Source organism: Rhizobium sp. CF122 (assembly GCF_000282035.1).
Classification (GTDB): domain Bacteria; phylum Pseudomonadota; class Alphaproteobacteria; order Rhizobiales; family Rhizobiaceae; genus Rhizobium.
Map to the genome: position 1 here is coordinate 54,098 of NZ_AKKA01000067.1, position 56,918 is coordinate 111,015.

50 protein-coding genes and 1 pseudogene (2 of these 51 running past the window's edge) are annotated in these 56,918 nt (G+C 60.6%); 29 read left to right on the forward strand and 22 right to left on the reverse strand.

Features of this window, described 5'->3' with window-relative positions:
• Both tldD and PMI09_RS11325 read left to right on the forward strand, forming a co-directional pair.
• Positions 1-108, forward strand: the final stretch of a protein-coding gene (tldD, locus tag PMI09_RS11320) for a metalloprotease TldD (protein WP_007793138.1). The gene continues 1,308 nt to the left of window position 1, outside the view; the window shows 108 of its 1,416 coding nt (coding positions 1,309-1,416); the start codon falls outside the window, past its left edge; it ends in the stop codon at positions 106-108.
• Positions 109-127: 19 nt separating this feature from the next.
• Complete coding sequence (locus PMI09_RS11325) at positions 128-625, forward strand: GNAT family N-acetyltransferase (RefSeq protein WP_007793141.1); 498 nt, start codon at positions 128-130, stop codon at positions 623-625.
• Here PMI09_RS11325 and PMI09_RS11330 read toward each other — a convergent pair.
• Both PMI09_RS11330 and PMI09_RS11335 read right to left on the reverse strand, forming a co-directional pair.
• On the reverse strand, positions 622-936 hold the full coding sequence (locus PMI09_RS11330; protein ID WP_007793144.1) for a hypothetical protein: 315 nt from the start codon (positions 934-936) through the stop codon (positions 622-624). The two genes, PMI09_RS11325 and PMI09_RS11330, sit on opposite strands and share 4 nt — an antisense overlap.
• 58 nt (positions 937-994) lie before the next feature.
• Complete coding sequence (locus PMI09_RS11335; RefSeq protein ID WP_007793148.1) at positions 995-2,272, reverse strand: D-alanyl-D-alanine carboxypeptidase family protein; 1,278 nt, start codon at positions 2,270-2,272, stop codon at positions 995-997.
• 225 nt (positions 2,273-2,497) lie between these two features.
• Here PMI09_RS11335 and PMI09_RS11340 point away from each other — a divergent pair, with 225 nt between their 5' ends.
• On the forward strand, positions 2,498-3,550 hold the full coding sequence (locus tag PMI09_RS11340) for a polysaccharide deacetylase family protein (RefSeq protein WP_007793151.1): 1,053 nt from the start codon (positions 2,498-2,500) through the stop codon (positions 3,548-3,550).
• A 20-nt stretch (positions 3,551-3,570) separates the two neighbouring features.
• Here the strand turns inward: PMI09_RS11340 and pdxH are convergent, their stop codons facing one another.
• Positions 3,571-4,191, reverse strand: a complete 621-nt coding sequence (gene pdxH, locus PMI09_RS11345; RefSeq protein ID WP_007793154.1) for a pyridoxamine 5'-phosphate oxidase — start codon at positions 4,189-4,191, stop codon at positions 3,571-3,573.
• 66 nt (positions 4,192-4,257) lie between these two features.
• Between pdxH and PMI09_RS11350 the strand changes: the two genes are divergently transcribed.
• From PMI09_RS11350 to PMI09_RS11365, 4 genes are all read left to right on the forward strand, one after another.
• Positions 4,258-4,716: an RT0821/Lpp0805 family surface protein gene (locus tag PMI09_RS11350; RefSeq protein ID WP_007793157.1), complete on the forward strand. Its 459-nt coding sequence runs from the start codon at positions 4,258-4,260 to the stop codon at positions 4,714-4,716.
• Positions 4,717-4,962: 246 nt separating this feature from the next.
• Positions 4,963-6,132 carry a DnaJ C-terminal domain-containing protein gene (locus PMI09_RS11355; protein WP_007793160.1) on the forward strand — a complete coding sequence of 390 codons (1,170 nt, stop codon included), beginning with the start codon at positions 4,963-4,965 and terminating at the stop codon, positions 6,130-6,132.
• A gap of 123 nt (positions 6,133-6,255) precedes the next feature.
• A complete protein-coding gene (fabI, locus tag PMI09_RS11360; protein ID WP_007793163.1) occupies positions 6,256-7,074 on the forward strand; it encodes an enoyl-ACP reductase FabI in 819 nt (272 codons plus the stop codon).
• Positions 7,075-7,158: 84 nt separating this feature from the next.
• Complete coding sequence (locus tag PMI09_RS11365; RefSeq protein WP_007793166.1) at positions 7,159-7,749, forward strand: histidine phosphatase family protein; 591 nt, start codon at positions 7,159-7,161, stop codon at positions 7,747-7,749.
• A 6-nt stretch (positions 7,750-7,755) separates the two neighbouring features.
• On the opposite strand, the gene PMI09_RS11370 is transcribed toward PMI09_RS11365, so the two are convergent.
• Complete coding sequence (locus tag PMI09_RS11370; RefSeq protein WP_007793168.1) at positions 7,756-8,016, reverse strand: DUF1344 domain-containing protein; 261 nt, start codon at positions 8,014-8,016, stop codon at positions 7,756-7,758.
• 246 nt (positions 8,017-8,262) lie between these two features.
• Here PMI09_RS11370 and PMI09_RS11375 point away from each other — a divergent pair, with 246 nt between their 5' ends.
• From PMI09_RS11375 to ribB, 3 genes are all read left to right on the forward strand, one after another.
• Positions 8,263-11,433, forward strand: coding sequence for a bifunctional diguanylate cyclase/phosphodiesterase (locus PMI09_RS11375; protein WP_007793172.1), 3,171 nt, complete (start codon positions 8,263-8,265; stop codon positions 11,431-11,433).
• Between the two features lie 162 nt (positions 11,434-11,595).
• Positions 11,596-12,693 (forward strand): chorismate synthase, encoded by a 1,098-nt coding sequence (aroC, locus tag PMI09_RS11380; protein WP_007793174.1) that lies wholly within the window; start codon positions 11,596-11,598, stop codon positions 12,691-12,693.
• 10 nt (positions 12,694-12,703) lie between these two features.
• Positions 12,704-13,807 carry a 3,4-dihydroxy-2-butanone-4-phosphate synthase gene (gene ribB / locus PMI09_RS11385; RefSeq protein WP_007793177.1) on the forward strand — a complete coding sequence of 368 codons (1,104 nt, stop codon included), beginning with the start codon at positions 12,704-12,706 and terminating at the stop codon, positions 13,805-13,807.
• 7 nt (positions 13,808-13,814) lie between these two features.
• On the opposite strand, the gene PMI09_RS11390 is transcribed toward ribB, so the two are convergent.
• Positions 13,815-14,378 carry a hypothetical protein gene (locus tag PMI09_RS11390; protein ID WP_157213366.1) on the reverse strand — a complete coding sequence of 188 codons (564 nt, stop codon included), beginning with the start codon at positions 14,376-14,378 and terminating at the stop codon, positions 13,815-13,817.
• Between PMI09_RS11390 and PMI09_RS32155 the strand changes: the two are divergent.
• Positions 14,377-14,526 (forward strand): annotated as a pseudogene (locus PMI09_RS32155) (IS110 family transposase); the annotation flags it as partial. The gene PMI09_RS11390 and the pseudogene PMI09_RS32155 overlap by 2 nt on opposite strands.
• Before the next feature lie 265 nt (positions 14,527-14,791).
• On the opposite strand, the gene PMI09_RS11395 reads toward PMI09_RS32155, so the two are convergent.
• Complete coding sequence (locus PMI09_RS11395; RefSeq protein WP_007793182.1) at positions 14,792-15,985, reverse strand: winged helix-turn-helix domain-containing protein; 1,194 nt, start codon at positions 15,983-15,985, stop codon at positions 14,792-14,794.
• Positions 15,986-16,133: 148 nt separating this feature from the next.
• Between PMI09_RS11395 and PMI09_RS11400 the strand changes: the two genes are divergently transcribed.
• Genes PMI09_RS11400 through PMI09_RS11410 form a run of 3 tightly spaced genes read left to right on the forward strand, consistent with a single transcriptional unit; the run spans position 16,134 to position 18,004 of the window.
• Complete coding sequence (locus PMI09_RS11400) at positions 16,134-16,811, forward strand: energy-coupling factor ABC transporter ATP-binding protein (RefSeq protein WP_007793184.1); 678 nt, start codon at positions 16,134-16,136, stop codon at positions 16,809-16,811.
• Complete coding sequence (locus PMI09_RS11405; protein WP_007793187.1) at positions 16,808-17,428, forward strand: CbiQ family ECF transporter T component; 621 nt, start codon at positions 16,808-16,810, stop codon at positions 17,426-17,428. The genes PMI09_RS11400 and PMI09_RS11405 overlap by 4 nt, the downstream gene beginning before the upstream one ends.
• Before the next feature lie 12 nt (positions 17,429-17,440).
• Positions 17,441-18,004 carry a biotin transporter BioY gene (locus tag PMI09_RS11410; RefSeq protein ID WP_007793190.1) on the forward strand — a complete coding sequence of 188 codons (564 nt, stop codon included), beginning with the start codon at positions 17,441-17,443 and terminating at the stop codon, positions 18,002-18,004.
• On the opposite strand, the gene PMI09_RS11415 is transcribed toward PMI09_RS11410, so the two are convergent.
• A complete protein-coding gene (locus PMI09_RS11415) occupies positions 18,001-18,396 on the reverse strand; it encodes an acyl-CoA thioesterase (RefSeq protein WP_037082786.1) in 396 nt (131 codons plus the stop codon). The two genes, PMI09_RS11410 and PMI09_RS11415, sit on opposite strands and share 4 nt — an antisense overlap.
• A 161-nt stretch (positions 18,397-18,557) precedes the next feature.
• On the opposite strand from PMI09_RS11415, the gene PMI09_RS11420 reads away from it, so the two are divergent.
• Together PMI09_RS11420 and PMI09_RS11425 are read left to right on the forward strand one after the other, a co-directional pair.
• Positions 18,558-19,493 (forward strand): histone deacetylase family protein, encoded by a 936-nt coding sequence (locus PMI09_RS11420; RefSeq protein WP_007793196.1) that lies wholly within the window; start codon positions 18,558-18,560, stop codon positions 19,491-19,493.
• Positions 19,494-19,495: 2 nt separating this feature from the next.
• Entirely contained in the window at positions 19,496-19,747 is a 252-nt protein-coding gene (locus PMI09_RS11425; RefSeq protein WP_007793199.1) for an exodeoxyribonuclease VII small subunit, read from the forward strand.
• A gap of 28 nt (positions 19,748-19,775) precedes the next feature.
• On the opposite strand, the gene PMI09_RS11430 is transcribed toward PMI09_RS11425, so the two are convergent.
• Positions 19,776-20,276, reverse strand: coding sequence for a hypothetical protein (locus tag PMI09_RS11430; RefSeq protein WP_007793201.1), 501 nt, complete (start codon positions 20,274-20,276; stop codon positions 19,776-19,778).
• A gap of 1 nt (position 20,277) precedes the next feature.
• Positions 20,278-20,757: a hypothetical protein gene (locus PMI09_RS11435; RefSeq protein ID WP_007793204.1), complete on the reverse strand. Its 480-nt coding sequence runs from the start codon at positions 20,755-20,757 to the stop codon at positions 20,278-20,280.
• Between the two features lie 497 nt (positions 20,758-21,254).
• Between PMI09_RS11435 and PMI09_RS11440 the strand changes: the two genes are divergently transcribed.
• From PMI09_RS11440 to PMI09_RS11450, 3 genes are all read left to right on the forward strand, one after another.
• On the forward strand, positions 21,255-22,178 hold the full coding sequence (locus PMI09_RS11440) for a pirin family protein (protein ID WP_007793207.1): 924 nt from the start codon (positions 21,255-21,257) through the stop codon (positions 22,176-22,178).
• A gap of 106 nt (positions 22,179-22,284) precedes the next feature.
• On the forward strand, positions 22,285-24,201 hold the full coding sequence (gene dxs / locus PMI09_RS11445) for a 1-deoxy-D-xylulose-5-phosphate synthase (protein WP_007793210.1): 1,917 nt from the start codon (positions 22,285-22,287) through the stop codon (positions 24,199-24,201).
• A gap of 277 nt (positions 24,202-24,478) precedes the next feature.
• Positions 24,479-25,735 (forward strand): MFS transporter, encoded by a 1,257-nt coding sequence (locus PMI09_RS11450; RefSeq protein WP_007793213.1) that lies wholly within the window; start codon positions 24,479-24,481, stop codon positions 25,733-25,735.
• A gap of 103 nt (positions 25,736-25,838) precedes the next feature.
• Here the strand turns inward: PMI09_RS11450 and PMI09_RS11455 are convergent, their stop codons facing one another.
• Positions 25,839-27,779 (reverse strand): methyl-accepting chemotaxis protein, encoded by a 1,941-nt coding sequence (locus PMI09_RS11455; protein WP_007793218.1) that lies wholly within the window; start codon positions 27,777-27,779, stop codon positions 25,839-25,841.
• Between the two features lie 276 nt (positions 27,780-28,055).
• Here PMI09_RS11455 and PMI09_RS11460 point away from each other — a divergent pair, with 276 nt between their 5' ends.
• Genes PMI09_RS11460 through PMI09_RS11470 form a run of 3 tightly spaced genes read left to right on the forward strand, consistent with a single transcriptional unit; the run spans position 28,056 to position 30,500 of the window.
• Positions 28,056-28,802 carry a TlyA family RNA methyltransferase gene (locus PMI09_RS11460; RefSeq protein WP_007793220.1) on the forward strand — a complete coding sequence of 249 codons (747 nt, stop codon included), beginning with the start codon at positions 28,056-28,058 and terminating at the stop codon, positions 28,800-28,802.
• The gene (locus PMI09_RS11465) at positions 28,799-30,049 is read left to right on the forward strand and encodes a class I SAM-dependent RNA methyltransferase (protein ID WP_007793223.1); all 1,251 of its coding nucleotides are present in this window, start codon (positions 28,799-28,801) and stop codon (positions 30,047-30,049) included. Before PMI09_RS11460 ends, PMI09_RS11465 begins: the two co-directional genes overlap by 4 nt.
• 58 nt (positions 30,050-30,107) lie before the next feature.
• The gene (locus PMI09_RS11470) at positions 30,108-30,500 is read left to right on the forward strand and encodes a VOC family protein (RefSeq protein ID WP_007793226.1); all 393 of its coding nucleotides are present in this window, start codon (positions 30,108-30,110) and stop codon (positions 30,498-30,500) included.
• A 190-nt stretch (positions 30,501-30,690) separates the two neighbouring features.
• Here PMI09_RS11470 and PMI09_RS11475 read toward each other — a convergent pair whose 3' ends face one another.
• The 4 genes from PMI09_RS11475 to PMI09_RS11490 all read right to left on the reverse strand — a co-directional run bounded on the left by PMI09_RS11475 (position 30,691) and on the right by PMI09_RS11490 (position 37,629).
• Positions 30,691-32,508: a methyl-accepting chemotaxis protein gene (locus PMI09_RS11475; protein ID WP_007793228.1), complete on the reverse strand. Its 1,818-nt coding sequence runs from the start codon at positions 32,506-32,508 to the stop codon at positions 30,691-30,693.
• A 292-nt stretch (positions 32,509-32,800) separates the two neighbouring features.
• Entirely contained in the window at positions 32,801-34,891 is a 2,091-nt protein-coding gene (gene mcpU, locus PMI09_RS11480) for a methyl-accepting chemotaxis protein McpU (protein WP_007793231.1), read from the reverse strand.
• A 197-nt stretch (positions 34,892-35,088) separates the two neighbouring features.
• A complete protein-coding gene (locus PMI09_RS11485) occupies positions 35,089-35,841 on the reverse strand; it encodes a crotonase/enoyl-CoA hydratase family protein (RefSeq protein WP_007793234.1) in 753 nt (250 codons plus the stop codon).
• A gap of 9 nt (positions 35,842-35,850) precedes the next feature.
• Positions 35,851-37,629, reverse strand: a complete 1,779-nt coding sequence (locus PMI09_RS11490) for an acyl-CoA dehydrogenase (protein WP_007793238.1) — start codon at positions 37,627-37,629, stop codon at positions 35,851-35,853.
• A gap of 215 nt (positions 37,630-37,844) precedes the next feature.
• Between PMI09_RS11490 and PMI09_RS11495 the strand changes: the two genes are divergently transcribed.
• Positions 37,845-38,840, forward strand: coding sequence for a transporter (locus PMI09_RS11495; RefSeq protein ID WP_007793241.1), 996 nt, complete (start codon positions 37,845-37,847; stop codon positions 38,838-38,840).
• Between the two features lie 52 nt (positions 38,841-38,892).
• Here the strand turns inward: PMI09_RS11495 and PMI09_RS11500 are convergent, their stop codons facing one another.
• Positions 38,893-39,414, reverse strand: coding sequence for a BA14K family protein (locus PMI09_RS11500; protein WP_007793244.1), 522 nt, complete (start codon positions 39,412-39,414; stop codon positions 38,893-38,895).
• 154 nt (positions 39,415-39,568) lie between these two features.
• Here PMI09_RS11500 and PMI09_RS11505 point away from each other — a divergent pair, with 154 nt between their 5' ends.
• The gene (locus tag PMI09_RS11505; RefSeq protein WP_007793248.1) at positions 39,569-40,558 is read left to right on the forward strand and encodes a glycoside hydrolase family 25 protein; all 990 of its coding nucleotides are present in this window, start codon (positions 39,569-39,571) and stop codon (positions 40,556-40,558) included.
• A 66-nt stretch (positions 40,559-40,624) separates the two neighbouring features.
• Here PMI09_RS11505 and PMI09_RS11510 read toward each other — a convergent pair whose 3' ends face one another.
• Positions 40,625-41,869 (reverse strand): aromatic ring-hydroxylating oxygenase subunit alpha, encoded by a 1,245-nt coding sequence (locus PMI09_RS11510; protein ID WP_007793249.1) that lies wholly within the window; start codon positions 41,867-41,869, stop codon positions 40,625-40,627.
• Positions 41,870-42,284: 415 nt separating this feature from the next.
• On the opposite strand from PMI09_RS11510, the gene PMI09_RS11515 reads away from it, so the two are divergent.
• The 3 genes from PMI09_RS11515 to PMI09_RS11525 all read left to right on the forward strand — a co-directional run bounded on the left by PMI09_RS11515 (position 42,285) and on the right by PMI09_RS11525 (position 45,392).
• The gene (locus tag PMI09_RS11515; RefSeq protein ID WP_007793251.1) at positions 42,285-42,890 is read left to right on the forward strand and encodes a DUF6656 family protein; all 606 of its coding nucleotides are present in this window, start codon (positions 42,285-42,287) and stop codon (positions 42,888-42,890) included.
• An 80-nt stretch (positions 42,891-42,970) separates the two neighbouring features.
• Positions 42,971-43,945: an L-threonylcarbamoyladenylate synthase gene (locus tag PMI09_RS11520; RefSeq protein WP_007793253.1), complete on the forward strand. Its 975-nt coding sequence runs from the start codon at positions 42,971-42,973 to the stop codon at positions 43,943-43,945.
• Between the two features lie 19 nt (positions 43,946-43,964).
• The gene (locus PMI09_RS11525) at positions 43,965-45,392 is read left to right on the forward strand and encodes an FAD-binding oxidoreductase (RefSeq protein WP_007793256.1); all 1,428 of its coding nucleotides are present in this window, start codon (positions 43,965-43,967) and stop codon (positions 45,390-45,392) included.
• A gap of 15 nt (positions 45,393-45,407) precedes the next feature.
• Here the strand turns inward: PMI09_RS11525 and PMI09_RS11530 are convergent, their stop codons facing one another.
• Positions 45,408-48,125, reverse strand: coding sequence for a DUF1217 domain-containing protein (locus PMI09_RS11530; RefSeq protein WP_007793258.1), 2,718 nt, complete (start codon positions 48,123-48,125; stop codon positions 45,408-45,410).
• Between the two features lie 299 nt (positions 48,126-48,424).
• Between PMI09_RS11530 and PMI09_RS11535 the strand changes: the two genes are divergently transcribed.
• Positions 48,425-48,991, forward strand: a complete 567-nt coding sequence (locus PMI09_RS11535) for a DUF6101 family protein (protein WP_037082805.1) — start codon at positions 48,425-48,427, stop codon at positions 48,989-48,991.
• A 61-nt stretch (positions 48,992-49,052) separates the two neighbouring features.
• Here PMI09_RS11535 and ubiA read toward each other — a convergent pair whose 3' ends face one another.
• From ubiA to PMI09_RS11560, 5 genes are all read right to left on the reverse strand, one after another.
• Complete coding sequence (gene ubiA / locus PMI09_RS11540) at positions 49,053-50,012, reverse strand: 4-hydroxybenzoate octaprenyltransferase (RefSeq protein ID WP_007793264.1); 960 nt, start codon at positions 50,010-50,012, stop codon at positions 49,053-49,055.
• Positions 50,013-50,051: 39 nt separating this feature from the next.
• A complete protein-coding gene (locus PMI09_RS11545; protein ID WP_007793267.1) occupies positions 50,052-50,771 on the reverse strand; it encodes a hypothetical protein in 720 nt (239 codons plus the stop codon).
• A 68-nt stretch (positions 50,772-50,839) separates the two neighbouring features.
• The gene (locus PMI09_RS11550; protein WP_007793271.1) at positions 50,840-51,421 is read right to left on the reverse strand and encodes a histidine phosphatase family protein; all 582 of its coding nucleotides are present in this window, start codon (positions 51,419-51,421) and stop codon (positions 50,840-50,842) included.
• A 58-nt stretch (positions 51,422-51,479) separates the two neighbouring features.
• Positions 51,480-52,739, reverse strand: a complete 1,260-nt coding sequence (locus tag PMI09_RS11555; RefSeq protein ID WP_007793274.1) for an SAM-dependent methyltransferase — start codon at positions 52,737-52,739, stop codon at positions 51,480-51,482.
• Between the two features lie 135 nt (positions 52,740-52,874).
• A complete protein-coding gene (locus PMI09_RS11560; protein ID WP_007793277.1) occupies positions 52,875-55,184 on the reverse strand; it encodes a Tex family protein in 2,310 nt (769 codons plus the stop codon).
• Positions 55,185-55,386: 202 nt separating this feature from the next.
• Between PMI09_RS11560 and glyS the strand changes: the two genes are divergently transcribed.
• Positions 55,387-56,918, forward strand: partial view of a glycine--tRNA ligase subunit beta gene (gene glyS, locus PMI09_RS11570; RefSeq protein WP_007793280.1) — the 5' portion only. Its footprint extends 697 nt past the window's final position; the window shows 1,532 of its 2,229 coding nt (coding positions 1-1,532); the start codon lies at positions 55,387-55,389; its stop codon lies beyond the right edge, outside the window.

Here is a 56,918-nt window from a genome sequence, read left to right on the forward strand (position 1 = left end):
GACACCGGCATCGGCAATTGCGGCAAGGCCGGACAGTGGGTTCCGGTCGGCGTCGGCCAACCGCACCTCAGAATGGATCAGGTGACCGTCGGCGGCACGAAGGCTTAGTCGAGAACGGGGAGCGGCGATGAGCGAAATCGAAATCAGACCTTTCGTCGCCTCCGATATCGATGATGTTTTCTCGGTGATCCTGCCGATCCAGCGCGAGGAATTCGGTATTGCGATTACGGCTGACGATCAGCCGGATCTTGCCGTCATTTCCGATTTCTATCAGTCTGGAAAAGGTCAGTTCTGGGTTGCCGTACGCGACGGCCAGATCGTCGGCACGATCGGGCTGAAGGACATCGGCAACGATCAGACGGCATTGCGCAAGATGTTTGTCGCGGCTGAGGTGCGCGGTCGCGAACACGGCGTCGCGGCACGGCTTCTGGCGCAACTGGTGGCGCACGCAGAAGATCATGGGATCAAGGATATCTTCCTTGGAACGACCGACAAGTTCCTCGCCGCGCATCGCTTCTACGAAAAGAACGGCTTTTTGGAAGTTTCGAAAAGCGAGCTTCCGCGATCGTTTCCGCTGATGGCCGTTGATACCAAATTCTACCGGCGCATGATCACCGCAGCCTAGGTCTGGCCCTCCTCGGGCTGGAAGAGCCATTTGCGCTTGACCGCCGCCGCCAGATCCAGATCGTTCCTGTGCGCGAAAAGCAGGATGTGGCCGAGGACATCGGCCGTCTCATCAGCGAGGTCGCGAGCCAGTTCCTCATCCGACCTGCCTTTCCGACGCCCTCTGCCGCTGACCCGGTTCCAAGCCTGGGTGAGTTCGCCGATTTCCTCTTGAAGCTTCAGCAGAAACCAGTCCGCGTCGCGCTCTATGCCGTTGGCATCGGCATAGTTCCGCGAAGCACGCTCGAACTTTTCGGCGAGATCATTCAGCATGACGTTCTCCTTTTGTTTATAAAGGAGAATCCTGATTCTGCTGGAAAGTCGAGATTGATCAGCCGTGATCGGGCAGCAGCATGCAGTCGTAGGAGCGCTGTCTTAGGGCATCGCAGGCAGATGTAGCCGCCTCACGGCTCTGGAAGCCGATGAAGCGAGCGCGATAAACCTTGTTGGCGCCATTGCCGACAGCCTCGGTATAGGGCGACGCGGCTTTCAGCGCCGCACCACCTTCAGCCTTGGCCTGGGCAAGAAGGGCGCGGGCGGCATCGTCGCTCGATGCGGCCGAGATCTGAATCTGCCAGTCGCCGGAAGCAGACGGCGCGCCGGCGGATTTGGCGGCGGGCTTGCTGGCGTTGGTTATTTCTCCGAGAGCGGACGGACGCTCCATCGGAGTCGCATCGCTCAGATAGCCGAGCGCCTTCGGCGAGAGTTCATTTGTGCGCGGCGCAGTTTCCGGGATCGGCATGTCGCTGTCATCAGCCGCGGAAGCAACTTCCACCTGCTGGCGCGCATTGATGCTTGCAACCAGTTTACCGCCGGTTGACGCACGGCCGAGATACTTGTCGAGCAGACCCGCCATCTTGGCGTCGCGGCTGCGGGCGGTGCGGCCGCCAAGCACGACACCGACGACGCGGCGGTTGCCGTCCTTTACGGCGCTGACCAGATTGAAGCCGGATGCGTTGGTGTAGCCGGTCTTGATGCCATCCATGCCCTGGTAGCGGTACATCAGGTTGTTGTGACCGCGGATCGTGCGCCCACGAAAATTGAAGCTGGCTGTCGAGAAAAGGCGATACTCGCTTGGATAATTCCGCATCAGCGCCACGGCAAGCGTGGACATGTCGCGCGCCGTGGTGACCTGCCGGCCATCGGGAAGGCCGGACGCATTATAGAAAGCCGTGCGGTTCATGCCGAGCTGCCGGGCCTTCTGCGTCATCATGCGGGCAAAGTTGCTTTCCGAACCACCTAGCTTCTCGGCCATGGCGGCGGCGGCATCATTGGCAGACTTGGTGATCATGCCAAGGATCGCATCGCGAACCGTAATGGAATCGCCAGCGCGAACGCCGAGCTTCGTCGGCGGACGCGAGGCGGCGTATTTCGACATGACAAGCGGTGTGTTCCAGCTGAGCTTGCCACGGTTGATCGCCTCGAATGCCATGTAGATGGTCATCATCTTCGTCAGCGAAGCGGGGTGATTCAGAACGTCGGCATTTTCGGCGCTGAGCACCTTGCCGGTACGGGCATCCAATATGAGGGAGGCGCTGCCGGCCATCGCCGTCAACGGCGCCGCAACGACGAGCGTCGCGGTCATAATCGCGGCCAACAGCTTCTTCATGCAATTCCCCTCGATGAACGAATAGCCGGCGCCATTCGGATTTGTCCCGTTCCGCTACAGAAGCCGCCAATGTGGCGCGACTTTGCGGCGACTGGTATGATTTTTGACAAGTTTTATCCTTCATAGTGAAAATCCCGTAAAGAGGACACTCAAAAATCCTCATTCAGCAAGACTTAACCTCGGGCTTGCTAGTTTCGCCGCTCCGGAAACCAGCGGGCGAATGAGATGACGGCGAGCGTCAAAAAGCTTGCGAAGCGGATTGCGATCGCAAGCGGTCTTGAGACTGCCAATCTGCTGCGCGCAGCCGGCGTGATGCGCGGCGCTCGCGGACTTGGCGCCATCTTCACGCTCCACCATGTCCGTCCGCACGAAGAGAGCACGTTCGAGCCCAATGCGCATCTGGAAATCACGCCGGAATTCCTCGATCTCGTCCTCGATCGCCTGAAGAGTGACGGTTATCGCTTCGTGGCGCTTGCCGAGATTCCGGCACTGCTTTCGCAAACCGCGTCCAGTCAACCCTTCGCCGCCTTCACCCTCGATGATGGCTACCGCAACAATCTCGTCTACGCCCTACCGATCTTCGAAAAGCACGAGGCGCCTTTTACCGTCTTCGTCGCCAAGGGCCTTGCCGAACGCACGCATACGATCTGGTGGGAGACGCTTGCAGCACTTCTACGCAAGGAAGAGAAGCTCGGCTTCGATTTCGGCAGCGGCCACGAGATGCTCGACGTCACGACGACCGATGCAAAGGAGCGCGTTTTCGCGCGCATCGCCAACCATCTTCATCGTCATGACGAGAGCGCCGCCGTCGCAGCCATCGATCTAATGGCGCGAAAGCACGAGATCGATCCGGACGAAATCGTCGACGATCTCGTCATGACCCCGGCGGAACTCAATCTCCTCGAGGCCAGCCCCCTCGCCTCGCTCGGCGCGCACACAATCAGCCATAGGGCGATGTCGCGACTCTCCGACCCGGAGGTTCGCGACGAGATGGAGGCGTCCCGGGACTACGTTGCTGCGATCACCGGCGACCGACCAAGCTCCTTCGCCTACCCTTACGGCACACGCGAGGCGGCAACACAGAGGCAGGCAGCCATCGCACGCGAAGTCGGTTTCCAGATCGCGGTAACGACCCAACCCGGTGTCGTCACCCAGCGCTCGCTCGGCAGCATCACCTATCTGCCGAGATTCTCGATCAACGGAATTTATCAGAACGTGCGGTACGTGTCCGGCCTTGCCTCCGGTATTCCGTTCCGGTTTGCGCCAAACAGGGCGTGAACGCTCCTGCTGATGCCTGATCAGGGATACATGCGGACCTTCGTCCAATCGCCTTCTGGCGAAGGCCGGCGGAACTCGATGCGGTCGTGCAGGCGGAATTTCTGATCTTTCCAGAATTCGATCGATACCGGCCGGATCCGGAAGCCCGACCAATGCGCCGGACGCGGGATCTCCCCGATTGCATAGCGGGCGGTGTATTCGGCTACAGCTTTTTCCAGCGCGAATCGGCTCTCCAGCGGCCGCGACTGCTTGGATGCCCAGGCACCGATTCGGCTGCCGCGGGCTCGCGTCTTGAAGTAAGCGTCGGCTTCTTCGTCGCTCACGATTTCCACAGGTCCGCGCAAGCGAACCTGCCGCCGCAGCGTTTTCCAGTGGAAACACATGGCCGCTTTTTTCTGCCCGAGGATTTCCTGACCTTTCTGACTCTCGAAATTCGTGTAGAAGACAAAGCCCTCGTGATCGAATCCCTTAAGGAGAACCATGCGGACATTGGGAAGGCCGTCCTCATCGACCGTCGCAAGCGCTACCGCATTCGGGTCATTGATCTCGGAAGCCTCCGCTTCCTTCAACCACTCGGCAAAAAGATCGAACGGTTCGTTTCGCTCGGTGAAGTCACCGCTTGTTAACTCATTTGCCGACATATTAGCTCAAATGCCCCGGGTTTATTCGAAATTTGCCCAGCCTTTGGCTACTGGACAGGACGCAGGGTGGAAGTCATAGCAAAGTCAGATCGTGATACAAAGGGTCTGCTGCGTCGCAGCGCGGCCTTCTGCATTGTCGGTGCGGCGGTGCTCTCCCTCTCCGGCTGCATTTCCAGCGGTTTGGATCTCTTCAGCAGCTCCAAGGTCGATCGGTCGGTTGCAACGGGCACCGTGCCGCAGCCCGCGCCGACGAGCGACTCGATCTCCGACGAAATGACCGTCGGCAACGCCGTGACCTCAGCCGATATCCAACGGCTGGAGGGCCGTCCCCTCCCCTGGGCAAACGCGTCGACCGGCAGCGCCGGCGTCATCGATACGATCGTCGAGAATACGGATTCCGGCAAGGTTTGCCGCCAGTTCCGCACGACGCGGCATTCCTATGTCGGCATCGCAAAATTCTACGGCAAGACCTGCCTGGTCGGCGGCGGAAACTGGCAGCTCATGAGTTTCCAGCCGGAAAGCTGAACGCCGTGCCGAGCATGCTTAACGCGCGCTCCGTTCTCTCATGATGTTTAGCAAAAGGCTAACCATTCGGCGCAAAAGCGAGACGTCTCCCACGTCGAATAAGAACTGATTAGCAACTTCTATCCACAATCCGCCTCAGGTGGGCACGGTTTCTTCCTGTGGATGAGGCCGGGCGCCAAGTGAGAGGCTTCGGGGTGCTAGGGCAGAGGACAGGCACACCGCATCGGAACACCGGCGGTTTGGGACATGCGCGATCCTTATAAGATTTTGGGCGTCAAGCGGGACGCGGGCCAGGACGAAATCAAGGCAGCCTGGCGTAACATGGCCAAGGCCGTTCACCCTGATCACAATCAGGGCGACCCGACGGCGAGCGCGCGCTTTGCCGAGATCGGCCGCGCCTATGAAACGTTGAAGGATCCGAAGAAGCGGAGCCTCTTCGACAATGCCGCGCGCATGGCAGAAGCCAAGGCCAACGAGAACACGATCATGCAACAGCGTCAGGCAGCTCGCGAAGCTGCCGCACGTGCAAAGGCCGCTCAGGCCAATGCCGAGCGCGTTATGGAAGAGCTTGCGCGCGCCGCCGCGCAGAAGGCTGCGGCGGACGCCGCCAAGCAGCGGAAGACAGGTACGGCCGAGCCGCCAGAAGAAATGATCGAGCGTATCTTCGGCACGCAGGCACGCGCTGCGGCCGGTGGCGGCCGCACCCAAGGTTTTGCCGCCGCCGGTGCTTCGAAGCGGCCGGAGGCGGAAATTGCGAGTGCAGACAAACAGCCGGATGCAGCCAACGCCGAGGCTGAACAGCAAGCTGCTGAGGACGCGACCACTCAGGCCTCCGCGGTCATGCAGCCGCTTAGCTTGCTGACTTCACTCGTTCGCCGCTTTACCGGCGGCAGCGCTGCCGCGCCCGAAAAAGCGCCAGACCAGTTCGTAACGAAGACCGTCACAGTCGATGAGGTCATCAAAGGCAGTTGGGTCACGGTCGACCTCGGTGACGGTCGTGACACGGGATTTGCGCTGGCGGCCGGCACGACGGAAGGTCATCAGATCCGTCTGAAGGGTCAGGGCCACAAGCTCGCCGGTTTGCAGCGCGGCGATGCTGTCGTCAGCATCCACATTGCGTCGGATGAACGGTTTACGGTCAATGGCTTCGATCTGCACACGGTGCTGCCGGTAACGATCGAGAATGCGGTGCTCGGAACCGAAGCGCGTATTGAAGGCCCCAATGGTCCCGTCACCGTCACGATTCCCGCCTGGTCGGGCTCCGACAAAACCATCCAGATTCAGGGTCAGGGGTTGGCGAACACGGACGGCGGCAGGGGCGATCTCGTCGTCGAACTGCGTATTATGTTGTGGGAAAAACCCGACGACAAAGTCACGGATCTGATGCGGAGCATGAAGAACGGGCTGTTTCTGTGAAATTTTGGTGACACACGCACCCTTTGTTACGGTCCCTAACAGTTGATGATTGCTGCCAATCTTGAACCGATTAGCAGCCTATGCCATAGGCAGGACCGATCAGAATTCCTTAGGGGGCGAAATATGGCTCAGGCAACAGGCCTCATGTCAGGCAAGCGCGGCGTCATCATGGGCGTTGCCAACAATCGTTCGATTGCGTGGGGTATTGCCAAGGCTATTCATGCACAGGGCGGCGAAATCGCATTTACCTACCAAGGCGACGCATTGAAGAAGCGCGTAGAGCCCCTGGTTGCAGAAGTAAACGGCGTTCTTGCCGGTCATTGCGACGTCAGCGACGAGTCGACCATCGATGCCGTCTTCGACCACGTCGAAAAGCTGTGGGGCAAGATCGACTTCATCGTTCACGCGATCGGCTTCTCGGACAAAGACGAGCTGACGGGCCGCTATGTCGATACGTCGGCTGACAACTTCGCCAAGACGATGCAGATCTCCGTCTATTCGTTCACCTCGGTCGCGCGTCGCGCCGAGAAGCTGATGACAGACGGCGGTTCGATGCTGACGCTCACCTACTATGGCGCCGAGAAGGTCATGCCGAACTACAACGTCATGGGCGTTGCCAAGGCAGCACTGGAAGCGAGCGTGAAGTACCTGGCCGTCGACCTCGGACCGAAGAACATTCGCGTCAACGCTGTTTCCGCCGGCCCGATCAAGACGCTGGCAGCATCAGGCATCGGCGACTTCCGCTACATCCTGAAGTGGAACGAATACAATGCGCCGCTGCGTCGGACAGTAACGATCGAAGAGGTCGGCGATGTCGGTCTGTACTTGCTCTCGGATCTCTCGCGTTCGGTTACCGGGGAGGTCCACCACGCAGACAGCGGCTACCACGTCATCGGCATGAAGGCGGTAGACGCGCCGGACATTTCCGTCATAAAGGACTGATCGCACTCTTTGCTGCGTCGCGCTCGCGACCCCTTTCTTCGCGACAGCGATTGAGGGGTTGCGTGCCCCAAACGGAGCCGATCATTGCTTATCTACGTCGTCAGACACGGCCAGACAGACTGGAACGCCGAACGCCGCCTGCAAGGGCAGAAAGACATTCCGCTCAATGCCATCGGCAGAGCGCAGGCGTGGCAGAACGGTATCGACCTCGCAGAAATCCTCAAGGTCGAAGCAATCCCCTTCGATTTTGTAGCAAGCCCGCTGGCGCGCACCCGCGCCACGATGGAAATCATGCGCGAGGCGATGGGTCTTCCATCGAAAGACTATCGAACCGACGAGCGCCTGGTCGAGGTGTCCTTCGGGGACTGGGAAGGCTTCACGATCAAGGAGCTGAAGGCCACTGCCCGGGACCGCGTCACCGAGCGCAATCTCAACAAATGGGATTTCATTCCCCCGGGAGACGACGCGGAAAGCTACGAAATCATGTCCTGGCGCGTGGCTTCCTGGCTGAATTCCATCGACAAACCGACGGTTTGCGTGACCCACGGCGGCGTCATACGCAGTCTCTTCAGGACGATTGCCGCCTTGCCCAAGGATGAGGCTGCCGAAGGTGAGATCCCACAGGATCGCATCCTCAAGATCGATCGCGACAACGGATTGATTGGCTGGATCTAGGCCTGATTACTGGACGATATCGAGATCGTTGATGACGCGTTTGCCATCCACCTCGGTGTAGAAGACGATAACCTTCACGCCCGCCTTCAACCCCTCGAAATTGAATTCCTCCGGTGCCTGATAGGTCTTTCCGTCATCAAGCGTGAGGCTGAGATTTGTCACATCGACCTTCTTGATCGTCGCCTCGACGTCCGCGCTCTCGGCAAATCCGCTGATCGGCGACAAGAAACTGGCAGTGGCCAAAAGCGTAGCTACTACGAAGCGCATGACAGCATTCCCTCGAAAACACGACTCAATAATCCAACTGCGCACAGATAACCTCCCGAATATGGCGAAATTTGCCCTGAAGAATGACTTGCCGCGCCAAATTGGTGAAGAGTATTTTAACAATAACGGCATCGGTTCATTAATTGCATTTCCAGTACGTTTCCGCGTCCGGCAAAGGGTATTGGCGGGCAAGCGTAAATTAACGGCTTCTCTCTACAGTCGTCCTCGAACATGGGAGACTGGGTTTTGCTATTCCGCCTTAGAGACAGCAACACATTGCGGCGCGTCTTCAGGCATACACGCCTAGCCCTCCTGATTTCCAGCCTTGTTACTGTTGTTGTTGTCATCGTCGGCTTCGGGCTGGACCGCGCCAATACTGCCGCTCATCTGCGCGAACTGACGATACGGACAGAAAACGAAGTAAGTTTGATTCGGGCGCGGATGACTGCGCAGATCAACATGGACATCACGGTCGTTCGCGACCTGGCCAACATGGTTGCCGTCAATTCGAGCGTAAATGCCGAGGAGATGGAGCGGCAGATCAACTGGCTGCTCATCCAGAACCCCCACTTCCTGAATATTGCCGTCGCACCGGATTTCATCGTCGGCGCCGTCTATCCGCCACAGGCCGGGAAAGGCCGAATTGGGAAAGATGTCCGCGACGCTCTTGCCGCGCATCAGTCGGTGATGCGCACCGCCGGCACGCAGCAGGCACGCTTCTCTGGCCCGATCACGGTGTCCGACGGCACGGAAGCCTTCGCGATCTTCTTTCCTGTCTTCGTGAAGGAGAATGGGCAACGCCGGATCTGGGGCGCGGTCGAGGTCATGATCGATGCAGACATGTTCTATCAGAGCACCGGCTTGCGGCCGGCGCGCAACAGCGAGAATCAGGAGAAGTATCCCCACCTCGATCACCTCTCGATCGCGGTACGCGACCTCGCTACGGCGGACTCGGCCACGCCCTTCTTCGGCGTGCAGGATTTGCGCGAGAAGCAACCGATAACGCGAAAGATCGCCTTTGCCGGCGGGCGCTGGCAGATTGCGGCGGTCCCGAAGACCGGCTGGAACGCTGTTCCCGAGAACCAGTCAACGCTCCGCCTGATCATCGCCGCCGCCGGCTGCATCACGGTCGTCCCGGTCTTCTTTGCGACCCTGCTGCTCGGCGAGCGCAATCGCAACATCGAGCAACTCAAGGTGCGCGAGGCGACGCTGCTGAAGCTGTCGCAGCGCCTCAATCTAGCATTGGAATCCTCGAATATCGGCATATGGGAACTGCACGACCACGGGCATACCCTGTTCTGGGATGCCCGGGCCGCAGCGCTCCACGGTAAACCGGCAGAAGACGGCAGTCATTCGCTGGAAGACTGGCTTGCTGCGATCGTTCCCGAAGACCGGCACATCGCCGAGGTCCACTTCTTCAACTACAACGTCGCCGGCTCCGCCTATGAAACACAATACCGGGTCGTAGCCGAGGACGGCACTGTCCGACATCTGCGCTCCGTCGGCTCCTTCTACACGGACGCGGCCGGCGACGACAAAACCATCGGCATCGTCTGGGACGTCACCGCCGACGCGGAAGCGGCTGAAACGCTGCGCAGGGCGAAGGATGTCAGCGACATTAAGAATGCCGAACTCGAAATGGCGCTGGACGAACTGTCACGGCGCGAGGCGGAGCTCTCCGAGCTCTCCGGCAAGCTGGATCTCGCGCTCGACTCCTATCAGTGCGGCATCTGGGAAGCGACGCTCGGCGACGAAGGCTCGATCTGGGACGAGCGGATGCACGAGCTTTATGGGTTGACGCCAAGGGCCGGATTCATGACCGAACCGGTCTGGCTTTCCTGTATCTTGCCCGAAGACAGGGGACTGGCGGTCGAGAGCGCTCGCCATTTCAAGCAACTTGGCGACACTCATACCCTGATCTGCCGTGTCCCGACGGAAGACGGCGCGATGCGCTACGTTCGTTCGACGGGCAAGGTTCACCAGACCCCCAGCGGCAAACTGAAGATCATCGGCGTCGCCTTCGATGTCACCGAAGATGCTCTGATGACCGCGCAGCTCAAGGCGGCCAAGGACGAGGCGATCGCCAAGAATATCGAGCTCGAGATCGCCAAGAACCGCATCGAGCACAATTCGCTGCACGACCCGCTGACGGCGCTCGCCAACCGCCGCAAACTTGATATCGCACTTGAAAGGCTGACGCTCGATGGCCGCAGTGAGCGGCAGAAGTTCGCCATCCTCCACATCGACCTCGACAGGTTCAAGGAGATCAACGACACGCTCGGCCATGCCGCCGGCGACGCGATGCTGATCCACGCGTCGCGAGTGCTGTCGAGGAACCTGCGCGGTGGTGACCTCGTCGCGCGTATCGGCGGCGACGAGTTCGTCATTCTGTCGCTCAACGCCAGTGATGCCGATATGTCGGCGCTGGCCGGCCGCATCATCGAGCAGATGCGCCAGCCGATCGACTTCGAAGGGTTCGCCTGCCGTTGCGGCGTCTCCATCGGCATCGCGCTCGCCAATGGCATGCACGTCGATGCCCGCAAAGTGCTGATCAACGCCGACATCGCCCTTTACCGCGCCAAGAGCCAGGGGCGGAACCGGCACGAATTCTTCAGCCACAATCTTCAAGCCGACATCATAAACAACAAGCGCCTGGCCGACGAGATCCTTGCCGGCATCGAGAACGGCGAGTTTACCGCCTGGTATCAGCCGCAGTTCTCAGCGCGCTCGATGCAACTCACCGGCGTCGAAGCCCTGGTTCGCTGGCAACATCCGTCCCGGGGACTGCTGACGCCGGACAAATTTCTGAAGATCGCCGACGAAATCAACGTCGTCCAAACCCTTGACCGCATCGTTCTCGACACCGCACTGAAGGACAAGATGCGCTGGACAGCAAGGGGCGTCTCCGTTCCGAAGATTTCGGTCAACGTTTCGGCGCGACGGCTGCATGACGAGACACTGGTCGAGACATTAAGCGGCCTGCAAATCCGGCCCGGCGAACTGTCCTTTGAATTGGTCGAGTCAATATTTCTCGACGAAAGCGAGGATGTGGCCACCCATAACCTTGAACGGATCAAGGCGCTTGGGATCGACATCGAGATCGACGATTTCGGCACCGGTCATACGTCGATCGTCAGTCTCCTCAAGCTCAAACCGAAGCGGCTCAAGATCGACAGGCAGCTGGTGCAGCCGATCATGAATTCGCCGCAGGAGCGCGCGCTGGTCAGCTCGATCATCGAGATCGCCCGCTCGCTCGGAGTCGAGACGGTAGCAGAAGGCGTCGAAACGGCGGCTCACGCCACCCTCCTCCACGAACTCGGCTGCGACCTTCTGCAGGGCTACGCGTTCTCGCGCCCGCTGTCCTTCGCGGACTTCGCGCAAATGGCGATCGGAAGCTCCTGGAGTATCGCCTCCTGAGGCCATCGTTTACAATCAGCGGAAACACCATTTCCTTTCGTTGACGGTTTCGAGCAAAGAAAGGCTTTTGCCGCTGCGTCTTTTTGGCCTATGAGTGTCGCGCATTTTTCAGATGAAGGACGCCGCCGGTGACGACCGGTTGGCGTGATCCGGTCGGGACACATGTCGCACAACACATTCGGTCATCTCTTCCGCGTAACCACCTGGGGTGAGAGCCACGGGCCGGCGCTGGGCTGCGTCGTCGACGGCTGCGCTCCCGGTCTGCGCTTCAAGCTCGAGGACATTCAGGTCTGGCTCGACAAGCGAAAGCCCGGCCAGTCGCGCTTTGTAACGCAGCGTCGCGAAGCCGATCTCGTCCAGGTGCTGTCCGGCGTTATGCTGGACGCCGACGGCGAGACGATGATCACAACAGGCACGCCGATCTCGATGATGATCGAGAACACCGACCAGCGCTCCAAGGATTACGGCGAGATCGCACGACAGTACCGGCCCGGCCATGCCGACTATACCTACGATGTAAAGTACGGCATCCGCGACTACCGCGGCGGCGGCCGCTCGTCCGCCCGCGAAACGGCTGCACGCGTGGCAGCCGGCGGCATTGCCCGTCTCGTCGTGCCTGGCGTCAAGGTGCGTGGCGCGCTGGTGCAGATCGGCAAGCACAAGATCAACCGCCAGAACTGGGATTGGGATCAGGTCGATCAGAACCCGTTCTTTGCGCCGGACCCTGAGATCGTTCCTGTCTGGGAAGACTATCTCGACGGCATCCGCAAGAACGGCTCGTCGATCGGCGCCGTTGTCGAGGTCGTGGCCGAGGGCGTACCGGCAGGTCTGGGTGCGCCGATCTATGGCAAGCTCGACCAGGATATCGCCTCGCTGCTGATGTCAATCAACGCCGTCAAGGGCGTCGAAATCGGCAATGGCTTCGAGGCCGCCGAGATCACCGGCGAGGAAAACGCCGACGAGATGCGCATGGGCAATGACGGCAAGCCGTTGTTCCTGTCGAACAAGGCCGGCGGCATTCTCGGCGGCATTTCCACCGGTCAGCCTGTTATCGCGCGTTTCGCCATCAAGCCGACCTCATCGATCCTGACCGAGCGCCAGTCGATCGATGCAGACGGTAACAATGTCGATATCCGTACCAAGGGACGGCACGATCCATGCGTCGGCATTCGCGCCGTGCCGATCGGCGAAGCGATGGTCGCCTGCGCCATTGCCGACCACTATCTCCGTGACCGCGGCCAGACCGGCCGGCTGAAATAGGAACACTGACATGCCTTACGATCAGAAGCGCGTCGTCGATGCGATCCGGGCCTTCGAGGCTGGCGAAATTGTCGTGGTGATGGATGACAACGACCGCGAGAACGAAGGCGACCTGATCGTTGCGGCCGTCCATTGTACTGCGGAGAAGATGGCGTTCATCGTGCGTCACACCTCCGGCATCGTCTGCACACCGATGCCGAAGGAAGAAGCCCGCCGGCTCAATCTGAATGCAATGGTTGCTGAAAACGACTCGGCCCACACGACGGCCTTCACCGTTTCGGTCGATTTCAAGCACGGCACGACGACGGGCATTTCCGCTGATGACCGGACGCTGACTGTTCGCAGCCTGGCCAACCCCAATGTCGGCGCCGGGGACTTCGTGCGTCCGGGCCACATCTTCCCGCTGGTCGCGCGCGAAGGCGGCGTGCTCATGCGCTCGGGTCACACCGAAGCCGCCGTCGATCTCTGCAAGCTTGCCGGGCTTCCGCCGATCGGCGTGATCTGCGAGTTGGTCAATGATGACGGTACCGTCACGCGCGGACCGCAGGTGGTCGAGTTCGCCGAAAAGCACGGCTTGAAGCTCGTGTCGGTGGCCGATCTGATTGCCTATCGCCAGCGCAAGGAAACACTGATCGAACTCGGCGCCAGCTTTGATGTCGAAACGCCCTTCGGCAAGGCCAAAGCCCATACCTACTCGCTCCCCTGGGATCCGATGCAGCACCTCGCCGTCGTCTTTGGCGATATCCGCGACGGCATCGATATTCCAGTACGCCTACACCCCGAAAACGTCGCCGAGGACCTCTTCGGGAAGCGGAGCCCGGTCGATCACTACATGCAGAAGATCGCCGAGGAAGGCCGTGGCATCATCGTCTATCTCCGCGAAGGCTCCGTCGGCGTCGGCCATTACGACAACGGCCGCAAGACGCGTAGCCAGGGCCGCGAATCCCACGCCGAAGCCAAGAGCCGCGAAAGCGAATGGCTGGAGATCGGCCTCGGCGCGCAGATCCTCAAGGACCTCGGCGTCACGTCGATCAAGCTGCTCACCAGCCGCGAGCGTCACTACGTCGGCCTCGAGGGCTTTGGGATCAAAATCACCAATACGGAGATTTGCTGAGATTCAGCTAGATAGTGTTGGCAAAGATCTCAATATTGACGAGACGATCGTTGCGATAGGTTATCGAGAAGTCGTACGCATAAGGCTGCAGAATGTAATACCGGCGCCGCCACTGCGCTATAAGGCTGCTATAGCTCTCGGTATGCTTGGTGCATGCGACGCTGAGCGTGCGATCAGAAGCGTTTGGTAGAATGCGCGTGTGATCGTTGTATTTTAGATGCTGCGCACTCAGCCAAGCCACCCCTTGCTCCGGACCTCCCAAGGTATCCAGAATCCGGAATAGGCAGATTTGTGCATCCCACTCCGTACGGAAACGGCTCCAATCGATCTCGAAGGAGTCTCGCTGCGCACAGCTTTCAGGATCCGGCCATCTTTCGAGGCCGTGCAGTAACCCAAGTGAGATATCGCAATGCGGATCGCGCAGCATCCGATAGTTTCCCAGGGAAACAATACCGTCGGGACTTATCGAGGTGATGTGGCTCTTGAGATATGCGACGTAGGCGGCGGCGCATCCGGCCAGCGCGGCGACCACTGAAAGAAATCGAAGAATACGGCGAACCTTGGATTTCAAACGCTGGGCACTGGCGGTCGCCAGACGTGCGGGTCCCAGAAAGGCGCGTGTCGCGCTGGCCCGTAAGCTGGCGGTGGTGTTGCACCACATGCTTAGGGATGGAACCAACTTCATTCCCCACAAGGCTCAGGCAACCATGGCCGCCTGAGCCGGAAAGAGACAACCGGACAGGTTTCGGGCGGGCACTGCCATCAGCCCCCCGGAGCAAGGTCCCTTCGCCTGGACGATGGATGGGTTAGGCCGCTGAAAGGCAAGCAGCACTCAGGTGACTGCGCGTTCCTAGATTGGCCAGCCGGTCCTCAGCAGACCCCATAAAGCAGCGGCCAAGCGCCGACTGCGAACAGAAGCAAGCACTCGGCGAGGGACTAAGCTCACAAGGGATTGACTCAAGGCCCGTTACAGAAGCCTTTCATCTAGCTCTTCGTATACCACCCATCCAGCAGCACGACCTTCTCCAGTCCCGCAAACTTTGCCACGCGCTCCAGTTCGGCATGCAGCCTTTCGAGCCGCCCGGCCGCAGCCTTCACGCTCGGCTCCAGCCACAGCCGCTTCACGTCCAGCGTTCCGCCTTTGCGATCGGCCTTCATGTCGATGCGACCGATCAGCTTGTCACCTTCCAGAAGCGGGAAGACGTAGTAGCCGTATTCCCGCTTGGGTTCGGGCACGAACACCTCGATGCGATAAAAGAAGCCGAAGAGACGTTCGGTGCGATTACGGTCGCGGATCATCGGATCGAAGGGGCTGAGCACGCGAACGCGCGGCGGCGCATCGGGATAGTCCTGAAGGCTCGTCAGCAGATCCAGGAAGGCCCAGGAGGCTCGCGGTTTGCCGCCAAGCGCCGGCTCTATCAGAACCTCGGTCAACTCGTCGCGATGCGCGTTGACCCATGCTTTCGCTTCATCGGGCGACAGCAGATCCCAGAAAGCGGCGATCTCGCCATGCGTTGCAAAGCCCAGGCGCGTCAGCGCACTGCTGCAGGCCCAGTCGACAAACTCCTCACGACTGACTTCTGGCTCGTGGAATTCGGCGGGAATGACGCGCTCGACCAAATCATAGATCTTCTGGAAGTTGGAGCGTCCGGCGATGGCGAACTTGCCAGTGCGCCAGAAATATTCGAGCGCCGTCTTGTTGGGATGCCAGTTCCACCAGCCGCCGGAAACGTGCCCATCCGCCTTGATCTCGCGGGCCATGATTGCTCCGTCGCGAGCGACCCGCTCAAATGTCTCCTCGAAGGCGTGTTCGAACCCCTCCCCCTGCCATTTTCGCCAGCGTTCGCCGATCACCTCTTCCTCGTGGCGAAACTTGTGTTTCCAGTATCGGAAAAAGGCGCTGGGCAGGATCGAGGCGTCATGCGTCCAGTGCTCGAAAAGCGAGCCTTCCTTCTCCAGAAGTGCAGTCAGATGCTCGCGCTTGTAAGTCTGGTTGCGGGAAAACAGGATCTGGTGGTGCGCCCGCTCCACCGTCTGAATGCTGTCCACCTGCACGAAGCCGATCTCGTGGATGAGTTCCAGCAGGCCGGCCTTGGTCAACGCCTTGTTCGGCGGCGCGCTCAGACCCTGCTTGGCGAGGAATATGCGGCGGGCATCGGAATTCGAAAGATTCGTCATCTGCGCATCATAGAACGGAAAATGTTCCTAGCCACCCGATATGTTGGCACGATCATCAGGTAGGAGCAGCCGGCATTCAATGCGAGATTTTGAGCTTTCAAAGCGCGAAATTCGTTATAGAACGGCCTCTCAATTCACGAGGGACCAAGTGGATATCCGTTTCGAAGGCGCAGGGGTCAGCTATGGTGCGCGCGTCGCGCTGGCACCAGTCACGCTGCAGCTCACAGAAAAGCGCGTCGGCATCATCGGCCTCAACGGCTCGGGCAAGACGACCTTTGCGCGTCTCATCAACGGCCTGACCAAGCCGAGCGTCGGGCGCGTGGTCGTCAACGGGCGCGATACCGCCGACGCCAAGGCGATCCTTACCGATGTCGGCTTCATCTTCCAGTCCCCGCAAAACCAGATCATCCTGCCCGTCGTGCGCGACGATATCGCCTTCGGCCTGAAGAGCCGCGGCTACAAACCGGCAGAAATAACAGCCAAGGTGGAGGCGGTCCTGCAGCGTTTCAGCGCCGCCCATCTTGCCGACCGCCGCGCGCACGAGCTTTCGGGCGGGGAGCTCCAACTTGCAGCCCTTTGCTCTGTGCTGGCTACCGGGCCCGACATTCTTATCCTGGACGAACCGACCAACCAGCTGGATCTCAAGAACCGCTGCCTCGTGCAGAGGCTGGTGGAAGGCCTTCCAGAGAACGCAATCGTCATCAGCCACGATCTGGAATTGGTCGCTGATTACGAACGCGTGCTGGTTTTCCACGAAGGCAACCTTGTTGCCGACGCGCCTGCCACAGAAGCGATCCGCCGCTACAAGGAGATCGCCAGCCGATGAAGTCGCTTTTCGTCGAAGGCAACAGCGCCATGCACCGCCTTTCCGCCCGCGCCAAGCTGCTTGCGCTTGCCGCTCTTGGCGTCTTGCTCTTCCTTTCGGCGAACCTCCTGCTGCTTGCCCTGGCAGTGCTCGTAACGGCCACGATCTACTTCAACATCGGCCTCTCGGCGCGGTCAGCGCTTGCGCGCCTGAAGCCGATATTCCTGACCATCCTCGTCGTTGCGCTGTTCAGTCTTGCCTTCAATCCCTGGCATGTTGCGGTCGTCGCATTGCTGCGGCTGACGGCGTTGATGCTGTTTGCTGCCGCCGTGACGGCGACGACAACGATCGCGCAATTCATCGACGAGATTACGCTGCTGGCGCGGCCGCTGGAGCGCCTCGGCCTCCTCCGGGCCGACGATGTCGGCCTCGCTGTCGGCCTTGTCGTCCGCTTTGTTCCCGAGATTCTCGGCCGTTACCAGGCTATCCGCGAGGCGCACGCTGCACGGGGCATCAAGGTGCGACCGACAACAGTGCTCGTGCCACTGATCATTCTGACACTGAGGGATGCGGATAACATTGCCGCGGCGATTGACGCGCGCGGCGTTCGGCGGCATGTCAATTTGAGAACTCGCTAACAGGAGCCCTGCATGAGCACTCGCGACCTCGTTCTCTCCGCTCTCTTTGCGGCCATCATCGTCGCGCTCGGCATTCTGCCGCCGATCACGCTTGGTTTCATTCCGGTACCGATCACCGCGCAGTCGCTCGGCGTGATGATGGCGGGTGTCGTGCTTGGTGCGCGCCGCGGCACGATCGCGGTCCTGATTGTTCTCGTGCTTGTCGCGATCGGCCTTCCGGTCTTGTCAGGCGGCCGCGGCGGGCTTGCCGCTTTCGCCGCACCGACCACCGGCTTCCTCATCGGTTGGGTATTCGCTGCTTTCGTGACCGGCTGCGTCAGCGAGCGGCTGGTCAAATCCGAACAGTCGGCGCTGGTGCAGACAGTCGGCTTTTTCCTTGCCGCAATGATCGGTGGCATCGTGGTTCTCTACGCCTTCGGCATCGTCTATCTGGCGGTCGCCGCCCAGCTTGGCCTCTCCAAGGCCTTCCTCGGCTCGATGGCGTTTATTCCCGGTGACGTCGTCAAGGCGTTCGTTGCGGCTCTTGTCGGCCGCGCGGTCATGGTCGGTTATCCCCTGCTGCCGGTGCGCAGCTAGTCGACGAAACCGTAAAGCCAGTCACGCGTGACCTCCGGAAGCGGGACTGGCGAACGATCTTCGCGTGAGCGTGCCTGCCAGATGATTTCGACCTCCGCAGAGCGCTCATCGCCGATATCGGCCGAAATGATGAAGCCAACCGAACGCACGCCGATCTTGTCGACCGATGCCGTGAACAGGACTCTCTCGTCGTAATGCATCGGCCGATGCAAGATGCAGGTCACCTTGCTGGCGATATAAAGCGGCTCATTCTCCAACCGTGGCCTCGACGACCAGAAGGTGGCCAGCACGGACTCGGCATAGGAAATATAGGAACCCAAAAATACCTGGCCGTTCATGTCGACGTCGCGGAACGGCACATTCATCTCAACGGTGCGCGTGACCTCGTTCATTGATCTTTCTACCAATTTCCCCCTCCCCGGAGACTAGCCGCGAGGTCGACCGAAGTAAACGGGAGGACCTGTGCGAGGAGCAAGGTGCGCGCTTGTTGAAATCGCAGCGTCGAGCCCCATCTGCTGTGGATCATGACGGGAGGTAAAGATAGAGTGATCCTATGAGCACCCGCCTTTACGAGCACCCGATTTTCCTGGAACACGTAACGCCCGCCGGCCATCCCGAACGGTCCGACCGTCTGCGGGCAATCAACGTGGCCCTGGAGCATCCGAATTTCGCTGGGCTTGACCGCAAGCGCGCGCCGCAAGCCGCCGAAGAGGCCGTGCTGCTTGCCCATCCCGAAGAGCACCTGCTTTCGGTCCTGCGCCAGGTGCCGGAAGAGGATGGCGAAATCAATCAGCTCGAAGCCGATACCTATGCCAGCAGAAAGAGCTTCGAAGCGGCACTGACGGGAATCGGCGGCGCGATGGCCGCTGTCGATGACGTCTTCACCGGCAAGGCGGACAACGTCTTCGTTGCTGCCCGCCCGCCCGGCCATCATGCCGAAAAATCGAGGGCGATGGGCTTCTGCTTCTTCAACAATGCCGCGATCGCCGCCCGTCATGCGCAGAAGGTGCACGGCGCCGAGCGCGTGGCGATCGTCGACTGGGACGTGCACCACGGCAACGGCACGCAGGATATCTTCTGGGACGATCCTTCCGTGCTCTTCTGCTCGACGCACCAGATGCCGCTTTATCCCGGCACCGGCGCCAAGGACGAGAGCGGTAAGCACGGCACCATTGTCAACGCGCCACTGTCTCCGAACGTCGGCAGTGATCACTTCCGCGAGGCATTCAAATCGCGCGTGCTGCCGGCGCTGTTCGATTTCCGTCCGGACCTGATCATCATCTCGGCCGGCTTCGACGCGCATCACCGCGATCCGCTGGCGCAGATCAATCTCGTCGGCGAAGATTTCGACTGGGCAACCGGGCGCTTGCTCGAGGTGGCCGACAAAAGTGCCGGAAACCGGGTCGTCAGCCTGCTGGAAGGCGGCTATGATCTCGAAGGCCTCGCCGAATCGGCCGGCCTGCATATTCTCAGAATGATGAAGGGTTGAGTATGACTGACAGCGCCAAGCCGGAGGTTTCCGGTCTTTCCTTCGAGAAGGCTGTTGCCGAACTCGAAAGCATCGTGGCCCGGCTGGAACGCGGCGACGTGGCGCTGGACGAATCCATCGAGATCTATGAGCGCGGCGAGGCGCTGAAGAAGCATTGCGAAACGCTGCTGTCGGCCGCCGAAAACCGCATCGAAAAGATCCGCCTCGACCGCGCCGGCAAGCCGCAGGGCGTCGAGCCGCTGGACGGGCAGTGATCGTTCGACCACCGCCATTGCACGCGGACTATTTCTCCAGACTGATCATCACGTAGGCTTCGCCGCCTTTCCTGTCATGCATGAAGACGAAGCGATGGCCCTGAATGGTGCCGGTAAATGGCACTCCCGCCTTGTTTCCCTGCGGCGGCGCATCTGCGAACTCGGCGATGGTGCGCAGAAACTGCGCATGAAGGGTGGGATTCGAGCGGTTGGGGCTCGTGACTGCGCATTCCCGCTTCAGCTTGACCTGAACGGATATAGAATCGTCGCTGGTCATGCCGATGTTCGAATCGCCAAGCTTGGTGGTTTCCTTCACGCCGTAGCGCTTTGCCTTGGTAAGGGCCGAGGCGAAGGATGGCGCGGAGCGCAAGCAAACATCCTTGAATGCGGCAATGGCGATATCCGTTCCCCTGATCCCGGCGGCGGGTGCAGCCATGCCCGCCTGCGGGAGCGCAATGCCCGCAACAAGCGTCATTGCAAGAAGGGCAGATGCCGCTTTGGGCGTTGCCGTTATGAACATAATCGTCATACTATTGTTTCTCCGTTGTTTTTTTATTTTCTGGAAGCAAGAGGCCGTCATAGGCTGAAAATTTCCTGTAGGTAATGCGGGCATAGATTTCCGGCAGGTTCCGCTTGATGACCTCCCTGAACGGTTGGGGCGCCTCCGATCCCACAAGACGGGCCGTCTCGTTCTTGAAGAAGACGCCGCTCGAACCCGTCGAGACGATATCGATGATGCCGGCATCGACGATTTCGCCCTTTCCGATCACGATAGAATTATCGCCTAGAATTGGAATTTGCGGATTCGAGCCCTTTACACCGAGCAATCCGACATTTCCAAACAAGGTGACGATGTAGCGCCCGGGCTCAATTGGCCGGAAAGACGTGCGGATGTCTTCGACGGCCGTTGCCTTGGCGATCGCTGGCAGGTTCAGCGTAAGCATCTGCATCGAAAGCTTGGCAAACTCCTTCAGGGCCTTGTCGCCATAGAGACCGGTGGGCTGTCCCAACTCGACAAAAGGACCCGGATCGATCCTGCCATCGACGATCTTCTGGAGGGCGGACCTGACCTCTCTGGCAATAAGTCCCGTTCAATGAGACACGAACGACGGCTGCGGCACCTTTCTCCTGAACCATGGAGTTCGCGCGCTTGCCGGCCTCCTTTGCGCTCTCGTTCATTTCCAGCGAATTCGGATTTGTCCCGCAGGAGGAGAGAGCTACTCCCACTGCCAAGAGACCGGCTGTTGCGCTCGTCTTTCTAACCTTACGCCTTTGATTATATTGCATATACGACAATATTCCCGCTGTTCAAAACACCTCTTTTGCTGGCAGGTATTTCAAAATGAAACAAGGCATCCCGGCCGTTCCGGCAGCAAAGTCTGCTGGTCGGTGAAGAAACGCTTTATACTATCGAACGGATTATATCGGCTGTGCCGCATTGCCGGCCGCCGCTTGCCTCTGCGCCGCTTGCGGTTAAGGTGTTGCTACTCTGATCGGAGACCCGCTCATGTCCTTCTTCCCCGGTAAAGACCCCCTGCCCGGCGACGCCTTCAGTTGCGACGCGATCGAGAACCTCATCATCCCGCGCACCAGCGATATCGGCGGTTTCGAGGTGCGGCGAGCGCTGCCGACGCGGCAGCGGCGGCTCGTCGGGCCGTTCATCTTCTTCGACCGCATGGGGCCGGCGATCCTGAAGCCGAACGAGGCCCTGGACGTACGGCCGCATCCGCATATCGGGCTGTCGACGGTCACCTACCTCTTCGACGGCGAGATCCGGCATCGGGACAGCCTCGGCACCGAAAAGGTCATTCGCCCCGGCGACATCAACCTGATGACGGCAGGACGCGGCATCGTGCATTCCGAGCGCACGCCCGACAACTTGCGCGGCCATCCGCTGTTGATGTCGGGCCTGCAGACATGGCTTGCCCTGCCCGACGACAAGGAGGAGATTAATCCCTCCTTTGCACACACCGAAAAGAGCGACATGCCCGTGATCGACGAACGTGGCGTGCGCGGACGCGTCGTCATCGGATCGTTCGAGGGAATGTCCTCGCCGGTGAAGGTGTTCTCGGACACGCTCTATGCCGATATCAGTCTCGAGGCCGGCGTAAAGTTTCCCTTCGCTGCGGGACACGAGGAGCGGGCGGCCTACGTGCTGTCAGGCGAAGTCGTGATATCGGGCGATAGATTTGCCGCCGATCAGCTCCTCGTCTTCCGCCCCGGCGATGCGATCACGCTCGAAGCAGGCAGAGAGGGCTGCCATCTGATGCTGTTCGGTGGAGCGGCACTGAACTCGAAGCGCTACATCTGGTGGAACTTCGTTTCGTCCTCGAAAGAGCGCATCGAAAAGGCAAAAGAAGAGTGGCGGACCGGCAAGTTCGACATCGTTCCGGGGGACGAAGAAGAATTCATACCTTTGCCGGAAGGCTGATCTCCTCTAGAAAGGAGTTTCAGCCGTTCTTGAAATCGACTTTTTTCACCGCAATTTATGGCTTAAAGGCATCCTGCCCAAGAATGACAAGAAAGAGCGCCCACCCGTGACACAACCGCCGAAGACGCCGCTGCTGGACAAGGTTACCTATCCGGCCGACCTCCGACAGCTGGAGGATCGCGACCTGCCGCAGCTTGCGCGCGAGGTGCGGGATGAAATGATCGACGCGGTGTCACGCACCGGCGGCCATCTCGGCGCGGGCCTCGGCGTGGTGGAGCTGACGATTGCGATCCACAGCGTCTTTAATACGCCGGAAGATCGGCTGATCTTCGATGTCGGACACCAGTGCTATCCGCACAAGATTCTGACCGGACGACGCGACCGCATCCGCACGCTGCGCCAGGAAGACGGACTTTCCGGTTTCACGCGGCGCGCTGAAAGCGAATACGATCCCTTTGGCGCCGCTCATTCTTCGACGTCGATTTCCGCCGGCCTCGGCATGGCGGTTGCCTCGGAGCTCGACAAGACCGACCGCCGCGTGATCGCGGTGATCGGCGACGGCGCGATGTCGGCCGGCATGGCCTATGAGGCCTTGAACAACGCTGGCGCACTCGATGCCCGGCTGATCGTCATCCTCAACGACAACGACATGTCGATTGCGCCGCCGACCGGCGCGATGAGCGCCTATCTCGCGCGCCTAGCCTCCGGCCGCACCTACATGGGCTTCCGTGATTTCGGCAAGAAACTGACGGCCTACCTTGGTAAGAACGTCGATCGCGCCATCACCCGCGCGGTCGAGCATGCCCGCGGCTATGTGACTGGCGGGACCATGTTCGAAGAGATGGGCTTCTATCATATCGGTCCGATCGACGGTCATTCCTTCGAGCACCTGCTGCCGGTGCTGCGCAATGTACGAGACAATGCGGAAGGTCCGGTTCTGATCCATGTCGTGACGCAGAAGGGCAAGGGCTATGCGCCGGCGGAGGCTGCAGCCGACAAATACCACGGCGTCAACAAGTTCGACGTCATCACCGGGGCGCAGGCGAAGGTGAAGCCGAACGCACCGAGCTACACGAGTGTTTTCGCCGAAGCGCTGGTGCAGGAAGCGGAGCTCGACGACAAGATCGTCGGCATCACCGCCGCCATGCCCAACGGTACCGGGCTCGACAAGCTCGCAAGCGTCTTCCCGTCGCGGTGCTTCGATGTCGGCATCGCCGAACAGCATGCGGTGACCTTTGCGGCGGGCCTCGCAGCCGAGGGCTTCAAGCCGTTCGCCGCCCTCTACTCGACCTTCCTGCAGCGTGCATACGACCAGGTCGTCCACGACGTTGCGATCCAGGGGCTGCCGGTTCGCTTCCCCATCGATCGCGCCGGCTTTGTCGGCGCCGATGGCCCGACCCATGCAGGTTCGTTCGATACGACCTTCCTGGCCACCCTGCCCGGCTTCGTGGTCATGGCGGCGGCGGATGAGGCCGAACTGAAACACATGGTGCGAACCGCAGCGGCCTATGATGCCGGTCCGATCTCGTTCCGATATCCGCGCGGCGAAGGCGTCGGCATCGAAATGCCTGCCCGCGGCGAGATCCTGCAGATCGGCAAGGGCCGCGTCGTCAAGGAAGGCTCTAAGGTGGCGCTGCTTTCCTTCGGCACCCGCCTCGCCGACTGTCTACTTGCGGCAGAGGATCTGGATGCAGCCGGCCTTTCGACGACGGTTGCCGATGCGCGCTTTGCCAAGCCGCTGGATCACGAACTGATCCGCCAGCTTGCCCGCCACCACGAAATCCTGATCACCGTCGAGGAAGGTGCAATCGGTGGCTTCGGCAGCCAGGTCATCCAGTTCCTGGCGATGGACGGTCTCCTCGACAACGGCCTGAAGATCCGCTCGCTTGTCATGCCCGACGTGTGGATGGAACAGGCAAAGCCGGAAGTAATGAATGCCCACGCAGGCCTCGACCGTGCAGGGATCGTCTCGACGGTGTTCAAGGCGCTTGGCCGTGGCCTGGCTGTCGGCGTCGCAGGCTAGACTCCTGCATCCTTGCCGGCACGAAATGGCGGCCTGACGCACAGGCCGTCTCTGCCTGCCTGCATTGACGACAGGCAAATTTCTCTCTAGCCGTAACGATCATGAAAATCGCAATGGTTCTCATCGTGGTGATAGAGCGCATGGGCGGGATGGCATAGCCATCCGGCGAAAGCACCCATGCGCGGTAAGCAGGCTCCTGACGGGGCCTTTTTTATGGCTGGAGTTCAGCGCGCCTCGTCAGGCTTTCACCATCTCCCACGGAAAAGAGACCAACGCCATGACGGGCCACAATCCCATTGACACTTCGAGCACACCAAGGACCCGGAAAACCGTAGTCCCTTCCACTGCTAGCCCGCCGCGGCTGACGACCCTCATCCTGCTCTCGGCGATCGCCGTGCTGCCGGTGAACGCGATCCTGCCGTCGCTACCGCATATTGCCGCGACGTTCCGAGCTGATTTCGCACTCGTCAACCTCGCGGTTGCCGGCTACGCGATCGCCACCGCCTTGACGAACCTCGTCGCGGGTGCAATCTCGGATCGATACGGACGCAGGCCGGTAGCATTAATTGCGATTTCGATATTCATCGCCGCGTCTGTTGGCTGCGCGCTCGCGACCAATATTGGCGTCTTCCTTCTGTTTCGGGCGATGCAAGCGTCCATAGCGACCTGCTTTTCCATCGCGCTCGTCGTCATCAAGGAAACGTCGGCCGAACGCAAAGCGGCGAGCAAGTTGGGTTATCTGGCCATGGGATGGGCGATCGCACCGATGCTCGGTCCGCTGTTTGGCGGGTTTCTGGACGAGTTGTTCGGATGGCGGGCAATCTTCGTCGTCTTCGCGATCCTTGGTGCGGCAGCACTCGCCTTGTCTATCAGCGAGCTGAAAGAGACTGCTGCGATCTTTTCCGGCGCAAGGGCCAACTACCTCGCCTCCTATGGCCAGCTACTGCATTCGGCACGGTTCTGGACGTACACCCTGTGCATGACCTTCTCCATGGGCACACTTTACATCTTCCTTGGAGGCGCACCGTTGGCGATCGGTAAATCGCTTGATGGGTCAACAGCGGCACTGGGCCTCTACATGGGAATGATCCCCGCAGGCTTTATCCTGGGCAGCTATTTGGCTGGCCGCTACGCCTCCAGACTTCCGCTCGGCACCATGCTTGTTCTCGCGCGTCTGCTGACGTGCATGGGGCTGTTGGTCGGTTTGAGCCTGTCGATGTCGGGAAATACCCACATCCTGGCATTCTTTGGGCCTTGCGTGTTCATCGGCATCGGCAACGGGCTGACCATGCCTGCCGCCAACACCGGCGTGCTTTCGGTGCATGTGGAACTCGCCGGAACTGCCGCAGGGCTGGCCGCTGCGATGTCGATCGCCGGTGGAGCGCTTGTCGTCGCGATTGCCGGTGTGTTTGTCGCGCAGTTAGCAACAGTCGATGCGCTCTTCGGGGCGATGCTGATATCGGCATCGCTCGCAATGTTGGCAGCGCTCTGCGCAGCTTTTCTGGATCGACCTATTGCCGAACCAAATTCCTAGCGGGAGTGGTCTCCAAGCGGTCCGATAGCGGGAGTGTCCCCACCCCATTGAAAGGGCGACCCGATCAAGCCGCCCTTCTTTTTCGTTCGAATGAGCCTGCGTCTCAGAACTCGGTCCAGTCTTCCTTGACGGCTGCGGCGGTTGCCGCCTTGCCGCCGAAGGCGCTGGCGACACGGCTGGTCAGGACACGAGCCGGAGAGGCGACCGGACGCGATGCGGCGTGGGCGGGAGCGGCGCGCGAGGCTGCCGCGACGACATTGTTGCCGAGATTGAACTGCTGCAGCAGATCGTCGAGGGCGCCGGCCTCCTGCGCGAGCGAATGGCTGGCCGCCGTCTGCTCTTCGACCATGGCCGCATTCTGCTGCGTACCCTGATCCATGTTGTTGACGGCCGTGTTGATCTCCTGCAGGCCGATCGACTGTTCGCGCGTTGCGGTGACGATGGCGCCGACATGCTTGTTGATCTCCTGGACGGCGCCGACGATCTCGGCCAGCGCCTTGCCGGTTTCGTCGACGAGCGAGACGCCGGCATTGACCTGCGTGCCCGACGTGTTGATCAGCGCCTTGATCTCCTTGGCGGCGTTCGCCGAGCGCTGCGCCAGCTCACGCACTTCCTGCGCGACGACGGCAAAGCCCTTGCCCGCCTCACCGGCACGTGCCGCTTCGACGCCGGCATTCAGCGCCAAAAGGTTGGTTTGGAAGGCGATGTCGTCGATCACGCCGATGATATTGCTGATCTCACCGGAGGACTTTTCGATCTCCTGCATCGCAGAGACGGCCTTGCGGACGACATCGCCGGACTTCTCGGCGCCGAGGCGCGTGCGCTCGACCAGCTGGCCGACATCCTCGGCCCGCTTGGCGGAGTCGCGAACGGTGGTTGTGACCTCTTCGAGCGCTGCTGCGGTTTCCTCGACGGCAGCCGCCTGCTGCTCGGTCCGACGTGCGAGATCGTCGGCAGCCGATCGGATCTCGCCGGCGCCGGCATTGATCGCGGAAGCATTGCGGCCGACGGACTGGAGGGCGCCCTGCAGCTTCTCGACGGCGTTGTTGAAGTCGCTGCGCAGGCGATCGAATTGCGATGCGAACGGCGTCGTGATGCGAACGGCGACGTTGCCGTTGGCGAGATCGGAAAGACCGCCGGCAAGGCCTTCGATGGCAAAGCGAAGTTCGGTTTCCTCGCGGGCCTTCTGTTCGTCGCTCGCCTGACGCTGACGCTCGGCGTCGCTACGCATGCGGTCTGTCTCGCCGGACAGGCGAAGCTTCTCGATCGCCGCATCCTTGAAGACCAGAACCGACTGGGCCATGCGGCCGACTTCGTCCTGGCGGTCCAGGGCCGGAACGTCGATGTTGTTCTGACCGCCGGCAAGGCGTCCCATCGCCGAGGTCATGCCGACGATCGGGCGAACGATGCTGCGCGACAGCATCCAGGCAAGAAGGACGGCGGCAAAAGCGGCAGCGATGCCGCCGGTCAGCAGCGTGGCACGGAGATCACTGCCGGCATCTGCCTGCAGAGCCGCAAGCGCGTTCGACTCATCGCGCGCGGCAGCCTTGATCTTGGCGGACGCCTGACGGAACCCGTCGAGCTGGCCCTTTGTTTCGTTGACGCCGATCTTGACGATCTGGTCGATCGGCATGTCGGTTTCCTTGCGAGCCTTGGACTGCGGTTCGGCAAGCTCGTGGAAATAGAGATCGGCGGCCTTCTGCATACCGTCGATCTGCTGGATGAAATCACTGTTGCCGGCTGCGGTTTCGCGTGCAGCGGCGATCGCCTTCAGCATGCGCTCGCGGTTGGCAAAGATGTCACCATAGGTGCTGTCGCTGCGGAACAGCAGGAAGCCGCGCAGGTTCACCGCCTGTTCGAGCATGGCCTGCAGCGCGTCATCGATCTGGTTGACCAGACGCTCGGACTTCTTCTGCTGCTCTGAAGCGGCGGAAACGGCGCCTGCTTTCGAGTAGACAAAGGCGGAAACGGACAGAAAGACAAGGATCAGCACTGCGAATGTCGCAGCGAGCTTACCATTCAAGGACATGTTTCTAGCAAACATCAGTCAATCTCTCCTGACGGCCTGCGGCCATGGGGAAACGGCACGCCAAGGCATGCCCGGAAAATTCGGCGGATGGGAACATGATCGGCAAATTGGGAGGTGGGCCATCATGGCGGGAAGCAGCTTCACAAGCCGCTGCAATCCGCCCGACCCTATGACGGCAGACTTTAAATTTGCTTAAGTTTGTGCGACGCGGCGAACGTCGCGAGCGAGACACGGAAGCGTTTCTGGAACAAAAGGCTTGCAAGGCTTGGCTTTGCCCTGCAAGGACAGCGCATGTCAGATCAGAACACACAACGCCTCGACCAGCTTCTTGTCAGCCTTGGTCTCTTCGCCAGCCGGTCCCGCGCGCGCGATGCCGTGCAGCGCGGCACCGTGAAGGTCGGCGGTAAGGTGGTGACGAAGGCCGGCGCACTATTTGGCGAGGATGCCGCCATCGAGATCGACGATCCGGCGCAGGACTATGTCTCGCGCGCTGCGTTGAAGCTGGCAGCTGCGCTGGATCACTTCAAGCTCGATCCGTCGGGGCATCGCTGTCTCGATGTCGGTGCTTCGACCGGCGGCTTCACGGAAGTCCTGCTGGCGCGCGGTGCGGCACACGTCACCGCGATCGATGTCGGGCATGGCCAGATGCATCCGCGCATATCGAACGATCCTCGCGTGACCAACATCGAAGGCCTGAACGCCCGCAACCTGACGGCCGAGGATATCGGGCACCCGATCACCTTCATTGTGTCGGACGTTTCCTTCATCTCGCTGAAGCTAGCGCTGGCCCCTGCCCTCGACCTTGCGGAAAAGGGAGCCATCGCTGCTCTCCTCGTCAAGCCGCAATTCGAAGCCGGGCGCGATGCGATCGGCAAAGGCGGGCTTCTCAAGGACCCGTCTTCGGCGCCTGATGTCGCAGCCGAACTCGAGCGTTGGTTCGTCGAAGATATGGACTGGAACAGCCTTGGCCTCATCCCCTCCCCGATCGCCGGCGGCGACGGGAACCAGGAATTTCTACTCGCAGGAACGAAACCTTGAGCACGCAAACAGTTACGATCGAAAAGCTCGGCGCCCAAGGCGACGGGATCGTGCATGCAGACGGCGCGCCGATCTACGTGCCCTTCACTCTGCCCGGCGAAACCGTCGCCATCGCGCGCGTTAAAAACCATGGCACGCTGATGTCCATCGCGACCCCATCAGGCGATCGTCAGGACCCGCCCTGCCGCCATTTCGGCCCGGACGGAATGAACGGCACCTGTGGCGGCTGCAGCCTGCAGCACATGAACGATGCGGCCTACCGCCGCTTCAAGCGGCAACTCGTCGTCGATGCGCTGAAATCGAAGGGGCTAACGTCCGACGTTGCCGACCTCGTCGCCGCTCATCCCGGCGAGCGCCGACGCGTCGTCTTCGCCGCGCGGCGAACCGAGAAGGACATGCTGATCGGCTTCAATCAGGCCGAAAGCCACCACATCGTCGCCATCGAGGAATGTCCCATCTCGTCGGCGGGCATCATGGCCAGGCTGCCGGCGATCAAGGCGATTGGTGCAGCACTTGCCAATAGCGCCGAAGCGTTCCGCATCACCGTATTGGAGACCCTGTCGGGCCTCGATCTTGCGGTCGACGGCATCAAGAAGCTCTCCGACCAGCAGCGTCGCAAGGCAATTGAGACTGTGCTTTCCCTTCGCGGCATCGCCCGCGTCTCGCTCAACGACGAGATTCTCGTCGAACCATCCAAGCCGATCGTCGACTTCGGCGGCGTCAATGTCGTTCCGCCACCCGGTAGTTTCACGCAGGCGACCAAGCCGGCGGAAGATGCGATGGCGGAACTCGTTCTGGCGCATGTCGGCAAGGCGAAACGCATCGCCGATCTCTTTGCCGGTGCCGGCACGTTTTCACTTCGCCTTGCCCGGGTCGGTCGCGTGCATGCGGTCGAGAGCGAGGACAAGCCACTGGCGGCGCTAGATCATGCCGCTCGCAACACGCAGGGCCTCAAGCCAGTCAGCGTCGAGAAACGGGACCTCTTCCGCCGGCCATTGATGACCTCGGAGCTGAAAGTCTACGACGCTGTGGTCTTCGATCCGCCGCGCGCCGGGGCAGAGTTTCAGTGCAAGGAATTGGCGCGCTCGAACGTCAAGAAGATTGTGGCGGTCAGCTGCAATCCCGTGACGCTCGCCCGCGATCTCGCTCTTCTTGTCGAGGGAGGCTATCGCATCACCGGTGTGACGCCGATCGATCAGTTCCTGTGGACGCCGCATGTCGAGGTCGTGGCGACGCTGGAGAAATAAGAGGTTGCCCTGCGAGCACGGCGAATCTCAACGGTCTTGAGCATCCCGAAGGAATTCGATGCGTTTTATCAATCCCATCCCTTTCGTCCGCGACATAAATCGCTCCAAGGAATTCTACCGCAAAACACTTGGCCTGCAGATTTTGGAGGACTTCGGAAACTTCGTCCTTTTCGAGACTGGCTTTGCGATCCATGATGGAAGGTCGCTTGAACAAACGATCTGGCGGCAATCGCCTGTTACTGAAGAACCCTATGGGCGAAGAAACTTGCTTTTGTATTTTGAACATGAGGATGTCGATGCGGCCTTCGAAAGCATCGCACCGCATGTCGAGCTGATCCATCCTGTCGAACGCCAAACATGGGGGCAAAGGGTCTTCCGTTTTTATGACCCTGACAGGCATGCGATCGAAATCGGGGAGCCTCAAAATCTTGGGCCTCCCAGCCATTCGTAGAGGTCCTGATCCTCGCAATAATAAGATCGCCGGTTCTGGCTCACGACTACTTCCGTCGCAAGTCCCTGACTTGGGTATTCCAGAGTCAGTTAAAGGCCCGCGTTTCTGAACTTACCCCATAAAGTTGGACAACAACCTTCGGGGGTCAGTTCAGATCGTGCGGGCCTTTTCGTTCCGAGCTTTGCTTGCCTCAGGCGGCGCGACGACTGTACGCAGCAGCCTGGGATGCTTGGAGGTTGAACTGGCCAAGCAACTGCATCAGCTTTGCCGCCTCCTGCGCCAGCCCGTGGCTTGCCGCCGTCTGCTCCTCGACCATGGCGGCATTCTGCTGAGTGCCCTGGTCCATGGTGTTGACGGCCGTGTTGATCTCCGCAAGTCCGGTCGACTGTTCGCGGGTCGCGGTGACGATCGCATCGACGTGGCGGCTGATTTCCTGAACCTGACCGACGATCGCCTGCAGCACCTTGCCGGTGTCGCCGACGAGCGTGACGCCCGAGCGGACCTGATCGTTGGAGGCGCTGATCAGGCTCTCGATTTCCTTGGCGGCCTTAGCCGAACGCTGTGCCAGTTCGCGTACTTCCTGCGCGACGACGGCAAAGCCCTTGCCGGCTTCACCGGCACGTGCAGCCTCCACGCCGGCGTTCAGCGCCAGCAGATTGGTCTGGAAGGCGATGTCATCGATCACGCCGATGATGTTGGCGATCTTCTGCGACGACTGCTCAATTTCGGTCATCGCGGAAACCGCCTTGCGAACGATGTTGCCGGATTCTTCCGCGCCGTTACGGGTACGAGTGACAAGCGTGCCGGCTTCCTCTGCGCGACGTGCGGTGTCCTTGACGGTCGTCGTGATCTCCTCGAGTGCTGCTGCGGTTTCCTCGATGGAGGCCGCCTGCTGCTCCGTACGGTGGGCTAGGCCGTCCGCCGCGGTGCGGATCTCTCCGGCACCTGCGTCGATCGCGTGAGCATTGTCACCGACCTCCTGAAGGACGGCCCGCAACTTGGCGACGGAGGCATTGAAATCACTGCGCAGCCGATCGAGGTGATCGGCAAAAGGTGTTTCGATCGTCCGCGTGAGATCACCTTCCGAGAGCGCGCCCAGCGCCTCGGCAAGCGCACTAACGGCATTCTGGATCTCGGTGGCTTCGCGGGCCTTCGAGGCTTCGTTGCGAAAGCGCTCTTGCTGAGCCTGTTCGCGGGTATGCTCGGCGGTGCGTTCGAGGTCGAGGCGTGCGAAGGAATTGTCGCGGAAGACAGCAACGGCCGCCGCCATGTCGCCGATCTCGTCCTTGCACCCGGCATAAGGGACGGCGGCGTCGAGATCGCCGTCCGCCAGACGGGCCATGCGGGCGGCGATCGTCGAGATCGGCAGCGAGACGCGCTTCCACGCGAGGAAGGCGGCCGCGACGGCGACGGCAAGCGCGACGACGAGGCCACCGACGATCGACAGGACGCCTGCGTGGTAATTGCCGGCAGCGGCAGAAAGCGCCGCATCCGTCGACTGGCGATCCTTTGCGAGCATTCCGTCGACGAGGGTCTGGATGTTGTTGGCGGACATCGAGAGTTCGCCGCGATAGAGGATATTCGCCTGGCTGCGTTTGCTGTCGAGTGCCAGCGCGATGATCTTGTCGGCAAGTGCCGCATCGTTGGCCAGCGCCTTCTGCAGCCGACCGAAATTCTGGTTCATGTAGTCGCTCTTCGGCTGCTTGTCGAAGGCGTCAATCGCCGTGGTGAGACGCTGGCGGCGGGCCTTCAGTGTCGTCTCGGCGTTGCGGAAATCCGTCTTGCCCGTTGCAAGGAGATAGTCGGCGTAGCTGCGGCGAACGTCGTTCAGCGTCGTGACGATCGCGTGGAGCCGCTCGGTGTTCGGAATGTTCTGCACGCCGATCTGCCGGGTGTTGGCTTCCAGATTGGTCAGCGAGAAGGCCGCGATCGCACCCTGTACCAAGGCAATGACAACAAGAGACAGGAAGAGAAGTGGAAGGAGCGTTTTTATCTTCAGTTTGGACATGGAGCGGTCTCATACGGCCACAGTGACAAGGCCCAACCGATCAGGATCGATCGCCTGCGCGTCACTCGCCTTGGTGATATCGGGAAACGGTACGGACGATATCCGTCCTGCGTCATGCATTGGATCTCACTAGAGACGAGGATCCGTAAGATTTGATTAAAAGTAATATTTTTTAATCATCGCTGGTCGCCGCCTCCACGACCCGGCAAGCGCTTTCCCTTGCAGTCGCGGCCTCCCAACGAAAACGCCCGCGACGAGCGCGAGCGTTCTGATTTCACAGGATTGAAATCTATCAGGCGGCGCGACGGCCGTATGATGCAACAGCTTGCGATGCGGCCTGCAGATTGAATTGGGCAAGCAGCTGCATCAGCTTTGCTGCTTCCTGCGCCAGCCCGTGACTTGCTGCCGTCTGCTCCTCGACCATGGCGGCATTCTGCTGCGTGCCCTGGTCCATCGTGTTGACCGCAGTGTTGATCTCGGCCAGTCCGGTCGACTGCTCGCGGGTTGCCGTGACTATCGCATCGACGTGGCGGTTGATTTCCTGGACCTGGCCGACGATCGTCTCCAGCGCCTTGCCGGTATCACCGACGAGCGTCACGCCGGAGCGAACTTGATCGTTCGAGGCGGTGATCAGGCTTTCGATTTCCTTGGCGGCCTTAGCCGAACGCTGTGCCAGTTCGCGTACTTCCTGAGCCACAACAGCAAATCCCTTGCCGGCTTCACCTGCACGGGCTGCTTCGACGCCGGCGTTCAGCGCCAACAGGTTGGTCTGGAAGGCGATATCATCGATGACACCGATGATGTTTGCGATCTTCTGCGACGACTGTTCGATCTCGGTCATCGCCGAAACAGCCTTGCGAACGATATTGCCCGACTCTTCTGCACCGTTGCGGGTACGGGAGACGAGATTGCCGGCTTCCTCGGCGCGTCGAGCCGTGTCCTTGACCGTCGTCGTAATCTCCTCGAGTGCAGCTGCCGTTTCCTCGACCGAAGCTGCCTGCTGCTCGGTGCGGCGGGCAAGGCCGTCCACGGCGGTGCGGATTTCGCTGGCGCCGGCATCGATGGCATGAGCGTTGTTGCCGACGGCATGCAGGGCACCGTGGAGCTTGGTGACGGCCGTGTTGAAGTCATTGCGAAGGCGGTCGAGGTGTGGTGCAAATGGCGTCTCGATGCGATGCGCAAGGTTGCCGTCCGACAGCGCATCTAGGGCGCTGGCAAGCGCGTCGACTGCATCGCGGATTTCCGCTGCTTCGCGGTTCTTCTGCTGCTCGCGTTCCCGGCCTTCGCGCTCGGTGAGTGTGCGGCCGGTTTCAGCTTCGCCCTCCAGACGCTGGCGATCGATCGCGTTCTTCTTGAAGACGGCAACGGCCTCGGCCATCGAACCGATCTGGTCACGGCGCTGTTCGCCGGGAATGGCGACCAACAGATCACCCGCCGCGAGTTTCTGCATCGCGGCGGTCATATCCGTCACAGGACGGATCACGAGGCCATGCAGCAGCCACGCCATGGCGGCGATCATCAGGCCGACGGCGAGAACCGTGGCAATCGTTGCGGCAATGCGGAATTCGTTCAATGACGCGAAGGCGGCATCGCTGTCGACGACGAAGCCGAGATACCATTCTACCGAGGGCAGACCTGCGACCGGCATGAAGCTGACAAGGACATCCTTGCCGGCAAACTCAGTCGGGGCCAGCCCCGCTTTAATCGCCGGCGTCTCAGCCGGAAATGCGTCGGCGAGCGTCTTTGTCACCAGCTTCGCGTCCGGATGGATCAGAATCTGTCCGCTCTTGTTGACGAGGAAGGCCGTGCCCTTACCGCCGAGATCGATCTCCTTGATCATGTCCACCATGGTCTTCAGCGAGAAGTCGCTGCCGACGACGCCGGCCAGTTTGCCAATGTGGCTGACAGGAACAGCGGAACTGATGATGAGATCGCCGCTCGACGCATCGACATATGGTTCGGTCATGACGGCCGCGTTGGCCTTGACTGCGTCCTGATACCAAGGGCGCTTGCGCGGATCATAGCCGTCCGGCATCGGCAGCTTCGGCCACATGGTGAAGACGCCCTGCTCGTCGCCGAAATAGGTGCTGACGAACTGGCTCGTCAGAACATCATTCTGGAGCACGGCTTCGACGCCTTTCTGATCCGTGGCGCGGCCGATGGCGTTAGCGACCATCGCGGTCAGCGTCACACGCCCGTTCATCCAGTTGGCCAGGCTGTTGGCTGCCTGCTCACCGGAGGAGCTGATGTTGGCTTCGATCGCGGCGGTCGCGGTGCTCCGCTCGACGGAATTGATGTAATAGGAAAAGGCGGCAAAGGCCGCGAGAACAACGGCAGACGCGGCAACGAGGATGCGCGTCATCAAGTTCGTCTTCTTTTTCAAGGGTTTTCCTTTTGTGAGCGGTCCCGCGCCGTACTTGACGAAACGCGGGCTACTCGATGCGCAGGCAATGGGCAAAGCTGAACAAAGCACCTCATGCGCCCGGACAGCTGCGACATCTGCGCGCCGTCACGCCCCTAATATTAGAGGGGTATTTAAAACAGGCTTAAAATCTAACAAAAATTCAAATAATTCCGACGTCAGCGCCGCATGAAGGCTTCGAAGGCGGCCCTCGCTTCGGCGCTGTGCAGGCGATCGAAGAAGTGGCGCGCCTCGTCATCGATGCGGGCAATGATCTCATCGCGGTCGCCGCGGATCAGGTTGCGAGCGATCTTCAGCGCTTCCGGCGGTTTGGCCGCGAGTTTGGCGGCGGTGGCCAGTGTCGTGGCTTCGACCTCGTCGGGCGCGCAGACCTTCCAGACAAGTCCTGCCTCCCGTGCTTCCTCGCCGGAGAAGCCCTCGCCCGCTGCCAGCAGCGCGAAGGCGCGCTGGTGTCCCATGATGCGCGGCGCAAGCAGGCTGGATCCCGCCTCCGGAACGAGCGCCAGATCGACGAACGGTGTGCGGAACTGGCTGCGCGCTGAAGCGATGGTCAGGTCGCAATGCATGTGCATTGTGGTTCCGATCCCGATCGCCAAGCCGTCCACGCCGGAGACGATCGGCTTTTCGGACCGGACCATGGCATAGAGGAACTCAACGATCTCCCGCGGCATGGCGCCACCCATGGCGGCGGCCAGGAAATCACCCAGGTCGTTGCCTGCGGAAAAGCAGCCTTCGGTGCCGAGAAAGGCCGTTGCCCGGATCTCCGTGTCGCGGTTGGCGGCGATCAGCGCGTCCGCCATCGTCCGATACATCGCCCGGGTGATGGCATTTTTCTTTTCCGGCCTGTTGATGCGGATGATCTGGATGCCGGGGTGGGCTGTATCCTGCTCGACGATGACCTGGTCTGTCATGATGGCTCCTCAGACAAGAACGATTTTGGCGGCTGCAAGACTTGCGGCACCACTGATGACGCTGTCTTTCAGCGCAGCAATTTCGGAAAGAAGATTCTCCGCGGCAAAGCGGCAGAGCGCGATGCGCTTCTCGGAGCCACCATCGGGCGACTGCGCGAGCCCGCCCTTGGCAAGGTAGCAACCGGTCAGGACAAGGCCGAAGAGGCGCTGATAGGGTGTTGCACCGGCCAAAGCCTCGGCCGTCTTGCCATCGCGCAACTGCGCCAGCAACCAGTCCGTCGCTTCGCTGAGGTCGGTTGTGGCTGCGTCGAGCCGGTTTGCGGTCGCACCAAAGCCTTCGAGGTTGGAGTGGCGGACCTGGTCGGCAATCTGCTTCAGCTCGGCAATGAGCCCGTGTACCTGCTCGCCGTTGGAAAGCGTCAGCTTGCGGGTGACAAGGTCGATCGCTTGGATGCCGTTGGTGCCTTCGTAGATCGGCGCGATACGTGCATCGCGTAGGTAGCGCGCAGCTCCGGTTTCCTCGATGAAGCCCATGCCGCCGTGCACCTGAATGCCGAGCGAAGCCACGTCGACTCCAACATCGGTGGAAAAGGACTTGGCGATAGGTGTCAGCAGCGCAGCGCGCTCCTGCCAGTGCGGCTTGGCGTCGGTCGCGCGATGCGACATGTCGATGGCGTGCGCGCAGGCGTAGGAAATCGCGCGGGCGCCCTGTGTCAGCGCCTTCATCGTCAGGAGCATACGGGTGACATCCGGGTGCTCGATGATCGGGCTCATACCGCCGCCCGTCCAGCCCGGCGCCTTACCCTGAGTACGCTCCTTCGCATAGGCAATCGCCTTCTGCGTCGCCGCCTCGGCGATTGCCACGCCCTGCATGCCGACGGCAAGCCTGGCGTTGTTCATCATCGTGAACATGCAGGCGAGGCCCTTGTTTTCCTCGCCGACCAGCCAGCCGATCGCACCCTTCCCTTCACCGAACTTGCCATCGCCATAGATCATGGTGCAGGTCGGCGAGCCGTGGATGCCGAGCTTGTGCTCCAGCGAATGGGCAAAGAGATCGTTGCGGGCGCCGAGCGATCCATCCGGATTGACAAGGAACTTCGGCACGAGGAACAGCGAGATGCCCCGCGTTCCGGCCGGTGCATCCGGCAGGCGGGCGAGCACCAGGTGAACGATGTTGTCGGCGGCGTCGTGTTCGCCCCAAGTGATGAAGATTTTCTGGCCGAAGACGCGGTAGGTGCCATCGTCCCGACGCTCCGCGCGGGTCTTGAGCACACCGAGGTCGGAGCCGGCATGCGGCTCCGTCAGGTTCATCGTGCCGGTCCATTCACCGGAAACGAGCTTTGCAAGGTATATATTCTTGAGTTCGTCCGAGGCATGGCTGCTGATGGCCTCGATCGCGCCCATGGTGAGTGTCGGGCAGAGCGCGAATGCCATCGATCCGGAATTCCACATCTCGAGCGCCGCGACGTTCAGCATGTGGGGCAGCCCCTGCCCGCCGAACTCCTCAGGTGCGGTCAGGCCGTTCCAGCCGCCGGCAATCCAGTTCTGATAGAGGTCGCGCCAACCATCCGGCGTCACCACCTTGCCATCGACGAGGCGCGAGCCCTGGCGGTCGCCGATTTCGGCGAGCGGTGCCACTTCATCCGTCGCGAACCGCCCTGCTTCGTGAAGGATGGCGTCAACGAGATCTTCGCCGAGATCGCCAAGCAAACCGGCCTCGATTGCACTGCCCAAGCCGGCCACATGCTTCAGTGTAAACGAAATCTGTTCGACGGGCGCCTTGTACATCAGTGATCTCCTCGCATCCCTGGCCGCCAAGCGAAACGGCCTTCGACCTCTCCGTGGGCAGAGCTAATTGATTTTTACGTAAACGTCAATTTCAAACTTTCCGGTGGCTATGCGCGGGGAGTAAGGGCTGTCTGCACTATTGTGCACTTGCACAAACAACCGTCATAGAGAATCTCTAAGGACACAGACCGCCATCGCAAGAGGACCGGCGCACCATGGATACCTTGCCTGCCAACATACCGGGACTCGTGTGGGCCTACCGCTTTCCGCCGGATGGCGGCAGGGCGACACGCCTTGCAAACAGCGCGCCGCAGGCGGAACTCACGAACGGCGGCGGCTTCTACTGGCTGCACCTCAATCTCGCCGATGCCCGCGTTCCCGGCCTGCTCGATACGATCGAGGGCCTGAACGACGATGCCAAGGCGGCGTTGATAACGCGCGACACGCATGCCGCGATCACCGTCGACGAACAGATGCTCTACGGCACGCTCGTGGATTGTCAGCGCGAGTTCGATCACGAGACGGCTGACCTCGGCTGGCTGCATTTTGCGATATCCGATCGCTTCATCATCACCACGCGTCTGCAGCCGCTGCGCAGCATCGAGCGCGCTCGGGCGCTGGTCGAGAAGAACCCGACAAAGTTCGAACGTCCCGTCGACCTGTTCGAGACCCTGGTGATCGAATTCCAGCGCACGCTGCTCTCGATCGTCATGGAGATGACGGATGAACTCAACGTTATCGAGGATTTCGTCTACGACAACACGCCGCGTGACGAACGCCGGCGGCTGGCGCCGGTCAGGCGCACAGTCGTCAGACTGCACAGGCACCTGAGAACGGTTCTCGCCCTGATGCGCCGGGCCGCGGCCTCGCACGACGACGAAATGCCGTTCGGCTTCGAAGACGTCGCGGGACGACTCACAAGCCGTCTCGAAACGGTCGATCACGATATTTATGCCCTGCAGGACCGCGCGCGTCTGCTGCATGAAGAAATCGATTCGAAGCTGTCCTCCGAGACCAACCGGCACCTCTACATTCTGTCGATCATGACGGCCTTCCTGCTGCCGCCGACGCTGGTGACGGGTTTCTTCGGCATGAACACGACGAACCTGCCCTTTGCCGAAGGCAGCGGAGGGACGGAATACGCGTTCGCCCTCATCATCGCTTCGATCCTGTTGGCCTGGTGGCTGCTGAAGCGCGTTCGCATTCTTTGAATGAAGAAAGCCCAGCATCGATGCCGGGCCTTGAGACGCAAGCCTGTTTCATTCAGTAGTACGGTGAAATGCACTGCTGGCGCGGGCCGTTGTACGGCTGGAAGGTGTTGTCGTAGACGCGATAGGAGCGGTAGCGCGCTTCGCACCAGGCCACGTGGCTCGACGCAAGCGGAGCCGCCGGAGGAGCGACATAGGTCGGCTGCGAGGCGATCGCGCCGCCGATCACTGCGCCGGCACCGAAGGCAGCCAGCGGGAACCAGTATCCATTGTAGTAGCGGTAGCCGTTTCGGTAATAGGGATAGCCGCGGTAGCCGCCATACCAGCCGGGCCGGTAGGCTGGGCGAGACATTGGATAATAACCTTGGCGAGAACCGGGATAGTAGCCCGGCCGGTATCCGGGGCGAAAACCGGGGCGGCAATGGGGGCCGCGGCAATACTGCACGTTCTGGACGTCACCAGACTTTTCGACCTGCGGCAAAGCCGGCATCTGCATTGCCTGCGAAGGCACAAGGCCACTGGCGAGCGTCACGAACGATATGGCGGCAATCGCTATCTTCTTAAAAAATCCACTCATGGAACCTCGGTTCCCAGTTGGAATACGCGCGCATGATAACGCGAAGGCTATGAAACCGTTCCAATGATCCGTTTTCATGCCGTTGATGCGACTTTCCGTTTTTAAGCGATCGCGGATTAACTGGACATTAACCGCCTTTCACCAGGCTCATTCCATGAAGCGATCCTGGAGAAATCTTCTGCTTCGCCTGGTGGTTCCGGCGCTTGTCGTGGGGGCTCCGTCTCAGGCTGCGGCCACGAACATCCCTCCCTGGAAGAACCCCAACAACGCGCTCGTCATCGATGCCTACGAGCTGAACACGATCGATTGGGATTCGCTGCTTTCCGACAAGCGTATCGCCGCCTTTGTCTCGAAGGCCTCCGACGGACTTCCGGAAAGCTTCTCCTGCACCGGCGATCATGCCGGGGACACGGTTGCGCATTGCAAGACCATGTGGCGCAAGTATGCGGTGAGCCGCGAGCTCTTTCAGACGCGACGGCTCGTTGCCCGGGCGGCCGGCCTGCTGTGGGGCTCCTATCACCTTGCACGGCCGGGTAATCCGGTCGACCAAGCCAACCATTTCCTCGATTATGCCGACCCCAAGGACGACGAGATGATGGTCCTCGATCTGGAAGGCATCGATCCGCAGCAGTTCATGTCGCTGGAGGACGCGCAGATTTTCGCAGGCCATATCAGGGCGCGAACCGGACGCTATCCGGTTCTTTACACCAATCACAACACTGCCCGTTACATCGCCGCCTACCGCAACGACTATCCGGTGCTGGCACGCCTGCCGATCTGGTATGCGCGATACAAGCCCGACGTGAAGGGCGTGTTCCCGATGGGAAACTGGGACAACTACCTGATGTGGCAGTTCTCGTCCGGAACGAACTGCAGCAAGCGCCGCTGCCCCTACCGCGTGCCGGGCACCCTGACCGATATCGATGTCAACGTCGCGCCGATGAGCCGGGCGGAGCTCGCAAAGATGTGGGCGCGCGGCAACCTCCTGCCTGCGCGCGAGCCCGACCCGCCGCTCATCCTTGCCAAGATCGAGATGGAGCCGCGCGGAAAGCCTGCTATGGACACCCCCGCCATTGCACCGGACCCTATCGTCACCTCCTCGATACCGCAGAGCGAAGTGGCCCGTACCCGCCGCGACTTCTGAGGAGCCCTCCTCAAAAAAGACCCCGCCTCTCAGAGAGCGGGGCCACTTGGGAGGGAGTCCTTTGGATCAGGCGACGACTGAGAGCTTCGCCTGATCGCCCTGCAGGCGATTGACCATGAAGTGTGAATACCATTCGAGGAACTGCATGACGCCGCCCTCGTGCAGCATCGAATAAGGGCCAGGCTCGTAGGCCGGCGAATGGATGCCGAAAGCGTTCTCTTCGACGATACGGCGATCCTGATCGTTGGTTTCGGTCCAGACGTGGGTGAGCTCGGCCAGATCGTAGTCGACGCCCTCGACGGCATCCTTGTGCACAAGCCACTTGGTCGTAACGGCCGTTTCGTTAGCGCTGAGCGGCAGCACGCGGAAGGAGATCGCGTGGTCGCCGAGAATGTGGTTCCAGGTCGTCGGGTAGTGGAACAGCAGCATCGTACCGATGCGATCGATCGTCACGTCCTCCGAAAGAGGCCGCTTGACGGCGCGCTTGCCGGACATGGTGTAGCTCTCGGCATCCTCGATCAAAGGCATGCGGGCCGTGCGGAACTGGCCATCCGGAGAAATCTGGAACTTGCTCGGCAGTCCGGCCGCCTCGCAGCGCGACCAGTGACCGGCGATCTCGGGATCGTCGGCACCACCGTCCGTGCCCGTGACGCTCGGCGCTTCAGGGTAAGTACGGCAAAGCTCGGGATGATTGGCCGCACAGTGATAGCATTCGCGGTTGTTTTCCCAGACGAGCTTCCAGTTGCCCTTTTCGATGATCGTGCTCTGGAAGGCGACCTTTGCCTCGCTCAAATGATGTGGCAGCATGTAAGGAGCCACCATGTCGCGCACCGGCTGGAAATCCGGCGCGTTCTGGGCGAGACAGATGAAGATGTAGCCACCGAAGCTCTCGCAATGAACCGGCTTCAGGCCGTAGCCGCTCTTGTCGAAATCATCGCCCATGTGGCGAGCGAAGGCGAGCTTGCCATCGAGATCGTAGGCCCACTGGTGATAGGGGCAGACGAGGCGAACCGAGGAACCGTGCTCCTTGGTGCAGACGCGCGAACCGCGATGGCGACAGCTGTTGTGGAAGGCGCGGATGACGTTGTCGCGGCCGCGAACGATGACGACAGGATAGTCGCCGATCTGAACGGTGAAATAGGCTCCTGGCTTCGGCAACTCGCAGTCATGGCCCATGAACAGCCAATCGCGGTAGTAGATCATTTCCATATCGAGCTTGAAGTAGTCCTCGTCGATATAGAAGGGCTGCTCGAGACTGAAGCCTTCCCGCCGGGTCTTGAGTTGCCGCAATACGTTGCTGCGAATATCCATCTGCATATCCTCGTATGGTGGGGCCGCCGCTTGATCGAAGGCGAAAGCCGCCGGAAGCTTCGCTCCCTCTCCGTCAGGAGACTTTCTTGAAAGACATTTAAACACCGCTGGCGCGCGGCGTTTGGTTGTAAAGCGACATTGGCTTCGAAAATGACGACAGGCGACAAAGGAGTGCGGAATCGAACACGGCTCCAACCTACAAATGCTTCATTCTCGGCAAGTAAGGCCAATTACGACATCGACGCAACCCAATTCATGCTTGGGCTTTCAGCACGGCATCGCCACGGTTATCGTATTTGCGACGTGACGGCCAATGAACTAGGTCCTCCAATCTGCGGACGGCAATCATGCTTAATCTACCATTAAGCATGATTGCCTATCCTTGCCGCATCAGACATGCATGCGGATATCCACCATGGCGAAGCTTCGCTATTTCGACGCCAGCAACAGCAATGCACGCAACGCGGCACCGGTCGCCTCGCATTCCGAATTTCTGCGCACGGGAAAGATCACGCGCACCCGGGCGCACTGGCTCGCCGAGGAACGGCGCTACCTCACGCATGACGAAGTCGCGGAGAGGACGGGCCGCAAGCTGGAGACAGCCGGCGCCAGAACGCATCAACATATCAATGGCTTTCACCACTCGATCCAGTTTCCAAAGATGCTGTTTCATCGGACGCTGGAGGACAGCCCGCATCTCGGCTACTGCCATGTGACGGCGGCGCGGACGAAATTCGCCCGCTACGAGGAAGTCAGCTGGGCGTTCTACATCGCGAATTTCTACGCCGACATCGGCGACAACGACAATTTCTTCCAGAAGATCGATGTCAAGTATTCGCGCATGTACTTCGCCGTCGCCATTAAGCCGGGCGAACATACGCCCGAAAGGATGACGATCGACCGCTCGGTGCGGGGCAACGGCCTGCTCTTCCGGACCGACGATCCGCAAATCGCCATCAAGAATGTGCTGCTGCTTGGCGCACGCAACGAGCAGCTGCGCGAGATCATTCGCCAGCTCTGATCGGCATCATCGGCCCGCTCTGATATTGATCCAATCGCCGGGAAGGCATAAGGACTGCCGGACAGCAATCCGGACAGCGCATGGCACGATCGATCGACATCACAAAGGACAGGCAGCAGGCTATCGAAGCCGGTTGTGCGGTACTTGGCGACGGATTCCCGATCGCAATCCCGACGGAGACCGTCTACGGGCTCGCCGCCGATGCCACCAATCCGGTTGCGATCGCCCATATTTACGAGACCAAGGGCCGCCCGCGCTTCAACCCGCTCATCTGCCACATGGCCGATCTTGCCATGGCCGAAAGACACGCGGAGTTCGACCCCGTTTCGCGCGCGCTGGCCGAAGCCTTCTGGCCCGGCCCGCTCACGCTCGTGCTGCCGCTGAAACCCGAGAGCGCCATTCATTCGCTGGCAACTGCGGGTCTCGATACCGTCGGCATCCGCGTACCGAAGGGGTTTGCAGGCGAATTGATCCGCGCCTTCGGGCGGCCGCTCGCCGCGCCCAGCGCCAATACGTCGGGCAAGATCAGTGCAACGAGCGCTGCCCATGTCGACGCCGATCTCGGCGAGCGCATCAAGCTGATCCTCGATGCCGGCGCCAGCACCGTCGGTGTCGAGTCCACGATCGTCAAGGTCGAGGGCGGCAAAGTCCGGCTCCTTAGACCAGGCGGGTTGCCGGCCTCCGAGATCGAACGCGTGGCCGGTCAGAAGCTTCTGAGATCTCGGAAGGCGTCTGCTGCCATCGAGGCGCCCGGGATGTTGGCGTCGCACTATGCGCCTGGCGCAAGTGTCCGCTTGGACGCGACGCATGTCGATTCCACCGAGGCATTAATTGCCTTCGGCAAGACCTCCGTTGCCGGCGCCGATGATGCAAAGATCGTGCTCAATCTCAGCCGCGACGGGGATCTTGCCGAGGCAGCGGCCAATCTGTTCGACTATATGAAGAGGGCCGATGCCAGCGGCGCCTCGACGATCGCCTTTTCAGCCATCCCCGACGAAGGACTTGGCGAGGCAATTAACGACCGGCTGCGCCGCGCTGCCGCGCCACGCGAATAGCGAAAAGGACCACGTTTCGATGAGCAGCGTTTCTCCCGAACTTCTCGACCGCGTCGCCGCCATCGTCGGCGAGAAACACGCGCTTCGCAGCGAGGCGGATCTCGCGCCGCATCTCATCGAAAACCGCGGCCTTTACCATGGCTCCTCGCCTCTCCTTCTGAAGCCCGGCTCCGTCGAAGAAGTGTCGGCGATCCTGAAGCTCGCAACCGAGACCGGAACTGCCGTCGTGCCGCAAACGGGCAACACGGGTCTCGTCGGCGGCCAGACGCCGCGCGAGGGCAAGTCCGACATCATAATTTCGCTCGAACGCATGAACAAGGTTCGGGATGTCGATCCGGTAGCCAACATTCTGGTCGCCGATGGCGGCGCGATCCTCGCAGACGTGCAGAAGGCCGCAGAGGCGCACGGCAGGCTGTTTCCGTTGTCCCTTGGCTCCGAGGGCTCGTGCCGGATCGGCGGCAATCTCTCGACGAATGCCGGCGGTACCGCCGTGCTTGCCTATGGCAACATGCGCCAGCTCTGCCTCGGCCTCGAGGTCGTGCTGCCCACCGGCGAAATCTGGAACGGACTGCGTCGCCTCAAGAAGGACAACACCGGCTACGATCTGCGCGACCTCTTCATCGGCGCTGAAGGCACGCTCGGCATCATCACCGGCGCGGTGCTGAAGCTCTTTCCGCAACCGCTTGGCAAGCAGGTCGCGTTCGCGGGCCTTAACTCGGTCGAGGATGCCCTTGCGCTCTTCAACCTGGCGTCCAGCCTTTGCGGCTCCTCGCTGACGGGCTTTGAGCTGATGCCACGCTTCGGCGTCGAGATTACCGCCCGCAACATCGAGGGCGTGCGCGATCCGCTGGAATCGACGCATCCCTGGTATGTCCTAGTCGATATTTCCACGTCCGATTCGGCCGAGACCGCCGAGCGGATGATGACGGCACTGCTTGAGCAGGGCTTCGAAGCCGGGTTGGTTCAGGACGCGGCGGTCGCCTCTTCGGTCGCGCAACAGAAGGCGCTCTGGCATATGCGCGAAAGCATGTCGGACGCACAGAAGCCGGAAGGCGGATCGATCAAGCATGACGTTTCCGTGCCGGTTTCGGCAATCCCGGCCTTCATGCGCGAGGCCGGCGAAGCGGTGATGGCCGCGATGCCCGGCGCCCGCATCTGCGCCTTCGGCCATATGGGCGACGGCAATATTCACTACAACATTTCCCAGCCGATCGGTGCAGACAAGCAGGCCTTTCTGGCGCGCTGGCGCGAGATGAACCACGTCGTCCATGGCTTCGTGCTGGCGCATGGCGGATCGATTTCGGCCGAGCATGGGATCGGTCAGCTGAAGCGCGATGAACTGGCTTCGATCCGCCCGGCGATCGAAATGGACCTGATGCGCAGGATCAAGCGCGCCTTCGACCCGGCCGGCATCATGAACCCTGGCAAGGTCGTCAGCGTCGATTAGAGGTATTCGAGATCGTCAGCTCGACGTGCCGCCGGTCAGAATCGTCAGTGCGGGCGAATTGCTGGAGCTGTTTTGCAGATCGTACATAGCGGTGAAGCGCTTCATCAGCTTGTCGACTTTCTTCGAATCCTGAAGATCGTCGAGATTCACGAACTTCTTCAGAAGATCGACCTGCTTTTCGACATCCATGCTCGAAATGCCGCTCGGCAGGCTATAGGTGGTCGTGATGACCTGGAACAGCGCCTTGTCCCCGAGGATGGTGTAGAGCGAGGTTATGTCGGGCGCCTTGCGGGCAAAATAGAGAGCAAGGCGAACGCCGTCATTGCTTTCACCCTGCTGCGTTTCGAGGGTCTGCTGGAGATAGCTCTGCTGCGTGCGATCCTCGGCGCCGACGTTCTGGACCGCGCCGATCTTGGCGCGGGTCAGGTCGCCCTCGGTATCGAAATTGAAGTCGGCGACGATTTCCTTGAGCTTCGAATCTGCCTTTGTGTTCAGATAGCTCTTCGGATCGGACGGGTCAGACGTGAAGATCTTCCGCAAGGTCTCCTCGTCGTATTTCGTGGGGTCGAGACCGTTCGCCTTCAGCACGAAGCTTGTTAGCTTGTCATTCGTCAGGAAATCGTCGAGCGACTTTACCTCTGCCATGCCCTTGGCGAAATTGTCGACGGCCGTCGTCGCATCCTTCGAGGCCTTGTCCTTGATCGAGCCGTCGCTCATTCCCATGGTGGCACGCGACTTGTAGTTTGTCGCATACTTGGCCATGACGGCAGGAGAGAGAGCCTGCACTTCCGACGTAATCTTGCCGTCGCTGCCGAAATTGAAGGCGCGGACGAGATTCGTGATGCGCTCGTCCTTGAACGAGGCGACATAACTGTTCGGATCATAGGGGTCGCTCTTCAAAAGCTTGCGCAATGTCGAACGCGGCACGTCCTGCTCCGTCAGCCCATAGGCGCGCAGCGCCATCTGATAGGGGTCAGGCAGGTCGTCGTTCTTCTTATTCAGATCCGCCGTCGCATTGGAGCGGAGGAAATCATCCACCTTCTTGATGTTGTCGTCGCTCATCCGCTCTTTGTAGTTGGCGACGGCAGCGTCGATGGCCTCTTGCTGTGCATCATCATAACGGACCGCATAGCTGTCGGTCGTGTTCATCTGCTGTTCGGCGCTCTGCGGACCGGAGGCCGCCGCGGCTGATCCGTCCGAGGCGAAGCTGAATGCCTGGTTGACGCTGGTAAAGCCCTGAGCGGAGGCAAAGCTTGGATCAGTCAGAATGCTCTTCAGGTCCGCGTCGCTGGTATCGGCAGGCATCCGATACACCGACTTGATGAGGCTTGTAAGCTTCTGATCCGCGATCAGCTGGTCCACGTTGGAGATGGCGCCTATCTTGCTTTGGAAATAGTCAAGGTTGGCATTGGCGCCGGAATTTGTGGAACGCGCCTGCGCAGTGGCCTGCGCAACGCCTTTGTCCGACACCGTGCCATCGGCGAGAAAGTTAAAGGCCGCGTGGACGTTGTCGTAGCCGAGCGTCGAGGCATAGGTCGTGTCCGTGAGCACGCTCTTCAGATCGGCATCGCTCAGCGTCTGCGGCATGCCGTAGGCATCCTTGATGAAGCGCGTCAACCTTGGATCGGCTATCAGATCGTCGACATTCGTAATTGTGACAATCTTGGACTGGTAGTAGCTCGACGCTGCGGACGCCATGTCAGCCATGGCATCGATCTGATCGGAGGTTTGCGCGGTATAGGAGGCAGCGGTGGAATCGATCGTGCCGTCCGCGTTAAAGTTGAACGCGCTGTAGGCTTCACCATAGCCCAACGTATTCGCATAGTTGGAATCGGTCAGCACCAGCTTCAGGGCAGCATTGCTGAGGTCCCCCATGCTGAACGCTGTCTTGATATAGGACGCCAGCCGGCTATCCGCTACTAGGTCGGAGACATTTGTGATCGTTCCGATCTTGGACAGGTAGTAGGCCTTGTTATAGTCGGCGGCCGCCGGCGTCGCGATTGACGGAACAGTCAGATTGTACTGCTCCATTACAGCATTCTTCTGCGCAGTCGTCTGAGCAGCACCACTGACCGTGCCATCGGCGTTGAAATTGAATTGCGCAGCAAGCGCCTTGTATTTGTCGTTGCCGTTGACGTTCACGAAGCTGTTTGGATCGTTGACGTCGCTTGTCAGAACCTGCGTCAGGAAGTCCTTCGAGACGTAGGTCGGGTCAATACCGTAGGCTTTCAGGACATAGGTGCGGACACGACTGTTGCTGACGATGTCGGAAACATCCTGCACCGCGTCGATTGCGTTGCTGTAGTAGTCGGTCTCGGTCGTGGCATTCTTGCTCTCGTCCGCGAAGGACTGTGTGTAGAGACCAATCAGATCGTCTTCCTGGGCGTCGCTCTGCGCATCCGCTGCCGGCGAATTGAAATTGAACGCGGCAGCGAACTCCTTGTATCGCGTATCTGTCAGCTTGTTGGCGAAGCTATCGGCATCGGTGAGATCGCTTTCCAGCACCTTCTTCATGAAGGCCTTGGCGTAAGTCATGTCATCTAGGCCATAGGCCTTCATCGCGTAGCTGTAGAGGCGGTAGTTGCCGAGGAAATCGTCGACGTCTTTGACCTTGTTGATGTTGTCCTTGTAATACTCGGCGTCGCGCTTGACCGTTGCCTGGGCGGCAACCCGATCCAGGCTCTGCTTCATGTTCCCCGACAGTATGTTGTAGGCCATCGAAGCAGAGATCATAACGCGCCCTTTTCCGGCAAAGTCTTCAAAGTATGACAGATTGGTTCTGCGCTATTTTGCGATAAAAAGCTTACCCGAGACTTACCCATCCTGCGTTGCAATATGGCACAGCCGGCGTTCACCCTCCGGAAACCTTGCCGGCTTCGGTTTTGATAACCATCCAGGGAGGCAAAGTTTTCTTAACCGCGATTTTTAAGCTGTCCGGAACAGGCGCCGCCTATTGTCGAGCCATAGAGGGCGAAAAGCCCCGAGGAGAAGACCGGAAACCGGCTCTCAGGTAAGACAAGGGTAGAATGAACATGAACAACACCGTTATGAAGCCCGTATGGGCTGGAACGACACTGCGTCTCGATCCGTCTCGCTTTCCCCAGCAGGTTAGCTACGCCATCCACGACTCCTCAAGTGACGTCAGCATAACGATCGACGAACGTGGCGCTATCCTGCGCAAGGTTCTTCCCTCAAGCGGCCTACCGCTTTCGATCGCACTTCCCAAGCGCGCCTTCAAGGGCGTTGCCGCCCGCGCCATTGACCACGGCAACGGCGAAGTGACCGTAACACTGGAGCTTCACCACGAAGATCCGGAGCTCTGCGTACCGCTGCTGGTCGCTCACGACCTCGCGGATATCGCTGCCGATTGGCGCAGTTGGTCGGAAGCCTTCCGCATTCCGATGCTGATGGTCGAGGCCGACGGCGTCGCACGTCCGCTCGAAGAACATCTCGGCGACCTACGCACCAGCGCCTTGAAGCCACGGCGCCGCCACTCCTACTTCGCCAATCGCCGCCCGCGCTTCCTCGTGCGCCGCACGACCGGAAAGCTCGGCGTCGCCATGAAGATCGAAGGCAAGGAAATTATCGCCCGCAGCTAAGCGGCGCGCCGTTTCAGATTATCAATGCCCGGCCGCTGTGCCGGGCATTGTCGTTTCCGCCTCAGGGCAGTACGAAAAGAAGAGAAAGAAAGAGGCCGAGGAAAATGATCAGACCAACGCGATTGTTGGACTTGAACAATGCCAGGCACTGATCGCCGTCGCTGATATCCAGCGTTACGATTTGCCAGGCAAACATGCCGGCAGCAATGAGCAGGCCGAGATAGGCAAACAGGCCGACGCCCGCAACCAGGAAGGCGCAGAAGGCGAGCACGAGCGTCAGGCCATAGAGACCGACGAGCCACTGTTTCGTCTTGTCGCCGAATAGCCGCGCGGTGGAACGAACGCCGATCAGCTCATCGTCTTCCTTGTCCTGATGGGCGTAAATCGTGTCGTAACCGATCGTCCAGACCACCGAGGCGACGTAGAGGAGGATCGGCGCCAGCGAAAGGCTGCCAAAGATCGCCGCCCAACCCATCAAAGCGCCCCAGGAAAAGGCAAGGCCGAGGAAGAATTGCGGCCAGTCCGTGAAGCGCTTGGCAAAGGGATAAAGCGCTACGATGGCGAGCGAAACGACGCCGAGGATGACCGAGAACCAGTTAAGCTGTAGAACGACCAGCAGCCCAACCAGCGCCTGCAGGACGATGAACATCTTGGCCTGCGTGCGCGTCACGCGGCCGGATGGCAGCGGCCGCGAGCGGGTGCGGGCCACTTCCATATCGATTTGGTGATCGACGAGATCGTTATAGGTGCACCCTGCCCCCCGCATCGCAACCGCGCCGATGAAATAAAGTACAAGATGGAAAATCAGCTGGCCGCCGGAAAACTGCCCAATATGGGCGGTCGCATTTGCGGCCATCGCCGCCGACCAGAAACAGGGCCACATCAGGAGCTGCCAGCCAATCGGCCGATCCCACCGCGCAAGCTGCGCATAGGGCCAGAGCCATGGAGGCAGGACCCGATAAACCCAATTGTTCGAAGGCGCATCCGCAACGCGCCCGTTTATTCCGCCGATCTGTTGCATGAAGCCATCTAGCGATCGGTCAAGGTGCGGGTCAAGCCATCATGCGGCCGCAGTGCCAAACTCCGCAGAACCTTGCTCCCCTGAAAGGTAAACGCGGGCAACGACAACTGCGGCATAGCTCACACCGAGCGCCTGAAGAAATGCCGCTGCAGCCGAGATCGCGAGCATGACGACATTCGGTTTCCCATCGACCAACAGCAACGGCGAGGTCCCAAACTGAGACGCAACCACGACAAGCAGTATCGACAGAACCGCCGGCAAAATCATCCCGGCAACAAGCCGACCGGACGTTGGGAAAAATCGTGCTGTGCCGCGCCGGAGAGCATCCACAAGCGTTGTCCCGTGACCGGTGATGCTTGAAGTTGGCCAGGTTCCCAAAAGCGACAAAACCAGTGCATAGGCGACAAACAGAGCGAAAGCGAACAGCAGCACGCTTACAGATACACCTAACTCCGAGGGCAAAAACATGAATATCGGCAGCGAGATGACGAGCGCTCCGATGAGAAGCGCTACCGTCTTGAGAAAGTAAGGAAACATTCGTCCGAAGCCCGCGCGCTTTCCGACCTCCGCAAACGGCGCGGAGTAAATGACCGCCCCCTGAACACACATCGCGACATAACTCCACATGAAGCTCGTCGCTCCACTGGACGTCGTTTTGCCCGAGAGTTCATCGAATATCGAAAGGGCCATGGTACCAATGACGACAACCACGTACATGGACCAGTTTCTGCCGATAATGCTGAATGTCTCGCGTAGCATCCCGCCCTCCCTCGCGCGTCTATACACGCACTCAATCTGAGTCGGGACTGCTCGTCAAAGTCGTATTTCTAGACGCCATTCCATCGTCGGATGACCGGCTCCGTCACATCGTGCTCGTAGCCGAGAACGCTGATGCTTGTCGTGTCCAGGATCAAGCGCGCGCCATTGGCCGGCGGTAGTCCGAGCCAGCGCGCGCCGAGCACGCGCAGGAAATGCGAGCTCGAGAAGATCAGGATGGGGGCATTGGCCTGCCGCAGTCCCGAGATGATCCGATCTGCCCGTGCACCGACATCGCCTGCCGCCTCGCCGCTCGGACACCCGTCGCGAAACAGCTGCCAGCCGGGTCGGCTTGCATGGATTTCCTTGGTGGTGATGCCCTCGTAGGCGCCGTAGTCCCACTCGGCCAGATCGTCCTTGACGATCGCGCCGGCGCCAAAGCCGGAGAGTTCACAGGTGTTGCGGGCACGCTGCGACGGGCTGGACCACACGGCGGCGAAGCTCTTGCCCGCAAGGCGCGGACCGAGCTGGCGCGCCGCTTCCTCGCCGTTTGCCGTCAGAGGAATATCGCTGCGGCCGGTATGTCTTCCAGAAAGGCTCCATTCCGTTTCGCCGTGTCGGACGAGATAGATCTCGGGAAACGCACTGCTCATGTGTCGGTCTCTTTCCAAGAAAGAAAAGGCGCGGTTGGTGCCGCGCCTTCCCGGCTGATCAGAGTATAACCTTTTCGAGCGGCGGACGCGTCGCCTCGAACTCCTTCAGCTTCGCCTCATTCTCCGCAATGTAGTTGCGGTTGTCAGGCGTGGAAAACTGGTTCTTGGAAATCTGGATCTGCATGACGAAGAGTTCGTCCCAGCGGAAGCCGATTTCCGAACCGGCCAGATAGAACTCCCACATGCGGAAGAAGCGCTCATCGTACAGGGCGACGGCTTCCGCCTTGTGGGCGACGAAACGCTCGCGCCAATGGCGGAGCGTTTGGGCGTAGTGAAGCGGCAGCACTTCAACATCGCGCACCAGAAGACCGGCCTTCTCGATCACGGGGATCGTCTCTCCGATCGAGGGAATGTAGCCTTGCGGAAAGATATACTTCTCGATGAAGGCGTTGGTCGCGAAGCTTGGCTTCGGTCGGGCAATGGAATGCAGCAGCATGACGCCGTCATCGGCCAGCAACTCGTGCACTTTCTTGAAGTACTTGTCGAAGTTGCCGATGCCGACATGCTCGAACATGCCGACCGAGACGATGCGATCGAACTTCTGACCGGTCATCGTCCGGTAGTCCTGCAGATCGAAGCGGACACGGTCGGCAAGACCGCGCTGTTTCGAACGCTCGCGCGAGATCTTCAATTGCTCTTCACTGAGCGTGATGCCGGTGACATGAAGGCCGGGCGCGGCTTCCGCCAGATACATGCCCATCCCGCCCCAGCCGGAGCCGATCTCAAGCACGCGCTGGTTCGGTTCTAGCAGGAGCTTGGCGGCGATGTGGCGCTTCTTGGCAACCTGTGCCTCCTCCAGGCTGATGCCCGGTGGGTCGTAGTAGGCGCAGGAATACTGCCAATCCTCGTCGAGGAAGAGTTCGAACAGCCTTTCGGACAGATCGTAGTGGTGCGCCACGTTGCGTTTGTTGCGATTGACCGGCAGACGGCTTTTCAACTGTTGAAGAGCGATGCGGCTGATCAGGAGGGCCGCCATCGGGATATCGAAGATTTCGTTGGTGGTGTTCTGTTTCACCATCTCCAGGAAATCGTAGATGCTGCCGCGTTCAAGAATGAACCGGCCCTCCATGTACATTTCGCCGAGCTTTAGGGTGGGGTCGCGGCGGATCAACTTCTCCGCCTCCTCGTCGGCAACGCGAACAACAACCAGATCACCAGTGCCGTCGCCAACCATATGCGTCTCGCCATTGGCGAGAGTGAGCTTCAGATTACCCTTGCGGATGAGTTTTTTGACGATCGATAAGAAAGCCGACGCCATGAACAAGGCCTCGCAATGTGACAGGATAGTCAGATCAACTTAGTATCTCTCATCCGCCTTACAAGCGCCATAATTCGCACCCCGGCGAGATGGCCTCCGAAGTGTGACATTTTTGCAAATGCTACTGCTAAGCGCTTATTTTCGCTTCATGGCCTCGGCCAGTGCAGCTCCAAAGGCACCTTGGCTCTCCGGTTTTGCCGGGGCTGAGCGCCGGTCGTTCTGACCGCGAACCGGCTGATTTCCACGCGACTCGCCACGCGGCGCCGAAGGTTGCGAACCGTCGTCCTTTCTCATCGACAGACCGATGCGCTTGCGCTTCGCATCGACCTCCACGACGCGAACCTTCACGACATCGCCAGCTTTCACAACTTCGTGAGGATCTTTGACGAAGCGATCGGCGAGCTGGGAAACGTGAACCAATCCGTCCTGATGGACGCCTATGTCGACAAAAGCGCCAAAGGCCGCAACGTTGGTGACCGTGCCTTCCAGCATCATGCCGGGCTGGAGATCCGAGATCTCGTGGACGCCTTCGGCGAAAGTCGCGGTCTTGAAGCTCGGGCGCGGGTCGCGGCCGGGCTTTTCCAACTCGGCGAGAATGTCCTTTACCGTCGGCAGACCGAATTTCTCGTCGATGAACTGCCGCGGATCGACGGCTTTCAGCACCGCGCTGTCGCCCATCAGCGAGCGCAGGTCGCGGCCGCAAGCAGCGACGATCTTCTTGGCGACGCCATAGGCTTCCGGGTGGACCGAGGAGGCGTCGAGCGGCTCCTTGCCATCACGAATGCGCAAGAAGCCGGCGCATTGCTCGAAGGTGCGCTGGCCGAGGCGCGCGACCTTCAGGAGATCGCGGCGCGTCTCGAAGCGGCCTTCGCTGTCGCGGTGCTTGACGATCGCGTCGGCAATCGAGGCACCCAGGCCGGAGACGCGCGACAGCAGCGGCGCGGAGGCAGTGTTGAGATCGACGCCGACGGCATTCACCGCATCTTCGACAACGGCGTCGAGCGAGCGCGACAGCTTTTGTTGGTCGACGTCGTGCTGATACTGGCCGACACCGATCGATTTCGGCTCGATCTTGACGAGCTCCGCCAATGGATCCTGCAGGCGCCGGGCGATGGAGACGGCACCGCGCAACGAGACGTCGAGGTTGGGGAATTCCAACGCTGCCGTTTCCGAGGCGGAATAGACCGAGGCACCGGCTTCCGAGACGATCACCTTGGTCGGTTTGGCACCCGGCAGCTCGGCGAGCATGTCGGCCACCAGCTTCTCGGTCTCGCGGCTCCCGGTCCCGTTGCCAATCGAGATCAGCTCGACATTGTGCTTGCGGATCAGGGAAGCGAGTTCCAACTGCGCGCCGCGCACGTCGTTTCTCGGCTGGAACGGATAGACGGTGGACGTCGCAACCACCTTGCCGGTCGCATCGGTGACAGCGACCTTGACGCCAGTGCGGATGCCTGGATCGAGGCCCATCGTCGGGCGCGAACCGGCGGGTGCTGCCAGCAGCAGATCCTTGAGGTTGCGGGCGAAGACGTGGATCGCCTCTTCTTCGGCGCGCTCGCGAAGCTCGCGCATCAAGTCGAGCGACAGCGACATGGAGAGCTTGACGCGCCAGGTCCAGCTCGCCACCTCCATCAGCCAGCGGTCGCCGGGGCGGCTCGCTGCGATCTCGTAGGCGGTCGCGATCATGCGCTCGACCGGCTTATTGGGCGAGGCGGTTTCGGCATCGGCCTCGATCGTCAGTGTCAGCACTTCCTCGTTCCAGCCGCGCAGCATGGCGAGCGCGCGATGGCCGGGGACAGTGGCCCAGCGTTCGGAATGGTCGAAATAGTCCGAGAACTTCTCGCCTGTCGCCTGCTTGCCGTCCACCACCTTGGCCTTCAGCAAAGCCGCACTGCGCATATGGGCACGCAGCTTGCCGAGGAGGTCCGCATTTTCGGCGATGCCTTCAGCGACGATATCACGCGCGCCTTCGAGTGCCGTCTTCACATCGGGCACATCGGCTGTGATGTAGCCTTCCGCCAGCGTGGCAGGCTCCTTTGAGCGGTCTGCAAGGATTGCTTCCGCCAGCGGCCCGAGGCCACGCTCGCGGGCGATCTCTGCACGGGTGCGGCGCTTTGGCTTATAAGGGAGATAGAGATCTTCCAGCTCGGCCTTGGTGGCGGCACCGGTGATCTTGCGGAGCAGTTCCTCGGTCATCTTGCCCTGGCCGGTGATGGATTCGACGATGGTGTCGCGGCGCGCTTCCAGTTCGCGCAGATAGACCAGCCGCTCCGCCAGATTGCGCAGCTGCGTATCGTCCAACCCGCCCGTCACTTCCTTGCGGTAGCGCGCAATGAAGGGCACGGTCGCGCCCTCGTCGAGCAGCTCGATCGCTGCCTTTGCCTGGTCCGGCCGGGCATTGATTTCGGACGAGATGACAGCGGCGAGCGAGCGGAGGTCAGCGGCCATGAGAATTCCTGCGTTTTACAAAAGTTGCGGGACCATAGCGGCGAAAAACGACAAGGCAATGCCCGACGTCCCTATCCACAGCAACATAGCACGGCTGGCAGCCGTTTTTGCGGTTGTGCAGATGCGGCATTCTTTGCTAGCAGAGGCGACCGTTTTTAGCCCCGCCTTTGTGGCGCCTTCCCCAGAAGGCAAGGAAAGTGACATGCCAGATCTGCTCCTAGAACTCCGCTCCGAAGAGATCCCGGCCCGCCTGCAGCGCAAGGCTGCCGGCGACCTGAAGAAGCTCGTGACCGATGCGCTTGTCGAGGCAGGACTTTCCTACGAGGGTGCGCGTGAATACTGGACACCGCGCCGGCTAACGCTCGACATCCGCGGCCTGACGGCGCGTTCCGCCGATGTGCGCGAAGAGAAGAAGGGGCCCCGCACAGACGCCAACGAGAAGGCGATCGAAGGCTTCCTGCGCGGCGCCGGCCTTTCCTCCATTTCCGAGGCGCAGGTTCAGAGCGATCCGAAGAAGGGCGACTTCTACATCGCCGTTATCTCCAAGCCGGGCCGCGCCGCCGAAGAGATTATCAGCGATGTCATGCCTGGGATCATCCGCGATTTCCCCTGGCCGAAGCCGATGCGCTGGGGCGCGGCCTCTGCTCAGCCCGGCTCGCTACGCTGGGTCCGTCCGTTGCAGTCGATCGTCTGCACCTTCGGCACGGAGCACGAGGAAACAGCCGTCGTTCCGTTTTCAATCGACGGCATCGTTGCCTCAAACGTGACCTATGGTCATCGCTTCCATGCGCCTGAGGCCATCACCGTCAAGCGCTTCGACGACTATGTCGCCAATCTCGAAAAGGCGAAAGTCATTCTCGACGCCGATCGCCGCAAGGACATCATCCTGCACGATGCCCGCGACATCGCCTTTGCGAGCGGCCTGGAACTGGTCGAGGACGAGGGTCTGCTGGAAGAGGTCTCCGGCCTCGTCGAGTGGCCGCAGGTGCTGATGGGAAGCTTCGAGGAGGATTACCTCTCGATCCCGGCCGATATCATCCGGCTCACCATCAAGACGAACCAGAAGTGCTTCGTGACGCGCCCAGTCGGCGGCGACACGCTTTCCTGCAAGTTCATCCTCGTTTCGAACATCCAGGCGAGCGACGGCGGCAAGGAGATCATCCACGGCAACGGCAAGGTCGTACGCGCTCGCCTTTCCGACGCGCTGCACTTCTGGAAGCGCGACCAGGGCAATCTGCCGGATCTGGAAACGCTGGAGGCTTCGGCCGCAAAGTTCAACCTCGACCTTTCCAAGCCGCTCGACCAGCGCATGGCCAAGCTCGACGCGCTCAACGTGACGTTCCATGCCAAGCTTGGAACGCAGGGCGCGCGCGTGGAGCGCATTCGCGCACTGGCGGCCAAGCTCGTGATGCAGATCGGCGCCGACTGCAAGCTGGTCGACCGGGCAGCAGTGCTTGCCAAGGCGGATCTTCGCACTGAGGCGGTTGGCGAGTTTCCGGAACTGCAGGGCCTGATGGGCCGCCGCTATGCGGCACTCCAGGGCGAGGATGCATCGGTCGCAGCAGCGATTGAGGACCACTGGAAGCCGATGGGTCCGACCGACCGCGTTCCGGAGGACAAGGTCGCGATCACTGTCGCGCTCGCCGACAAGCTCGACACGCTGACCGGCTTTTGGGCCATCGACGAGAAGCCGACGGGCTCGAAGGATCCCTTCGCGCTTCGTCGCGCAGCGCT

What these genes read in the sequence shown, in the direction of transcription:
- PMI09_RS11485 (WP_007793234.1), bottom strand. Translation starts at nt 35,841, where the DNA reads ATGACAGACCAGGTCATCGTCGAGCAGGATACAGCCCACCCCGGCATC.
- PMI09_RS11410 (WP_007793190.1), top strand. Translation starts at nt 17,441, where the DNA reads ATGAGCACTCGCGACCTCGTTCTCTCCGCTCTCTTTGCGGCCATCATC.
- PMI09_RS11545 (WP_007793267.1), bottom strand. Translation starts at nt 50,771, where the DNA reads ATGCTACGCGAGACATTCAGCATTATCGGCAGAAACTGGTCCATGTAC.
- PMI09_RS11515 (WP_007793251.1), top strand. Translation starts at nt 42,285, where the DNA reads ATGGCGAAGCTTCGCTATTTCGACGCCAGCAACAGCAATGCACGCAAC.
- PMI09_RS11340 (WP_007793151.1), top strand. Translation starts at nt 2,498, where the DNA reads ATGACGGCGAGCGTCAAAAAGCTTGCGAAGCGGATTGCGATCGCAAGC.
- PMI09_RS11395 (WP_007793182.1), bottom strand. Translation starts at nt 15,985, where the DNA reads ATGACGAATCTTTCGAATTCCGATGCCCGCCGCATATTCCTCGCCAAG.
- ubiA (WP_007793264.1), bottom strand. Translation starts at nt 50,012, where the DNA reads ATGCAACAGATCGGCGGAATAAACGGGCGCGTTGCGGATGCGCCTTCG.
- PMI09_RS11425 (WP_007793199.1), top strand. Translation starts at nt 19,496, where the DNA reads ATGACTGACAGCGCCAAGCCGGAGGTTTCCGGTCTTTCCTTCGAGAAG.
- PMI09_RS11330 (WP_007793144.1), bottom strand. Translation starts at nt 936, where the DNA reads ATGCTGAATGATCTCGCCGAAAAGTTCGAGCGTGCTTCGCGGAACTAT.
- PMI09_RS11355 (WP_007793160.1), top strand. Translation starts at nt 4,963, where the DNA reads ATGCGCGATCCTTATAAGATTTTGGGCGTCAAGCGGGACGCGGGCCAG.
- ribB (WP_007793177.1), top strand. Translation starts at nt 12,704, where the DNA reads ATGCCTTACGATCAGAAGCGCGTCGTCGATGCGATCCGGGCCTTCGAG.
- aroC (WP_007793174.1), top strand. Translation starts at nt 11,596, where the DNA reads ATGTCGCACAACACATTCGGTCATCTCTTCCGCGTAACCACCTGGGGT.
- PMI09_RS11455 (WP_007793218.1), bottom strand. Translation starts at nt 27,779, where the DNA reads ATGTTTGCTAGAAACATGTCCTTGAATGGTAAGCTCGCTGCGACATTC.
- PMI09_RS11535 (WP_037082805.1), top strand. Translation starts at nt 48,425, where the DNA reads ATGAACAACACCGTTATGAAGCCCGTATGGGCTGGAACGACACTGCGT.
- fabI (WP_007793163.1), top strand. Translation starts at nt 6,256, where the DNA reads ATGGCTCAGGCAACAGGCCTCATGTCAGGCAAGCGCGGCGTCATCATG.
- PMI09_RS11450 (WP_007793213.1), top strand. Translation starts at nt 24,479, where the DNA reads ATGACGGGCCACAATCCCATTGACACTTCGAGCACACCAAGGACCCGG.
- PMI09_RS11420 (WP_007793196.1), top strand. Translation starts at nt 18,558, where the DNA reads ATGAGCACCCGCCTTTACGAGCACCCGATTTTCCTGGAACACGTAACG.
- PMI09_RS11560 (WP_007793277.1), bottom strand. Translation starts at nt 55,184, where the DNA reads ATGGCCGCTGACCTCCGCTCGCTCGCCGCTGTCATCTCGTCCGAAATC.
- PMI09_RS11525 (WP_007793256.1), top strand. Translation starts at nt 43,965, where the DNA reads ATGAGCAGCGTTTCTCCCGAACTTCTCGACCGCGTCGCCGCCATCGTC.
- PMI09_RS11405 (WP_007793187.1), top strand. Translation starts at nt 16,808, where the DNA reads ATGAAGTCGCTTTTCGTCGAAGGCAACAGCGCCATGCACCGCCTTTCC.
- PMI09_RS11440 (WP_007793207.1), top strand. Translation starts at nt 21,255, where the DNA reads ATGTCCTTCTTCCCCGGTAAAGACCCCCTGCCCGGCGACGCCTTCAGT.
- PMI09_RS11530 (WP_007793258.1), bottom strand. Translation starts at nt 48,125, where the DNA reads ATGATCTCTGCTTCGATGGCCTACAACATACTGTCGGGGAACATGAAG.
- PMI09_RS11490 (WP_007793238.1), bottom strand. Translation starts at nt 37,629, where the DNA reads ATGTACAAGGCGCCCGTCGAACAGATTTCGTTTACACTGAAGCATGTG.
- PMI09_RS11500 (WP_007793244.1), bottom strand. Translation starts at nt 39,414, where the DNA reads ATGAGTGGATTTTTTAAGAAGATAGCGATTGCCGCCATATCGTTCGTG.
- PMI09_RS11550 (WP_007793271.1), bottom strand. Translation starts at nt 51,421, where the DNA reads ATGAGCAGTGCGTTTCCCGAGATCTATCTCGTCCGACACGGCGAAACG.
- PMI09_RS11335 (WP_007793148.1), bottom strand. Translation starts at nt 2,272, where the DNA reads ATGAAGAAGCTGTTGGCCGCGATTATGACCGCGACGCTCGTCGTTGCG.
- pdxH (WP_007793154.1), bottom strand. Translation starts at nt 4,191, where the DNA reads ATGTCGGCAAATGAGTTAACAAGCGGTGACTTCACCGAGCGAAACGAA.
- PMI09_RS11430 (WP_007793201.1), bottom strand. Translation starts at nt 20,276, where the DNA reads ATGACGATTATGTTCATAACGGCAACGCCCAAAGCGGCATCTGCCCTT.
- PMI09_RS11495 (WP_007793241.1), top strand. Translation starts at nt 37,845, where the DNA reads ATGGATACCTTGCCTGCCAACATACCGGGACTCGTGTGGGCCTACCGC.
- PMI09_RS11470 (WP_007793226.1), top strand. Translation starts at nt 30,108, where the DNA reads ATGCGTTTTATCAATCCCATCCCTTTCGTCCGCGACATAAATCGCTCC.
- PMI09_RS11475 (WP_007793228.1), bottom strand. Translation starts at nt 32,508, where the DNA reads ATGTCCAAACTGAAGATAAAAACGCTCCTTCCACTTCTCTTCCTGTCT.
- PMI09_RS11370 (WP_007793168.1), bottom strand. Translation starts at nt 8,016, where the DNA reads ATGCGCTTCGTAGTAGCTACGCTTTTGGCCACTGCCAGTTTCTTGTCG.
- PMI09_RS11505 (WP_007793248.1), top strand. Translation starts at nt 39,569, where the DNA reads ATGAAGCGATCCTGGAGAAATCTTCTGCTTCGCCTGGTGGTTCCGGCG.
- PMI09_RS11510 (WP_007793249.1), bottom strand. Translation starts at nt 41,869, where the DNA reads ATGGATATTCGCAGCAACGTATTGCGGCAACTCAAGACCCGGCGGGAA.
- PMI09_RS11520 (WP_007793253.1), top strand. Translation starts at nt 42,971, where the DNA reads ATGGCACGATCGATCGACATCACAAAGGACAGGCAGCAGGCTATCGAA.
- PMI09_RS11460 (WP_007793220.1), top strand. Translation starts at nt 28,056, where the DNA reads ATGTCAGATCAGAACACACAACGCCTCGACCAGCTTCTTGTCAGCCTT.
- PMI09_RS11325 (WP_007793141.1), top strand. Translation starts at nt 128, where the DNA reads ATGAGCGAAATCGAAATCAGACCTTTCGTCGCCTCCGATATCGATGAT.
- PMI09_RS11415 (WP_037082786.1), bottom strand. Translation starts at nt 18,396, where the DNA reads ATGAACGAGGTCACGCGCACCGTTGAGATGAATGTGCCGTTCCGCGAC.
- PMI09_RS11555 (WP_007793274.1), bottom strand. Translation starts at nt 52,739, where the DNA reads ATGGCGTCGGCTTTCTTATCGATCGTCAAAAAACTCATCCGCAAGGGT.